Annotated in this window: 45 protein-coding genes, 2 tRNA genes and 1 pseudogene (2 of these 48 only partly in view); 19 read left to right on the top strand and 29 right to left on the bottom strand. The window is 66.8% G+C overall.

The features are described from left to right. Both PFX90_RS04660 and PFX90_RS04655 read right to left on the bottom strand, forming a co-directional pair. Positions 1–378, bottom strand: the 5' end (the start) of a protein-coding gene (locus tag PFX90_RS04660) for a cyclic di-GMP phosphodiesterase (protein WP_285711180.1). Its footprint begins 897 nt before the window's first position; 378 of the gene's 1275 nt are visible here — the first part of the coding sequence; its start codon is at positions 376–378; its stop codon lies beyond the left edge, outside the window. Between the two features lie 120 nt (positions 379–498). After that, on the bottom strand, positions 499–2397 hold the full coding sequence (locus PFX90_RS04655) for a methyl-accepting chemotaxis protein (protein ID WP_285711178.1): 1899 nt from the start codon (positions 2395–2397) through the stop codon (positions 499–501). A 183-nt stretch (positions 2398–2580) separates the two neighbouring features. On the opposite strand from PFX90_RS04655, the gene PFX90_RS04650 reads away from it, so the two are divergent. The 3 genes from PFX90_RS04650 to PFX90_RS04640 all read left to right on the top strand — a co-directional run bounded on the left by PFX90_RS04650 (position 2581) and on the right by PFX90_RS04640 (position 5276). Beyond that, positions 2581–3615, top strand: coding sequence for a chemotaxis protein CheB (locus PFX90_RS04650; RefSeq protein WP_285711175.1), 1035 nt, complete (start codon positions 2581–2583; stop codon positions 3613–3615). Between the two features lie 86 nt (positions 3616–3701). After that, complete coding sequence (locus PFX90_RS04645; RefSeq protein WP_285711172.1) at positions 3702–4523, top strand: SDR family NAD(P)-dependent oxidoreductase; 822 nt, start codon at positions 3702–3704, stop codon at positions 4521–4523. Between the two features lie 45 nt (positions 4524–4568). Further along, the gene (locus tag PFX90_RS04640; RefSeq protein ID WP_285711169.1) at positions 4569–5276 is read left to right on the top strand and encodes a VIT1/CCC1 transporter family protein; all 708 of its coding nucleotides are present in this window, start codon (positions 4569–4571) and stop codon (positions 5274–5276) included. On the opposite strand, the gene PFX90_RS04635 is transcribed toward PFX90_RS04640, so the two are convergent. Continuing rightward, positions 5266–7476 (bottom strand): GH92 family glycosyl hydrolase, encoded by a 2211-nt coding sequence (locus PFX90_RS04635; RefSeq protein WP_285711167.1) that lies wholly within the window; start codon positions 7474–7476, stop codon positions 5266–5268. The genes PFX90_RS04640 and PFX90_RS04635 overlap by 11 nt on opposite strands. Before the next feature lie 171 nt (positions 7477–7647). Between PFX90_RS04635 and PFX90_RS04630 the strand changes: the two genes are divergently transcribed. Next, positions 7648–8466, top strand: coding sequence for a helix-turn-helix domain-containing protein (locus tag PFX90_RS04630; protein ID WP_285711165.1), 819 nt, complete (start codon positions 7648–7650; stop codon positions 8464–8466). Here PFX90_RS04630 and PFX90_RS04625 read toward each other — a convergent pair. After that, positions 8448–9986, bottom strand: a complete 1539-nt coding sequence (locus PFX90_RS04625; protein WP_285711163.1) for an alpha-amylase family glycosyl hydrolase — start codon at positions 9984–9986, stop codon at positions 8448–8450. The two genes, PFX90_RS04630 and PFX90_RS04625, sit on opposite strands and share 19 nt — an antisense overlap. A 173-nt stretch (positions 9987–10159) precedes the next feature. On the opposite strand from PFX90_RS04625, the gene PFX90_RS04620 reads away from it, so the two are divergent. From PFX90_RS04620 to PFX90_RS04600, 5 genes are all read left to right on the top strand, one after another. After that, positions 10160–11296, top strand: a complete 1137-nt coding sequence (locus tag PFX90_RS04620; protein WP_285711161.1) for a cytochrome P450 — start codon at positions 10160–10162, stop codon at positions 11294–11296. A 132-nt stretch (positions 11297–11428) separates the two neighbouring features. Beyond that, a complete protein-coding gene (locus tag PFX90_RS04615) occupies positions 11429–11740 on the top strand; it encodes a hypothetical protein (RefSeq protein WP_285711159.1) in 312 nt (103 codons plus the stop codon). Next, positions 11737–12336: a GNAT family N-acetyltransferase gene (locus PFX90_RS04610; RefSeq protein WP_285711157.1), complete on the top strand. Its 600-nt coding sequence runs from the start codon at positions 11737–11739 to the stop codon at positions 12334–12336. The genes PFX90_RS04615 and PFX90_RS04610 overlap by 4 nt, the downstream gene beginning before the upstream one ends. A 328-nt stretch (positions 12337–12664) precedes the next feature. After that, the gene (locus tag PFX90_RS04605) at positions 12665–13684 is read left to right on the top strand and encodes a DNA-methyltransferase (RefSeq protein ID WP_285711155.1); all 1020 of its coding nucleotides are present in this window, start codon (positions 12665–12667) and stop codon (positions 13682–13684) included. A gap of 65 nt (positions 13685–13749) precedes the next feature. Beyond that, positions 13750–15066 (top strand): endonuclease NucS domain-containing protein, encoded by a 1317-nt coding sequence (locus PFX90_RS04600; protein ID WP_285711113.1) that lies wholly within the window; start codon positions 13750–13752, stop codon positions 15064–15066. On the opposite strand, the gene PFX90_RS04595 is transcribed toward PFX90_RS04600, so the two are convergent. The 3 genes from PFX90_RS04595 to PFX90_RS04585 form a co-directional block, all read right to left on the bottom strand. Then, positions 15063–17171 carry a plasmid recombination protein gene (locus tag PFX90_RS04595; RefSeq protein WP_285711110.1) on the bottom strand — a complete coding sequence of 703 codons (2109 nt, stop codon included), beginning with the start codon at positions 17169–17171 and terminating at the stop codon, positions 15063–15065. The two genes, PFX90_RS04600 and PFX90_RS04595, sit on opposite strands and share 4 nt — an antisense overlap. A 461-nt stretch (positions 17172–17632) precedes the next feature. Further along, on the bottom strand, positions 17633–18007 hold the full coding sequence (locus tag PFX90_RS04590) for a hypothetical protein (protein WP_285711109.1): 375 nt from the start codon (positions 18005–18007) through the stop codon (positions 17633–17635). Next, a complete protein-coding gene (locus tag PFX90_RS04585; RefSeq protein ID WP_285711108.1) occupies positions 18000–18722 on the bottom strand; it encodes a hypothetical protein in 723 nt (240 codons plus the stop codon). Before PFX90_RS04585 ends, PFX90_RS04590 begins: the two co-directional genes overlap by 8 nt. A gap of 571 nt (positions 18723–19293) precedes the next feature. Here PFX90_RS04585 and PFX90_RS04580 point away from each other — a divergent pair. The 3 genes from PFX90_RS04580 to PFX90_RS04570 all read left to right on the top strand — a co-directional run bounded on the left by PFX90_RS04580 (position 19294) and on the right by PFX90_RS04570 (position 21244). Beyond that, entirely contained in the window at positions 19294–19818 is a 525-nt protein-coding gene (locus tag PFX90_RS04580) for a hypothetical protein (RefSeq protein WP_285711107.1), read from the top strand. An 80-nt stretch (positions 19819–19898) separates the two neighbouring features. Then, entirely contained in the window at positions 19899–20495 is a 597-nt protein-coding gene (locus PFX90_RS04575) for a hypothetical protein (RefSeq protein WP_285711106.1), read from the top strand. Then, positions 20495–21244, top strand: coding sequence for a 3'-5' exonuclease family protein (locus PFX90_RS04570; protein WP_285711104.1), 750 nt, complete (start codon positions 20495–20497; stop codon positions 21242–21244). The genes PFX90_RS04575 and PFX90_RS04570 overlap by 1 nt, the downstream gene beginning before the upstream one ends. 48 nt (positions 21245–21292) lie before the next feature. Here PFX90_RS04570 and PFX90_RS04565 read toward each other — a convergent pair whose 3' ends face one another. The 5 genes from PFX90_RS04565 to PFX90_RS04545 all read right to left on the bottom strand — a co-directional run bounded on the left by PFX90_RS04565 (position 21293) and on the right by PFX90_RS04545 (position 26673). Then, positions 21293–23377: a site-specific integrase gene (locus PFX90_RS04565; protein WP_285711103.1), complete on the bottom strand. Its 2085-nt coding sequence runs from the start codon at positions 23375–23377 to the stop codon at positions 21293–21295. A gap of 145 nt (positions 23378–23522) precedes the next feature. Continuing rightward, a tRNA-Pro gene (locus PFX90_RS04560) sits at positions 23523–23599 on the bottom strand. 32 nt (positions 23600–23631) lie between these two features. Next, a tRNA-Ile gene (locus PFX90_RS04555) sits at positions 23632–23704 on the bottom strand. Positions 23705–23822: 118 nt separating this feature from the next. Continuing rightward, entirely contained in the window at positions 23823–24824 is a 1002-nt protein-coding gene (locus tag PFX90_RS04550) for a polysaccharide deacetylase family protein (protein ID WP_285711102.1), read from the bottom strand. A 31-nt stretch (positions 24825–24855) separates the two neighbouring features. After that, positions 24856–26673: a histidine kinase dimerization/phospho-acceptor domain-containing protein gene (locus tag PFX90_RS04545; protein WP_285711098.1), complete on the bottom strand. Its 1818-nt coding sequence runs from the start codon at positions 26671–26673 to the stop codon at positions 24856–24858. A 267-nt stretch (positions 26674–26940) separates the two neighbouring features. Between PFX90_RS04545 and PFX90_RS04540 the strand changes: the two genes are divergently transcribed. Both PFX90_RS04540 and PFX90_RS04535 read left to right on the top strand, forming a co-directional pair. Further along, positions 26941–27402, top strand: a complete 462-nt coding sequence (locus PFX90_RS04540) for an Lrp/AsnC family transcriptional regulator (protein ID WP_066525791.1) — start codon at positions 26941–26943, stop codon at positions 27400–27402. Between the two features lie 72 nt (positions 27403–27474). Continuing rightward, positions 27475–27849, top strand: coding sequence for a hypothetical protein (locus tag PFX90_RS04535; RefSeq protein WP_285711088.1), 375 nt, complete (start codon positions 27475–27477; stop codon positions 27847–27849). Here PFX90_RS04535 and PFX90_RS04530 read toward each other — a convergent pair. Further along, entirely contained in the window at positions 27846–29156 is a 1311-nt protein-coding gene (locus tag PFX90_RS04530; protein ID WP_285711085.1) for an NAD(P)/FAD-dependent oxidoreductase, read from the bottom strand. The two genes, PFX90_RS04535 and PFX90_RS04530, sit on opposite strands and share 4 nt — an antisense overlap. A 137-nt stretch (positions 29157–29293) precedes the next feature. Continuing rightward, positions 29294–29659: a hypothetical protein gene (locus PFX90_RS04525; RefSeq protein ID WP_285711083.1), complete on the bottom strand. Its 366-nt coding sequence runs from the start codon at positions 29657–29659 to the stop codon at positions 29294–29296. A 67-nt stretch (positions 29660–29726) separates the two neighbouring features. Here PFX90_RS04525 and PFX90_RS04520 point away from each other — a divergent pair, with 67 nt between their 5' ends. Continuing rightward, a complete protein-coding gene (locus PFX90_RS04520; protein ID WP_285711082.1) occupies positions 29727–30317 on the top strand; it encodes a TetR/AcrR family transcriptional regulator in 591 nt (196 codons plus the stop codon). 6 nt (positions 30318–30323) lie between these two features. On the opposite strand, the gene accC is transcribed toward PFX90_RS04520, so the two are convergent. The 3 genes from accC to PFX90_RS04505 form a co-directional block, all read right to left on the bottom strand. After that, a complete protein-coding gene (accC, locus tag PFX90_RS04515) occupies positions 30324–31673 on the bottom strand; it encodes an acetyl-CoA carboxylase biotin carboxylase subunit (protein WP_285711080.1) in 1350 nt (449 codons plus the stop codon). Positions 31674–31677: 4 nt separating this feature from the next. Continuing rightward, positions 31678–32196, bottom strand: coding sequence for an acetyl-CoA carboxylase biotin carboxyl carrier protein (gene accB, locus PFX90_RS04510; protein WP_285711078.1), 519 nt, complete (start codon positions 32194–32196; stop codon positions 31678–31680). A gap of 106 nt (positions 32197–32302) precedes the next feature. Continuing rightward, positions 32303–32743 carry a type II 3-dehydroquinate dehydratase gene (locus PFX90_RS04505; RefSeq protein ID WP_285711076.1) on the bottom strand — a complete coding sequence of 147 codons (441 nt, stop codon included), beginning with the start codon at positions 32741–32743 and terminating at the stop codon, positions 32303–32305. A gap of 94 nt (positions 32744–32837) precedes the next feature. On the opposite strand from PFX90_RS04505, the gene PFX90_RS04500 reads away from it, so the two are divergent. Beyond that, positions 32838–33368, top strand: a complete 531-nt coding sequence (locus PFX90_RS04500; RefSeq protein WP_285711075.1) for an STM3941 family protein — start codon at positions 32838–32840, stop codon at positions 33366–33368. A gap of 8 nt (positions 33369–33376) precedes the next feature. On the opposite strand, the gene PFX90_RS04495 is transcribed toward PFX90_RS04500, so the two are convergent. After that, positions 33377–33790, bottom strand: coding sequence for a holin family protein (locus tag PFX90_RS04495; protein WP_285711072.1), 414 nt, complete (start codon positions 33788–33790; stop codon positions 33377–33379). Between the two features lie 71 nt (positions 33791–33861). Next, positions 33862–34764, bottom strand: a complete 903-nt coding sequence (locus tag PFX90_RS04490) for an HpcH/HpaI aldolase/citrate lyase family protein (protein WP_285711069.1) — start codon at positions 34762–34764, stop codon at positions 33862–33864. Positions 34765–34961: 197 nt separating this feature from the next. Here PFX90_RS04490 and PFX90_RS04485 point away from each other — a divergent pair, with 197 nt between their 5' ends. The 3 genes and pseudogenes from PFX90_RS04485 to PFX90_RS04475 form a co-directional block, all read left to right on the top strand. Continuing rightward, complete coding sequence (locus tag PFX90_RS04485) at positions 34962–35411, top strand: (2Fe-2S)-binding protein (RefSeq protein ID WP_419180076.1); 450 nt, start codon at positions 34962–34964, stop codon at positions 35409–35411. Then, entirely contained in the window at positions 35411–37675 is a 2265-nt protein-coding gene (locus PFX90_RS04480) for a xanthine dehydrogenase family protein molybdopterin-binding subunit (protein ID WP_285711064.1), read from the top strand. Before PFX90_RS04485 ends, PFX90_RS04480 begins: the two co-directional genes overlap by 1 nt. Beyond that, positions 37672–38169, top strand: a pseudogene (locus PFX90_RS04475) (nucleotidyltransferase family protein); the annotation flags it as partial. The gene PFX90_RS04480 and the pseudogene PFX90_RS04475, both read left to right, overlap by 4 nt. A gap of 26 nt (positions 38170–38195) precedes the next feature. Here PFX90_RS04475 and PFX90_RS04470 read toward each other — a convergent pair. The 10 genes from PFX90_RS04470 to PFX90_RS04425 all read right to left on the bottom strand — a co-directional run. Further along, positions 38196–39203 carry an XdhC family protein gene (locus tag PFX90_RS04470; RefSeq protein ID WP_285711061.1) on the bottom strand — a complete coding sequence of 336 codons (1008 nt, stop codon included), beginning with the start codon at positions 39201–39203 and terminating at the stop codon, positions 38196–38198. 130 nt (positions 39204–39333) lie between these two features. Then, the gene (locus tag PFX90_RS04465) at positions 39334–42921 is read right to left on the bottom strand and encodes an eCIS core domain-containing protein (protein WP_285711058.1); all 3588 of its coding nucleotides are present in this window, start codon (positions 42919–42921) and stop codon (positions 39334–39336) included. Then, positions 42875–44824, bottom strand: coding sequence for an ATP-binding protein (locus PFX90_RS04460; RefSeq protein ID WP_285711056.1), 1950 nt, complete (start codon positions 44822–44824; stop codon positions 42875–42877). The genes PFX90_RS04465 and PFX90_RS04460 overlap by 47 nt, the downstream gene beginning before the upstream one ends. Continuing rightward, positions 44821–46578, bottom strand: coding sequence for a hypothetical protein (locus tag PFX90_RS04455; RefSeq protein ID WP_285711054.1), 1758 nt, complete (start codon positions 46576–46578; stop codon positions 44821–44823). Before PFX90_RS04455 ends, PFX90_RS04460 begins: the two co-directional genes overlap by 4 nt. Before the next feature lie 7 nt (positions 46579–46585). Further along, complete coding sequence (locus PFX90_RS04450; protein ID WP_285711051.1) at positions 46586–48580, bottom strand: hypothetical protein; 1995 nt, start codon at positions 48578–48580, stop codon at positions 46586–46588. 22 nt (positions 48581–48602) lie between these two features. Then, positions 48603–49928: an IPT/TIG domain-containing protein gene (locus PFX90_RS04445; RefSeq protein ID WP_285711048.1), complete on the bottom strand. Its 1326-nt coding sequence runs from the start codon at positions 49926–49928 to the stop codon at positions 48603–48605. Positions 49929–49949: 21 nt separating this feature from the next. After that, positions 49950–51227 carry a hypothetical protein gene (locus PFX90_RS04440; protein WP_285711045.1) on the bottom strand — a complete coding sequence of 426 codons (1278 nt, stop codon included), beginning with the start codon at positions 51225–51227 and terminating at the stop codon, positions 49950–49952. Further along, the gene (locus PFX90_RS04435) at positions 51224–52522 is read right to left on the bottom strand and encodes a hypothetical protein (protein ID WP_285711043.1); all 1299 of its coding nucleotides are present in this window, start codon (positions 52520–52522) and stop codon (positions 51224–51226) included. The genes PFX90_RS04440 and PFX90_RS04435 overlap by 4 nt, the downstream gene beginning before the upstream one ends. Positions 52523–52559: 37 nt before the next feature. Further along, positions 52560–55397, bottom strand: a complete 2838-nt coding sequence (locus PFX90_RS04430) for a phage tail protein (RefSeq protein WP_285711042.1) — start codon at positions 55395–55397, stop codon at positions 52560–52562. Then, a protein-coding gene (locus PFX90_RS04425) for a baseplate J/gp47 family protein (RefSeq protein ID WP_285711040.1) crosses the window boundary here: on the bottom strand, positions 55397–57257 show its 3' portion. The gene runs 416 nt beyond the window's last position; only the last 1861 of its 2277 coding nucleotides appear in the window; its start codon lies beyond the right edge, outside the window; it ends in the stop codon at positions 55397–55399. Before PFX90_RS04425 ends, PFX90_RS04430 begins: the two co-directional genes overlap by 1 nt.

The raw sequence follows: 57257 nt of genomic DNA, 5'->3' as shown, positions 1-57257 counted from the left end.
CTTGTGAAGCTTGTCGCGCGCCTGCTCGGCGATGGCAGCGGCGCTGTCGAGCTCCTGCGTCATCGTCACGGGACCCGTGGAGGAGACCTGCACCGCGGTGCGTTGCTTGATGTTGCGGATGCGCGCCGCGGCGGGCGAGGCAGCGGCGGCGGGGGCCGGGCGGGCCTCGCAGGGCCGCGGCGCGGGCTTGCCGACATCGCGGCCCTTGGCGGTGTCGATCACTACGCTGCGCAGTTTGCTCGACTTGATCGTGGCGAGCTTCTCGGCGTCCTCGATCAGGAACTTGGCCTTCCAGAAGGGATGGTCGAACCACCCGCCCTCGAACTTGTGGACGAACATGCCCAGTTCGAGATCGGAAACTGCGATCTGCTTCAACATGAGGTCTGCCCTGTTCTCGGATCCCGATGAAAGTCTAGGCGGGACGCCCTTTGCGATTGTCTGGCGGGGACCTCGGGGTTTTCCCCTAAGCGGCGGCTAAAAGCCCGCGTTGGCGGAACGTCAGAACTCGCTCCAGTCGTCCTCGGCGAGCGTGGGCGCGGCGGACGGCGCAGGCTCGACCTTGCGGGCGAGGTTGCCGGTCACGGGCGGGGGCGGGGGAGCCTTGCGCGGGGCAGAGGCAGGCTTGCGGGCGGCGGGGAGTGCCATCGGCGGCGGCGGAGCATAGGCGGGGGCGGCGGCGTAAGCGGCCTGCCCTGCGCTGCTCACCCGGAACTGCGCGACCAGCTCGCCGAGGCGCTGGGCTTCGCTCGAGAGGCTGCGGGTCGCGGCGGTCGACTGCTCGACCATCGCCGCGTTCTGCTGGGTCATCCGGTCGATCGTGCCGACCGCGCTGTTCACCTGCTCGAGATTGGTCGCCTGGGCGGCGGTGGTCTCGGCGATCTCCTCGACCTGGCGGGTCACCGCGCCGACCTGCCCGACGATCTCGGCGAGCAGCGTGCCGGTCTCACCGACGAGGCTCACCCCGTCGCCGACGTGGGCGGTCGACTTGTCGATCAGCGCCTTGATGTCGCGTGCCGCCTCGGCCGAGCGCTGGGCGAGCGCGCGGACCTCGTTGGCGACGACCGCGAAGCCCTTGCCGGCCTCGCCCGCGCGTGCGGCCTCGACCCCCGCATTCAGGGCCAGAAGATTGGTCTGGAACGCGATCCCGTCGATCACGTCGATGATCTGGGTGATCTCGCGCGCGGACTGCTCGATCGCGCCCATCGCCGCGACCGCCTTGCCGACCACGGCGCCGCCTTCGGTGGCGCGCTGGTGGGTCTGGGCGATGGCGCTCTTGGCGGCGCTGGCATTCTCGGCCGACTGGCGGGTGAGGGCGACGGTCTGGCCGACGGATGCAGCGGTCTCCTCGAGGCTGGCAGCCTGCTGCTCGTTCCGCAGCGCGAGGTCTTCGGAGGCGGCGCGGATCTCGTCCGAGCCGGTCGTGACCCCGCCCACCGTGGCGCGCACCTGCCCGATCATCGTCTCGAGCCGCCCGACCGAGGCGTTGAATGCTTCCTGCAGCCGCTCATGCTCGCCCGGAGGCATCGCGGTGATGCGGTGCGTGAGGTCGCCTGCCGCGAGCCTGTCCAGCGCGCCCGAGAGCGTGTCGACCACCTCGGCCTGCTCGGCCGAGCGGGCCTTGTCGGATTTCATCGCCGCGCGGAAGGTTTCGATGGCGCGGGTCATCGTGCCGATCTCGTCGTTCCGGTGGTTGGTGGTGATCCCGGCATCGACATTGCCCGCCGCCATGTCGCGCATGGTCTCGATGGTGATGTAGATCGGCCAGAGCACCTTGCGGCGGAAGGCCAGATAGGCGACCACAAAGATCCCCATAACCAGCAGCACGGAAATGCAAGCGCCGGAGATGATCAGGATCTGGACGAAGGAATTTTCTTCCATCGACGCCGCGGTCTCCTTTTCGCTGCGGGCGACCAGATCGTTGATGCCTGCGCGGTGGGCGCGGTAGATTTTCAGCAGGCGGCGGTGCGAGGCGGCGATGGCCGGCTGGTCCCAGCGCCGGGCGGCGGGCTTCAGCGACTGGTTGACCTCGTCCCAGAAGGCCTTGCCGGTCGTCTGCGCGTTTGCCGCCAGACCGGCCTTCAGATCATCCGACATCGCGCTCTGCGCCCAGCGTTGCTGGGAATCCCAGTAGGTCTTCTCGAGATCGGCGAGCCGCTTTTCGTTGATCGCATAGGCATCACGGTGGATCGCCATGATGCTCGCATTGGCGAAACTTTCGACCAGAAAGGCTGGCGGCGGCAGGATGTCCGCGCGGAAATCCGACAGCAACTGCTCGCCATTGTCGAGCGGGCCGCCGTTGCGGATGTGATTGATGCCGATCCCGGCCAGCAGCAGGATCGCCGTCAGCATGGAGCACAGCGTCATGCCGGCGATCCGCGAATACTTCTCGATCGTCATTGCAGTTCACCCTGTCAGAGCCCGGCGGCAGGTTTGCGCGGCCGTGTAACAAGGTCTCAACTAAGCGCTTGGTTGATAAGGCTGCCCTGCTGCGGCGCTATGCGCTTCCCCCTAAGGCGCCCGCGCGAATTTGTTCGGTGCTGGCGGCCTATTGCGAGGCGTCAATCAAGAGGCTGAGCGAACATGGCCAATGTACGGGTACTGGTAGTCGACGATTCCGCCGCGATGCGCGCGCTGTTCTGCGACATTCTCGACAATGCCAAGGGGGTGACCGTGTGCGGTACCGCCAAGAATGCCGATGACGCCCGCGAGCAGCTCGACAAGCTGAAGCCCGATGTGCTGACATTGGATGTCGAGATGCCGGGCAAGAGCGGCATGGAATTCCTCGAGGAGGTGATGGAAACCCGGCCGATGCCGGTGATCATGCTCTCCTCGATCACCCAGGCCGGCACCGGCACCGCGCGCCGCGCGCTCGAGCTGGGCGCGGTGCACTGCTTCCCCAAGCCGCTGCACACCTCGCGCGAGGAGTTCGACGCGACCGTGCGCCAGCTGGGCGACATCGTGCTCAAGGCCGCATCGGGCGAGCTGAAGCCCGGTGGCGAGGATGCCGAGGGCGGCGAGGGTGGCGGGGCGAAATATCGCTCCGATGGCCGCATCGTCGCGCTCGCCTGCGGGTCGGCGGGGATCGAGAGCGCGCGCCAGGTGCTCGCCGCCTATGACGCCAATTGCCCGCCGACCATCGTGCTGTTCGATGCCGATCCGGCCGCGGTCGAGAACGCGGTGCGCGCGATGCGCCATTCGCTGCCGTGCCAGTTGGGCGATGCGGTGGACGGCGTCAGCCTCGAGCCGGGCAAAGTGTGGCTCGCGCATGATCCCACGCGCCACGTGGTGGTCGAGGCGGGCGAACCGCCGCGCCTCCGGCTGGTCGAGCGCGATCCGGTGAACGGCTGCCGCCCGTCGGCCGACCTCTTGTTCGGAAGCCTTGCGAGGAGCGGCCTGCCCGCGCTCGGCGGACTGCTGACGGGCAGCGGCAACGACGGCGTGCGCGGCATTGCGATCCTCGCCGAGACCAAGGGCAAGATCTTCGTCCAGCGCCCCGCCGACTACGCCCCGCGCGAACGCTATGACGCGGTGCGCGCGCAGGGGCTGGAGCTTGCCGACCTCAGGCAGGAAGCGATCCCCGAGTGGATTCTGGAACAGACCAACGCCGCCGGGTGAGCCGCCGCCAACCTATCACTTCAGCCGCTTGGGAAATCGCCAAGGCCGGATAGTTTCTCTCCCGGATCGTAGGAGAGGGACGGATCATGGCAGGGACACTGGCAGGCAAGGCCGCACTGGTGACGGGCGCGGCGCGCGGGCAGGGGCGGGCGATCGCGCTGGCGCTGGCCGAGGCCGGCGCGGACGTGGCCATCTGCGACGTCGGCGCGGCGGCGATGGAGACGGTCGGTTATGCGCTCGGCGGCGCGCTGGGCGAGGTCGCGCAAGCGATCGAGGCCCACGGCGTGCGCGCGCTCGCCATGGCCTGCGACGTGCGCGACATGGCTGAGGTCGAGGCGTTTGTGGCGGCGGCGCTGGAGGCCTTCGGGCGGATCGACATCATCGTCAACAATGCCGGCATCCTCACCGGCGGTCGCCCCGCGCACGAACTCGACGAGGCGATGTGGACCACGATGATCGACGTCAATCTCACCGGAGCTTGGCGCGTCGTGCGCGCGGCGGTGCCGCACATGATCGCGAAAGGGGAAGGCGGGCGGATCGTCAACATCGCCTCGGTCGCGGGGCATGTCGGGACGCCCGGCTATGCCCATTACTGCGCCTCCAAGCACGGCATGATGGGCCTGACCCGCGCGATGGCGGGGGAGCTCGCCGAGCACAGGATCACCGTCAACGCCCTGTGCCCGGGGCTGGTCGACACCCCGATGGTGGCCGCCGCGACCGACGATCTCGCCGCCGCGCGCGGGCTCGGGGTGGAGGAGGCTTACGAGCTCCAGCTCACTCCGCACCTCATCAAGGAAAAGATCACCTCCGAACAGTCCGCCGCCGCGGTGATGTATCTGGTGAGCGAGGCGGCGCGGGTGGTGACGGGATCGGCGCTGATGATCGACGCGGGCTGGTCTGCGACATAGGTTGCGCTTGCCTTGGCGGTAGCGAAGGCGGACAAGGCACGTATCATGGCCACCCCATCCAGCGCTCACCCCGACGATCCGCACTATGTCCACCGCACCGGCTGGCTGCGCGCCGCGGTGCTGGGGGCCAATGACGGGATCATCTCGGTCGCCTCGCTGATCATCGGCGTCGCCGCGGCAACGCCCGAGGCGGGGCCCGTGCTGGTGGCAGGGGTGGCCGCCTTGATAGCGGGCGCGATGTCGATGGCGGCGGGCGAGTATATCTCGGTCTCTTCGCAGGCCGATTCCGAAAACGCCGACATCGCCCGCGAGAAGGAGGCGCTCGCTGCCACGCCCGCCGACGAGGAAGCCGAACTCGCCGCGATCTACCGCGCGCGGGGCCTGAGCGAGGGAACTGCGGCGCTGGTGGCGCGGGAGCTGAGCGCGGCAGATCCGCTCGCGGCGCATGTGCGCGACGAGCTGGGCTTGTCCGAGCATCTCGCCGCGCGGCCGCTTCAGGCGGCGCTGGCCTCGGGCGTGACCTTCAGCGCGGCGGCGGCCGTGCCGTTGATCGCGGCATGGCTGGCGCCTGCGGGCGCGATCATGATGACGGTCGTGGCCGTGTCGGTGCTGGCGCTCGCGGTGCTCGGCGCGCTGGGAGCGAAGGCCGGGGCCGCGCCGCTTATCCCCGCCACCCTGCGCGTGGTCGGCTGGGGCGTCTTCGCGATGGCGAGCACCGCCGCCGTCGGCCGCCTGTTCGGCGTCAGCGTCTAGCGCATCCCGACAGCACCAGTGTCCCTCCCTTGACCAGCGCCGCATGGGGCAGGGCGGTGACGGGATAGGCCTTGCCTTCCAGCGAGACGCCGACGGGGCCCTCCTTGCAGCCCGCCTGTTCGATCATCAGTTCGGCGCGCCCCGGCACCCGCAGCACCGCGCGCGGGGTCAGCGGCAGGCCTGCGACATAGTTCGCGCTGACAGGATCGATCGGGTAGAAGCCGAGTGTCGCAAACACATACCACGCGCTCATCTGGCCTGCGTCCTCATTGCCGACGAGGCCATCGGGGGTGTCGCGGTAAAAGCTCTCCGCGATCCGCCGCACCAGCGCTGCCGTGCGCTCGGGCCGGTCGGTGTAGGCATAGAGCCACGCCACATGATGGCTCGGCTCGTTGCCGTGGGCGTATTGCCCGATCATCGCCTCCTGCCCGAGATATTCGGCACCCTTGGTGACGGGCAGCTCGAAGAAGAACCGGTCGAGCATCGCGCCCGCCGCCTTCTTCCCGCCCAGCGCCTTCACCAGCCCCTCGGGGTCATGCAGCGCGGGCGTCCAGGTATATTGCCAGGCGTTCGCCTCGGTATAGTCGCCCGGATTGTTGAGCGGTGATGTGGGCGTGAGCGGATCGAAGGGGGTGCGCCACCCGCCCGCCGCATCGCGCCCGCGGGCAAGGCGCGTTTCGGGGTCGATCAGCTTGCGCCAGCTTTCCGCCCGCTTGCCGAAGCGCTTCGCCTCGGCCTTCTCGCCCAGCATCGCCGCCATCCGCGCGGTCGCCGCATCGCCGATCCCCGCCTCGAGGCTGCGCGATACCGCCTCGCCGCCGGTGACGTCGGTGGGGTAATAGCCATAGCGGTCGTAGAGCGACCATTGCGAGATCGAGTGGTCGCCTTCGTAGACGGGCACCGCGTCGCGGGTCGAGGTCGCGACCATTGCCGCGAGCGCACGGCTGCCGTCGAAACCGCGAAAGCCCTTGGCCCAGGCCTCGGCAATCACCGGCAAAGCGGGCTCGCCGATCATCGTGCCGGTCTCGCCGCCCCAGATCGGCCACTTGGGCAGGCGCCCGGCGGCCTGCTGGTGATCGAGCAGCGAGGCGACAAAATCGTCGACCCTTTCGGGCGCGAGCAATGTGTAAAGCGGATGGGCGGCGCGGAAGGTGTCCCACAGCGAGAAGGTGGAATACCTTAGGTGCCCGGCGGGCGCGGTGCGGATGCGGCCGTCGGGGCCACGGAACCGCCCGTCGACGTCGCTCACCACCGAGGGGTGGAGGAAAACGTGATAGAGCGCGGTGGTGAAGCTGCGCTGCTGGCTTGCGGGGCCTTCGATGGTCGCGCGGGCGAGCAGCGCGTCCCACTCGGCTTGCGCGGCGGCGGCGAGTGCGTCGAAGTCCCAGCCGAACACCTCCTCGCGGTTGCCGCGCGCGCCTTGCGCGTCGGTGGTCGCCATGCCGGCTTTGACCAGCAGGGTGCGCTCGCCCTCGGGCAGATCGAAGGCGAGCATGTAGCGCGGCGCGGCGTCACCCGCGCGCGGGGGCAGGACCTCCACCGCGGCGATCGGCCGGTTGAAGCGCACGCTCCAGGCGATGGTGCGCGTGGTCCAGTTGCGGCGTACCGCCTCGCCCTCGAAGCTGTCGGGGCCGAAGCGGTTGGCGATGGACTGCACCGGCTGCTCGTCGGTGCGGAAGGTGAGGCCATGCTGGAGATCGACCAGCACCCACACCCGCCCGCTCTGGGAGAAGGTGTAGCGGTGCATCGCGCTGCGCAGCGAGGCGGTCAGTTCGACCTTCACGCCATTGTCGGGCAGGGTGACCGCGTAGTAGCCCGCGCGCGCCATCTCGCCTGCCTTGCCGCTCGCCATCGCGGGGCGGCGGGTGGCGGACGGCATCAGCAGCACATCGCCCAGCTCCGGAATCCCCGTCCCGCTCGCCCGCGTGTGCGAGAAGCCGATGATCTGCGGGGCGCGGTACTGGTAGCCCGAGGTGTATTCCCATCCGGTGTCGGCATTGTCGGGGCCGGGCTGGATCATGCCGAAGGGGCGCGCGGGGCCGGGGAAGGTGTGCCCGGTGCCGTCGGTGCCGATGAAGGGGTCGACGTAGGAAGAAGGCGATGCGGGCGGGGGCGCGGTGGGTTCGGGCTGCGCTCCGGCGGGCGCGACGGCAGCCATCAGGCCTGCAAGCCCTGCGACCAGACGCTTCCATCCCCTCATGCGAACATCCTCCCCATCCGGCGCTTACGCATAGCAGGTTTGGCGGTTTGGCAAGTCCCCAGCGGATTGCACGCGAGCGACGAATTGCTGTCCGATCCTTGTCCTGATCGGCGGCGCACCGCGCTTGACACCGTTGACGCATACCGCACAAATCTGTTCTATCCTTGCGCTATGGACACGGGCACCCTGTGCGAGCCGATTGCGCTCGATCCGGCCTCTTCGGTCAGGGTCGAGCGTGTGCTGCGCCCCGCCGGCTCGAGCGCGCCCGAGCCCTTCCCGCATTTCCACGAGCCGGCCGAGCTGATCTGGTTCGCCCGCGCCGAGGGTAGCGTGGCAACCGAATGGGGCACGCTGCCCATCGCGGACGGCACGCTGCTGTTCCTCCCCGCGATGACCACCCACGATTTCCGCCTCGCCGCCGGGGCGACCGAGTGGGTGCTGGTGCATTGCGACGCTGCCTTGGGCTACGAGAGCCTCGCCACTGCGCAGGCGATCCGGCCGGACGCGGCGGTCGCGGCGCGGCTGGCGGCGGGGTTCGACTGGCTGGCGGCGCTCGCCGAGGCACCGGGCCGCGCCGCCGACGTGCTGGCGCTCACCCGCCTGTTGCTCAAGGAGCTGCCGGGCACCGCGCCGCAGGCCGAGACGACCGCCGCCGGGCGCAGCCTCCACCGCTTGCGCCCGGCGCTCGATCTGGTCGCGGGGGCCGATTTCCGGCTGGTGACGATCGAGGAGGCGGCGGCGCGCTGCCACCTTTCGCCCTCCTACTTCTCGCGTGCCTTCGCCCGCGCCTTCGGAGTGGGCTTTGCCGAATATGCCCGCGCCTACCGCCTGCGCGCTGCCGCCCGCAGCCTCACGACCGAAGGCGCGCGGGTCTCGGACATCGCCTGGCGCAGCGGGTTCCAGACGCCCTCGCACTTCACCGCCGCCTTCCGGAAGCGCTTCGGCGTGTCGCCGAGCGATTTCCGGCGGCGTTACCTCGCCGGGCGGTAGAGCGCGGTCTGCCACGGCCTGAGCGCCTTGCGCTCGCCCGAGAGAAGATCGGGGCCATCGCCTGCCAGCGCGGGCACTTCGGCCGGCGCGCCGGTGAGGTTGGCGACGATCACCAGCCGCTCGCCTTCGAAGGTGCGCTCGACTGCGAGCATCCCGGCCGACGCCTCCAGCACCCGCTGCGTGCCGCGCGCGAGCGCCGGATGCGCGGCGCGCAGGGAGGCAAGCTTGCGGTAGTGGTTGAGCAGCGAGGCCGGGTTCGCCTCCTGCTCCGCGACCGAGACGCCGTCATGATCGCGGGCGTAGCGCTGGTCCCAGTAACGCTCGCCCGGGCGCTTGTACCACAGCGCCTGCCCGGGCGCGGCGTCGGTTGCGGACCACTTGAACGCCTCGCGCATCGGAATGTCGCGCTCGTCGGTGGTGTAGCCCGCGTCATAGGCGCCGCGCATGCCGAGCTCCTGCCCGTAATAGACGATCGGGGTGCCCCTGAGCAGGAACATCAGCGCCGCTGCGGTGCGCAGCCGCTCCGGGCTGATGCCGGGGTCGGAGGCGATGCGGCTGACATCGTGGTTCTCGGCGAAGATCATCTGGGTCTTGCCCGCCGGGGTAACCTCGCCCGTGCGCGTGATCGCTTGCGCCAGAGCGGCGGCATCGAACTTGCGGATCGCGTCGTGGATCGGAAAGGCGAAAACCGCGCTGACATCGGCGCGGGCGAGGTAGTCCTCGCCATATCTCCAGTCCCACTGTTCGGCGAGGAAGGCGAGATCAGGGTTCTTCGCGCGCAGTTTGGCGAGGGCGGGGTTCCAGAAATCCTCGAACAGGCTCGTCAGCAACCCCTTGCTGTCGAGATCGTCCATCATGTGGTCGAGCCGGAAGCCGTCCACCCCGTCGTCGAACTGGCCGTCACCATTGGGGTCGATCCAGCCTGCGAGGTACCGGTCGAAATAAGCGCGCACGTCCGGGTGCTTCATCGCGACGGTGGTGACGCCGTGAGTGTCGCGGTTGAAATGGCGGATTTCCCTGAGGCCGAAGGGGCCTTCCTCGGCGATGCCCGCCGCACGGTCGTCCCACAGCATCCAGTCGTTGTAGGGCGAGGTGCGGTCGGCCATCGCCGCCGTCCACCACGGGTGGCCCTCGGCCAGATACTGGAACTCCATGTCGAGGAAGACCTTGATGCCCTTCGCATGGGCGTCGGCGATCAGGCGCTGCAAGTCGGCGCGGGTGCCGTAGCGCGGGTCGATCCCTTCGAAATCGGTCGCGAAATAATTGTGGTAGGTGCGCCCCTGATAGAGCGGGGTCATCAGGATCGCGGTGACGCCGAGCTTTTCGAGATAGGGCAGCGATTGCCGCACGCCCTCCAGATCGCCGTGGCCATCGCCGTTGCTGTCACGGAAGCTGCGCTGGAAGATGTGGTAGACGACCTCGCCCTCGAGCACGTCGCGCGCCGGGGCAGGCGCGGCGGCGGCGGGCTGGGCGGCGAACAGCGCGAGTGCGCTGGCGAAGGCAGCAAGGGCGCGTTTCATCGGTGATCCTCTCTTTTGTGGCGGCAGGATAATCTGTCCGATCCCTGTCGTCTGTCGGCCATGCTTGCACTGTCGCGGTCAAAAACTGTTCAATCCATGCGCTCCGGCCGATTGTGCGAGACAGGCGGTCACGGCTTTGATGTGAGGCCCACGTTATGGCCGAAACTTCCGACATGACCCGCGACCCCTTCGGCACCGCGCGCCGAGACGACGGCGTGCTGGTGGTGGACTTCGCTGGCGAACCGATCCCGATGATCCTCGGCCACCGCGCCGTCAGGGCGGCGGCGCGCGACTGGCAGACCTTCAGCTCCGACGCGCCGGGCCGCGTGCCGATCCCCGAGGAGACGGGGGTGCGCTCGGTCCGCCAGCTCCCGATCGAGACCGATCCCCCCGCGCACAAGGCGTGGCGCGACCTGTTGAAGCCCACCTTCATGCGCCCCGTCCAGCCCGACTATATCGCCGCCATTGACGCGCTGGTCGCGCGCGCGATCGATGCTGCCATAGCCCAAGACGAGGTCGAGGTCGTCCGAGGCTTTGCCCTGCCGCTGCAATCGCGCGCGCTTACCCTGCTGCTCGGCCTGCCCGAGGCCGAGGCGGAGGAGTGGATCGGCTGGGGCATCCATGTGTTCCACGATGGGGAGGACAGCACGGCCAAGGGCTCGGTGCTCGACCGCCACATCCGCGCCCGGATCGCGGCGGCACGGGCCGAGCCGCGCGAGGATTTCTTCGGCGCGATGACCCGCATGGCGATCGATGGCCGCCCGCTCACCGACGACGAAATGGCCGGGATCGCCAACCTCGTCTTCGCCGGCGGGCGCGACACGGTGATCACCGCGGTCTCGGCGATCATCGCCTATTTCGCGCAGGCCCGCGCCGCGCTCGAAGCGCTTTGCGCCGATCCCCGGCGCATCCCCTTTGCGGTCGAGGAATTCGTGCGCGTCACTTCGCCGCTCACCCATATCGGGCGGGTGTGCCCCGCGGGTGCCGAGGTCGGCGGGCAGCGGATCGTCCCGGGCGCGCGCGCTTCGCTATGCTGGGCTTCGGCCAATTTCGACGAGACCGTGTTCGATGCGCCTGAGGAAGTGCGCTTGGACCGAGCGCCCAATCCGCACCTCGGCTTCGGCAGCGGGCACCACAACTGCCTCGGTGCGGCCCATGCGCGCACCCTTCTGCGCAGCCTCATCCGCCAGCTCGGCGAGCGCACCCGCGCCATCACGGTGCTCGCCGCCGAGCCGGGCGAGGAGCGCTATGGCGACCTAGTCCGCACCGTCGGATACCGCCGTCTGACCGTGGTCATGACAGCGAGCTGAGGCCATCAGTTATGTCGTGCACGGCTTCCCTGTGCGACGAGCGTCTTCAGCCGCGCGCTTGCGCATATCGACGGGCATTCGGTCGATCCGGAACTGCTTCACATTTGCGGCCTGTTGCATGATGAAGGCCTGATGAAGGACTTCGCCGGAGAGGATTTCACACTGCACAGCGCCGCCGTGGCCCGCGGCTGTGCCTGCGCGGCGCACGCACCTCCATCCGTCGGCGAACCCATGACGGATGCGCTGATGGTCCACACCACCATCGGCATCACGCCCGAGCGGGACGGCGTGCTGGGGGCCTATACTCAATACGGGGCGATGGTCGAACTGACCGGCCTGAGGCTGGCGCATCTGCCGCGCGATTTCGTCGCGGGCGTGCGGTTCGTCTTTGCGGTTCGTGTGGGTTTCGGACTTGCGGTGCGGCGCGCACCTTTCCCCGCATGAGCATCCCGCGCGCGATCGTTGACGGCGCGTCGGGGATGCGCCGCGAAGCCGTCGAGACTCTCGCTCTGGCGTTCCAGGACGATCCGGCGCTGCAATGGATCATGCCCGATGCCGCCGCGCGCCGCCGCCGCCTGCCGCGCTTCTTCGATTGGCTTTTCGCCGATCACCTGCGCCACGGAATGATCCTTGCCGCACCCGCAAGGGAGGCGGTGACGCTGTGGCGATTGCCGGGCAAGGTCCACCACCACGACCCGATCACCCCGGCTGAGCTGTGGCGGATGCTCCGGATCTTCGGCCCCGCGATCGGGCGGGCCGAGCGGACGGGTCGCCATCTCGCGAAGCATATCCCGGCGGGCGAGGATCATCTCTACCTGCGCTATGCGGCCGTGCGGCCCGATGCGCAGGGCAAGGCCTGGGGCGGCCATGCGATCCGCGCCGGCATCGCCGAGGCGAACCGGCTCGGAGTCGATGTCTGTCTGGAGACCGCCAAGCCCGGCAATGTCGCGATCTACCAGCGCCTCGGCTTCGGGATCGTGGACGAATGGCAGGTGCCGGGCGGTCCGCATTTCTGGACGATGCTCCGGCCCCGGGATTGAGGCGGGCCGGGCGGGACGGAAGGGGTGGTCGGGGAGACAGGATTCCGCCCTGTGCCCTTCACGCAAATTTAACCATGCCAAAACAGCGGTTTGAGCACGAGCATGTTGCCCGTGTGCGAGGTAAATGGCGAAGAAATGGCTAGGTTGGCAAGGTGTCGCACGAAGTTATCGACTCGTTTTTCCAGATGTCTCGCTCGCCTGCTCGGTTGCGTTAAGCATGTCCTCGCGACCGTGCATTTCATGATCGTAAACGCTTGGGAGTGTGAAGCCAGATCGCTATAGGCGATGTGCATGGTACTCAAACCCTCAATTCCCCATTGGAGAAAGCATGCCCTCGCAGCAGGCCGCGGATGTTCCGGACTTCCCCTCAATTGAAACCTACGTGGGTAAGCTTCTGGCAGGCAGCGCAGCCGAGATAATGGCTAGTTGGCCAGATGGTTCGGTCGATCTTGTAATCACTTCACCGCCCTACTGGACAGCAGTAGAGTATGATGGTCAGACGGCCGAATGGTCGACATATGAGGCTTATCTTGACGATATGATGAAGGTTTGGACGCAATGTGCCCGCGTCCTACGTCCAAATGGTAAGCTCTGTATTAATGCCCCGCTTATGCCCATCCCAAAGGACGTAATCGAGCAGCATACAAGGCATCTAAAGAACATAGCCTTCGACAATGAGGCACGGATTATTTCGGAGACAGATTTAGAGCGTTATGGCTTGTTTGTTTGGCAGAAACAAACGTCAAAGATGATGTTCGGAAGCTATCCTTATCCCGGAAATATTTTTGAGAATAACACGATCGAATTCATAAATGTTTATGTAAAGCCTGGCAAGCCCCCCAAATTCAGTGATGCCGCTAAAGAGGCAAATAAGCTCTCTAGACTAGAATGGATGGATCTGGCTCAGCAGGTTTGGTTTATGTATCCGGAAGACGTCAAGCGAGAAGAAGGGCATCCAGCTCCGTTTCCTGAGAAGCTTCCCGCTCGACTGATGAAGCTCTATTCTTACGGGGCGAGCGAAAGCTTTCCCGGTGAGATTGTAGTCGATCCCTTCGTAGGCACCGGCACAACCTGCGTCGTCGCCAAGAAGATGAAGCGGCGGTTCATCGGCATTGACATCAACCCAGGCTATCTCCGCTTTGCCGAGCGCCGCCTTGAGGGCGCTCCTCCAGGTGATCCGATACTACTTGTCGGGCGAGCAAAATACCCTACAAAAGATGACCTTATACGGATGACGTTCGAAGAAGCTGGAACAGCGGGGGTCGAAGCGGTGAGCAAGCATAAGCGAAAAACCTATGGGCGCAGCGTCGCTGCACCTTCGGACGACGACCAACCTAAGCTGGTCTAGTGGCGGTGCCCTCAACTCGCCCAGCGCTTTCACCCAAGTGGAAGCGTTTCGTCCGCGATTATGGGGTGAATCTTGCCTACTGGTATCAACCGAAGGGCCTTGCGGTAACGGTTGAGAGCGTTGAAGCTCGCCTGCGCATCCTAAAGGAATTTGAGAACAAAGGCGCATGGCGTGACGTGCAAAGCGACTATATCCGGCGCTTGCAAGCCGAGAATGTGTCGGAGGCTGAGGACGAATGGGATGGCGGCGGTGCACCGCTCGCTCGGATGCTCAAACAGGTGATGACTGTGCTCGGCCTCGCTTGGGTCGATCCGAATGAGCAGGTGCAGATTACTGATGCTGGCAACCTGTTTCTAAACGCCAGCGACAAAGCTGCTGTCCTCGCACGGCAGGCTCTGCGCTATCCGTTCTCGAACCCGGCTGTGTCTTCTCGCGAGCATCGGGCCGTAAGGCTCCATCCGGTGCCGTTTCTGATCCGGCTGATGCAAGCGGTCGATGGCTCTGTTTCGGGCATAGAATATCGGCTATTCGCAGCGAAGGCCAGATTGATTGATGATCTTGATAGAGTGGCTGAGCAGATCGACGCTTTCCGCGAGTTATCACTCGAAGCGCAAGCGGAGGTTGCCCGTCAGTGCGATGCCTTCGGTATCGGCGGGCCGCGGCGAGGGTCAATCTACAACACAATCCGCCTTAACCAGTCCTATGCTTATCGCATGTGGGCACTCTCAGATCTGATTGAGGTCGACGCGAACCAGACGCTCCGATTGCACCGGATCCGCGGCGCTGACCGGGCCTACATGGAAGAATATGCCGTCAATGGCACCTACATCGACTTTGCTAACCAAAAAGAGTTTCTAGCATGGATGGGTAATCCCGAGGCAACTCCGACCAAGCAGGCAGCGCTCGATGTGTATGTTGGCCGGAATGATCTCGAGGCTGCTGCGGCTGTTAAAAAGAGCCTTGGCGCAACAACCGCGCAACTCCGTAATTTCCGCCGAATGATGATCGACGAGCGGACGCTTGAGGACAATATCGAAAAGAATTTCGAGGAATTCGGAAAGCGTCTCGGCCTAAACCTCAAGCTGATCGGTCGCCAATTCTCGACATTGGTCGGTCCCATTGACCTACTTGGCCAAGACCTGAAGACCGGTAAATATGTTGTGATTGAATTGAAGCGTGACAGAGCCGCTGACAGGGTTTTTGGGCAGCTATCTCGTTACATGGGTTGGGTTCGGAAGAACCTTGCTGGTGGCGAAGAGGTTTTAGGCGTCATTGTGGCCGCACGAATAGACGACAAACTACGTGCAGCTTGTGATTCGCAGGACCCAAGTAAAATTAAACTTGTAGAGTTCGAAAGCAAGATGAGCATCCGATCAGTTTAAGTCAATTCAGATGAATTGAAGCTAATATTGGTCGCAGCAGAAATCATGTTCCGCTGGACATCAATTATTTTCTTCATGTCAGGTCGGAGGGCTTCGATCTCATCGGAAGCGGATCTGAGCTTTTGTGCGGAGTCGATTAAATTACGCTCTGCATGCCTCAGATTGATAATTATATTCAGTATTTTTGATGTTTGATTAGATGGAGCCCGTCCTTCGATCATTAATGGTGTGCATCCATCCGATCCCCGGACAAAAATTTTACCGTTCTTTTTGCCCAGACGCAACTTATCGTTGATCGCATCATTTATTATCGCGTTTTCCGCTTTATAAATCTTTCTCATGGTGCTGAGTCGATTATTCTCAGTATCTATTAATTGGTTCTTCCAGTTCAGTTCATCCAACGATTTCAGGGCCTCTGATGACTGCTTTTCAAAAGCGGCCCGGTCCCTGGCGAGTTCATTGGCCCTACTTTCCAATCCCTCACGGTCTGCCGTGAGTTTGCGTCTGGCTTCGTCGATAGCCCCTTGAATAACCGAAATCTCAGCCGCTCTACCGTCGAGCGCAGCGCGATCGGCGAGTAATGCGGCGCGCTCTGCCTGTAGTCCAGCCTCCTTCTTTTCGAGGTCTTTCCGCCTCGACGCGATATCACGGATCTGCTCCCGTGCGCTGGCGTCCAGCATGGCTGCTTGACGGCGTTGGGTTTCTGCGCCGGTGAGAAGACCGTCGAGTTCCCGCTCCCTCCTGCCAAGGGCCGTTTCGCGCGTGGCCAAGGCGCGTTCGCTGATCTCCACTGTCCGCTCGCGTTGGACGAGGGACCGAAGCCGCTTCCTCATCCGCAACAGCCGCTCGGCCATACGTCGGCGAGCCAGTGCTGTGCGCTGCAGCAGGTCACGAAGTCCGTTGATTGCCACCGGCCAAGGTTGACGTGCCACGTTACGCTCGACTTCCGTTGATGCGAGTTGCTCGGTGGTGCGCCGAGGGGTTTCCCGGTCCGCTGCGTGGCGCAAAAGAAGCTGTAGCTGTGCCGCCGTCTCCACCTCTGCTCGGCGTATCGCTGACGTCCGACGCACGAGGTCGGCTTCTCGTTGATCTAGCTGAGCTCTATCACGCTCAACTTCATTCGCCTTGGCCTCGGCAGCAGCATCACGCCGAAGCAGGTCAGCACGTGACCGATCGATTGCAGCCAGCTCTTCGCGCTGCTTCATTTCCGCTATGGCAACGGCTTCCTGGCGCCTTTGAAGATCCGCCAGCAGCAGTTTCCGCTCGGTTTCAAGGTCAGTCCGGTAGGCCAGCAGGCTACGGCGTTCGTCCTCTATTTCTCCCACCTGCCGGGCAAACTCCCGGGTGCGAAAGGCCAGCTCGTCCTCCGCGCGTTGCAGGGCGAGCGTTCGCTGCTCCTGCTCGAATCCGATATGGTCGAGTTCGCGCTCACGTTCTTCGAGTTGTCGCCGGAGTTCTTTCAGGGGAATGTGGCGCTTATTTTGGCCGACCGTATCTTCACCCCGGGCCAAGCCAAGATGCTGAACGTGACGATGATACTGGTCTTGCATGTCGCGCAACGCATAGCGGCTGTTACCCATTACGCGATCGTAGGAGAGACGCCAAACCTTCGGGGCGAGCGCTTCCTCCATGGCTCGCCTGGCGACAGCTTCCGGCGTCTTGGGCCGGGCTCCCCTCTTGCGGACGATATCCTCGTAGAGCGGCATGCAGATCACGTGAAGATGTGGCGTGCTTTCATCCAGATGCAGCTTTGCGGATAGCACCCCCCTTGGGTGGCGGTCATTGATGAACTTCAGTGAGCTATTGATCCAGTCACTGTATTCTTTGGGATCCTTGCCGTGAAACCATTCCGGTGATGCGGTGATCATGTACTCTACGGCGACCACTTGGCCTTCTGCGGCTTTGATGCCGCATTGGGCCAACATCTTTTTCCCATATGCGACGGCAGAGAGCCCACCTCGGTCCACAAATTCTCGTGGGGCAGGGCGTCCTTCAATGGTCGAGCGTTCACGCTGATCGCGGTCGTTATGACGGACTGCTTTAGCGACGTCGTTCCATGTCTTCAGGCGAGTGCAGCGGCAAATGGCATAATGCTTCTTGGTCATGATAGAACACCTGGCAATTGGGCGTAATTAGGGGTCGGCTAGTTCACTCACTCTGGGTCAATTCGCTGAATTGACCCCCGTTCGCGTCCGGCACCAGCCGGCCGGGAGTGGCCCTTCGCGTGTGCTGCGGGCCAGCCTCGGCGGGGCCGAGGCAAAGGGGGCAGCGCCATTGACGGCGCATGTTCGAACCGATCGTAACCGCGAACGCGGTGAGCAGCTGGAGCGACGACCACCCAAGAGGGTGGTCAGCTCCAGCCGCACGATCGGATCGAACAAGAGCAGGTGGCGGCGCACGCCAGTGCGACCGACCACTGCGTGGGCGCCATAGCAATGGCACAAGGCAGCCTTCGTGCGCCCGCGGACGCGGGGTCGAAAAGGTTCGAACCGTCCTGATGGACGATTGCCCCTTTTCGAGCACGAAGGCAGCTTCGTCAGGCAGGCTCAGGACGCTCGCCTGACGGTCAGAAGGGGATGTCATCTTCCTCTTCCTCGTCTTGCCCGCCATTGCGGAGGTCTGCGCCCGCAAAGCCAGCAGCCGAGACACGCTCCTGCTCCTGGGCGATGGCGAACATGTCGTCCGACGCCAGTGTCACGGACCCGTCAACAGCGCGTGCTGCTAGTGGGTCCTGTTCGTAGTCGAACGAAGCAGCCCGATTTTCACTGCAGAACCTGCAAAAACCCAGATCAAGCCGAGCGCGAAGATCCTCGAGCTCCCTTTCAGCGCGAAGGAGCTTGGTTTGCAGTTGCATCATCTGGCCGCTGAGCTCTGCCTCGTGCCTGGTGCGAGCAACGTGGGCCAGTTCGTCCCAGAAGTCGAAGTGCCGACGCTTATTCATCGCCAGCCTCCTTTGCCGAGGCCGCACCGGTCAGAGCGTTGGCCCCGGAGGCTTCCAGGGGAAGCATCGGTGCCAACTTTTCATCGGTCACGATGACGTCAGAACCCGCGCCGAGTGGCCCGGCTGTTTGGTCTGGATCGGCAGGCGGGGACTCTGCTTCTGCGGTGAGGGGGATCCGCGCCAGTAGCCGTTGAAGGAGATGTTCGGCTTCCTCCAATCGGGCCTGGAGCTTCGTGCGATCTTTCTCGGCACGCCCAAGTTGGGCGCTCAGCTTGGCGACGCTCTCTTTGTATTCGTCACTCTGCTGCTCTGCCTTACACAGCTGATCGACAAGGTGCCCGACCTCGTTCTTCTGCCGCTCCAACGCTTCTTCAGCGGCCAAGACCTCGCGGCGGCTGCGCGCCTGTATTTCAGCGCCAACCGCTTTGCAGGTGTCGGAAAACGACGTTAGGATTTGCGCCTGGATGGTTTCCAGCTGCTGCCTGAAATCAGTCACCAATTCGGTGGGCAGCAGAAAGGTCGCGTTTTCAGCGGTGGCCTTGCGAGCTGATTTCCACTGGCCAAACGCGGTGTAGAGGCGGCCGTTTGCCGGTAAACCCAAGGAGGTTGCGGCGCTGTAGCCGTTAAGGTCGTCGAGTTGGGCACCACCCTCAACGAGGCCATCGAACATACTGTATAGGTCTTCCGTGGAGACCCAATCCTTCTTCTTCTTCATGGGGAAATTCTCTGCCAGGACCGGTGTGATCACCTGAGGCACCTGCGGCACCTGCGATATCGCAGGACTCGCAGGATTCGCACCACATGCCGGTCAATTCGGGACAGCGCTGGGGACCTTGCCCGCAGCGCGATTGGCCGTGTCAGAAGGGGTTACGGGGCAGCGAAGGTCTGTGGCGGTCGAATTACACCCCGCCGTCGATTATCTGCGGGAAGCGGCATCTTGCGGCGCGATTCTGAACTTCGACAAAGAACTGCGGCAACAATCGCCATCCAACTCGTCAGGATAGATGTGAATATCGCCTTATCAGATGGGCGACGGAGCGACCTTCGCCGTTTATCCTGAAGTAAGTTAGCGCATGCAGCCAGAAGAGCACCAATAGCACGAACGCCATCCATCGATGGGGCATTGTCCCCTTCGATCATCGTCGGGTTCTGGTTCGGTGCTTGGCTCATGCTTGAGGTATAGGATTTTTGTTCAAAAACACCAAGCAAGGGAAAGAGGACGGTGATCCGTCCGGCAGAAAGGAAAAGGTCCTTATCGCGAGCGACGGATTGAAACCGAAGGACTTATGATGAAATCTGAACAACCTGAAGCGATGATACATCGCTTGGTCGCTGCCTCTCTGGCGTCGCTGATGCGGCTGCCTCCTCCAGGATCAGGCACACGCTTTACTGTGGCATCAGCGTGCATGATTGAGGGGGATCCTGCATTTGATCATCTGATGCAGACAGCATCGCTGGCTAAGCTTGATGTGCTTGTGGCTGTATTCGAACAGCGCAAGGACGGCACTTCAGGCCCGCAACTCGTGCTGATCACCACCGAAGACAGGCACGCCACGGCCCGCATCGTTGATGTGGTATCTTTGCCGTCAGAGAAGCCGGCGGTGCTCGTGTCCATGGATCGGAAGGAGGCATGGCAATTCCGCACGGACCGTCTCGTGCGTGTCACACCCCCTTCGCCAGACGCCATCCGCGGCGGCATCGAAGCCGCGGCCGCTGAATTCGACAGGGTGCTGATTAACCCGCCCCCTTACACTGCTTCCCTCAGGGCCCACCAGCTGGGCGCCTACCATCAGCATGGTGGCGCTCGCTGATCGCTACCGGATCCATCCCAATTTTTCCCTGCGGCGGCGACCTTCAAGGTCGCCGCCGCTTTCGTTTGAGGTAATTCATTATGACATATTCACCTGCGGCCGCCACGACGTGCGCGCTCGCCATTATCCGCACCGCCACCGAATTGGCGCCAAGCAGCAGGATTGTCTGCGCCGCCGCATTCACCGCCGCGGACGACGCATTGTCGACCCGCTTTGACACACGCATGGCCACCGTTCCGCCAGCCTGTTCGCCTGAACAGGCCCTAGCGCACGTCGCACAGCTCGTCCCACTGGGCGCCACGGTCATCATCCGGAACCCGCGGATGCCGCGTGGCCTCGTGCGCCACCTTACGGCTGGCAGACCGATGCCAAACCCAACCGACGCGGAAGCGTTGCGGGGGTTACGGGGCGACCTCGACGTTCGCGCCGTGAACCTGCCTGAACAAACGCTCGACTGGGTATCACGATATTTCGGCCTTTATCGAGCAAGCCCACGCGATCTGATTGCCGAGAGGGCTCGGCGGTCGGAGGACGAAGCGAAGGCGCTTTTTCTGGCGCATCTGTTCAGCGCAGTGAGTGAACAGGATCGCGTTCGTCTGGCCGCAGGATACCAGGCGTGGTCGGCGCTGCGGAAGGCAGCGCCAATCGGGGCCTTTGGTGCGACGGAGGAATTCTGATGGGCAAGTTCATCATTTTCGACGCCGAATACGCATGGCGGAGTGATTGGTATCACGCCCACCGCTCGTTCGACAAAGCCTCCGACAGGAGAGCGATGGCAATCAAGGAGGTGGTCGCTTTGACCGCATATTCCTTCAATTTCGACGAGGCGGGCACGCTCACGATCGAAGATCACGCATCATGGGTGCAGGCTGACTGGGGCAGCGAGGGGCGGATGCTCGAGCAATTCTGCCACTTCCTGCGAGCACGAGACCAGCACACGTTGGTCGGATACGGTAGCCTGGGCGTTGATGTGCCCCTGATCAGTCTCGCCGCAATGACGGCAGGGGTCCGGTTACCCTACCAGCTTCTGGATTTTCAGGGCCGCTGGGATAAGCGCCATACGGATCTCGGCCTGTTGATCAAAGGGAGGGGGAAATCGTGGGTGCACCTGTCCCAGATCGCGATCAGACTTGGCATCCCGGTTGAGCTGGTTTCATCGAAGGCCGATGTGCCGGTGCCGACAACCTCGGGTGAATGGCAGCGGCTGCGCGAGCACGTTGAAGCAGATGCGCTGCTCATCGCGTTGGTGTGGTCTGCCTGGCTTTGCGCGCAGGGCAGCAACGGCATTCGATATGCAACCGCCGCAATTGCTCACATCGCCGCTTTTCGCAGAAGGCGGCCTGAGCACCGGCTCGAGGGGGTCCTAAGCCAGTATCAGCGCCAGCTGGAGCGAGAGGTCGCCGATCAGCTGGCGATCGCGGCTTGAACAATGCGGGTGGTCGTGGCGCCACGACCACCCGTTTTGACTATCTGCTCAGGCGAGCTTCTTCGGAGGCGCACCAAAGCGGCTGCGATGTGGCAGCGGAAGGACCTTCAGCGCCTGCGGTTGCAGATGATCTGTGATAACCGTGATGCGACCTTCCATCAGGTCGCGGGCTTCACTAAGCGCGACGTATTGATCCTCGCTCAATTCGCGGAAGCTGTAGTGCAAGCCATTGGTCCCCGTCCGCGCGTGGCCCATGATATCGGCGCGAACAATGTCAGGCACATTCTCGACGGCGTAGAACCCGCTCCCGGTCTTGCGGATGCTGTGGAGGTCGACCCCTTTCCCGTTGAGCCCGGTCGGCAACGTCATGCGTTGCTCGGCCCATGCCATCAGTGGCACCCAGGCTCGCTCGCGGAACTGCGCGCCGCCGTTCTTGCGGCTGTTGATCCACAACTCCGGGAACAGGGCGGCATGGCCTTCCTTGCGCATGGCTTCGACATAGCTGCGAAACCCCAAGCGCATGATTTCCCGGTGAAGCGGGATATCGCGTCCACGTGCAGCACGCTTCTCACCCCGTAACTCGTCATCGGTGCCACGAAGGTTGTTGTTCTTCACGGTCACGAAGGGGACGGGCGTGTCCAGGCTGACCTCGTCGAGCTTCAGCCCGGCAATCTCGTTCAGGGCGGCGTGCGAATAATAGAGCAGCAGCGGCAGCCAGTAGCCGGCGTCCTGATAAACATCTTCCGGAGGAGCCGGATAAAGGCGCTCAAGGTGTCCACGGCCGCCGGTCCACACCGGCGCCGTAAACATCTCGCGAAGCTGGCTGACCTTCCACGGCGGCCTCACCGGCGTTTTGCCCGTTGGCTTGGCGTTACGGATCAGTGCCTTGGTGAAGTTTAGCACATCAGTGTTCGGGATGAGTGGTGCCCACTCGTTCTGCGCAAGGTATTGGGCCACCGTCGACATATAGGAGAGGTCGCGATTGATCGTGACTGCCTGGCGAGGGACGAAGGGCTTCAGCTTCGACTTGTCTTGGGCGCGCTCGTAGGCGCTCTTCTCAGCATCCACCTTTTTGGCAACAACTTCATAGGGCTGGTCGAAGTGATCGTGCCACTGGAAGCCCTTTGGGAGCAGCTGCAGCGCCTTCTTGAACTCGCCCACATCGAGGTGCGTGTAATCACCCAAGGCCTTGTCGCCGGTGATCCAGGCAAAGCTGCGCATGACGCGCACTTGCTGGCTGATGTCGCCCGTCCAGCGCTTCTCCGCCTTCATCGCGGCTGCAATTTCGTCGATTGCCTCGCTGAACCGACGTGTAGAGTGAACGAGGAAACGACTATTTGGCGTGGCGACTACGGCGGCAGGCGCAAGTGCAACGGGTTCAGGATTGGTGGGCGGGGTGGCGCCAGCCACCTGCGAACCAGCGATCGGCGATCCGCCCGCCAAGCCAAAGGGGCGGAAACCTTCGTCCCGGGCTCGTTGCCTGAGAGCGGCTGTCGGATCGATCGAATCTTGGATCTCGGGATCGAGATATCGGGACGCCAACTCGTGCGCCCGTCCGTGAGCGCGGGTGATGACAGCAGCTACTGCCTTGTAGCTTGCACGGCTGGGAAGCATTCCAAGGGCAGCGATCCATTCCTCGATCATTTCATCCGCCACATGGTCGGGATGGGCGTATCGATCGAGATCGGCCGCCACGCCTTCAACGGTGATGTCGTCGAAGCCTTGCGACAGCAGCCGCTCATGTTCCGCCATACCAATGTCACGAACGGCAGCAGGCCTCTGCGCCAGGCGGAAGGCGGCTGCAGCAGTGCGATATGCATTCGCGACGGCTCGGGGGTCGTCTGCGGCATGAAACCCGAGGAGGAGATCATCGAGGCAGGAGCGCAGCTCGGTGTCGAAAATCTCGTCGATCATCGCCTGAGTCAGGCGATCGCCCCGCTCAATGAACATTGCAACCCTCCCGGTCAGTTCGGTGAAGCGCACCGACAGGGATGCTGCCCGGTGGCGGGCAAGCACAGGTTCTCGCGTGCCCAGCGCAAGGGTAACCTGCGCGTGTAGGGATTCGGTTAACCGAGCCCGGCGGCGAAAGTAGTAGCGGCCTGACTGGATGTAGGTGTGGGGTATCGTTGCCATCGTCGGCTCCTTGTTGGAGGCCGGCTCGGGCGCCTTTCCTGAACGGGGTTGGCTAGGAAATGGCTAGCTGATTACCCACGTCGATGGCTAGGCGGTCTGAACCGGCCAGGGAAAGCCGTTTCAGAACAGTCGATTGCGTGAAAAGTGGTCGGGGAGACAGGATTCGAACCTGCGACATCTTGCTCCCAAAGCAAGCGCGCTACCGGACTGCGCCACTCCCCGACACTGATCGTCTCGCCCGCTCCGCCCTCCGGTGGGCCCGGCAGGATTCGAACCCGCGACCTAGCCGTTATGAGCGGCCAGCTCTAACCGCTGAGCTACAGGCCCGGTGCGCGGGTGCGCGCCGGAAGGGCAGGGCAGGGCGACGAGGCCCGCCCTACTCTGCGCTCGCGCCAGAAACAAGAAGGCACGACAAGCGGGCACGACAAGTCAGCGGGATGCGCGCCTAGCTGCCGCTTGCAGCGATGATCTCGGCGACGGTGCAGCTGTGCACCCCGCGCGCGGCGAGCCGGGCGTAGACGGCCTCGAACCACTCGTAGAGCGCCTCGACCTGCGACTCGCTGGTGGCATAGGGCGTGTGGCCGGGGGCGAGCGTCGGGCTGTGGAACGAGAGCACCAGCACCGGGAGCCCCGCATCGACCGACAGGTCGATCCCGCGCAGCGCCTCGTCCGCCGAGACGCCCTCGGGCGTCAGCGCGATGCGTTCGAGCAGGCCAAGGCGCGAGAAGCCGGAAAAGAAGGTCGGCACATGGCGCTGCACCCGGTGGATCAGCGGGCCGAGCGCGCGCAGCGGGCCCCAATAGGCGCTGGTCACCGGCAGTTCGAGCAGCGCGCGGTCAGGGTCGACCCAATAGGGGGCGAGCGGATGGTTGCTGTAATCCGGCCCGCCTTGATCGCTGTAATCGAACAGCGGGCGCACCGAGGTGTCGACCCGGATCCCCGCCTGCTTGAGCAGCGCGGCGGTGTTGGGGCCGAGGCCGTAGCGGCCGGCGCGGTAGATCTGCGGCGCTGCGCCGAAAGCCGCCTCGATCGCGTCCCGCAGCAGGGTGAACTTGGCCGCTTCGAGCCGCTGGGGGAGGTTGCCGGCGAAGGAATTGGCGACGCTGATCTCTTCCTCGAAGGGGGGGTTGACCCAGGGGTGGAGCTGCACGCCGACCTCGGCTGTCCCCCGCCGCACCGCATCGCCGATCACCTCGACAGCTTGGCGGTCGTGCACGATCGGCCAGTCGACCAGATAGACCGGATGCGCGCCGATCCCTTCGCAGAAGGTCTGGAAGCGCGGGATCGCCGAAACATGGCTCGTGCCATAGCCTTCGCGCCGGAAGGGGGCGCGCCAGTCGAATTCCTCTTCGGTGTCGACCGTCAGCAGCACCCGCTGGCCGAAGCCGGGCGCAAAGACGGCGCTGCGCCCGGCGGGCGGCACCTCGAGCATCGAACCTGTCGTCATCCCCTGTCTGCGTCTCCCCGCGACACGCCGTTCAGGCATTGGCCGCGTCCCGCAGCTCCCTATTCCCGCCAAGCAGGGGCAGCGTCAAGAGCAGCGCGTCGTCATCGTGCCGCAGCGATCCGCCCGCCGCCCGCGCCTCGGCCCGCGCCAGCCGTAGCGCGAAGCCGGTGCCGAACAGGCCGGGGCTGATCGCGCTCTCGCCGGTGCGGGTGGTGGCGGCGAAGAGATTGGCCTCGCCCGCCGCTGCGGCCAGCCGGGCGGGGATGGTGCAGCGCAGCCGCGCCTCGCCGCGCCCGGCGCCGATCACCGGGTCGAGCCGCAGCGCAATCCGCTCGCCCGGCCCGGCGGCGGCGGCAAGGCTGGCGAGCAGGCGCCATACCAGCCCCTCGGCATCCTCCGGGTCGATTGCGGCGATGAGGCAGGCATCCGCGCCGAAATCGAGCTCCAGCCCCGCGCCCTGCGGTGCGAGCACCGGCGCGATCTGGTCGGCGGTGCGATGCAGCAGCGCGGCCAGATCGGTCTCGCCCGGCTCGATTCCCGCCGCCCCGGTCTCGAGCCGCGCGAGCCGGTCGAGCTCCTCGAAGCCGGCAAGGATGCGCGCCGCATCGGCCGCTATCGCCGCGGCCAGCGCGCGGTATTCGTGCGGCGCGGGGCCGAACAGCTGCTGCTGGATCACCTCGGCATAGCCCTGCACCGCGGTGACGGGCGTGCGCAGCTCATGGAGCAGCTGGCGGATGCGGTCGGCCTCGCGCGCCTCGGGCCCGGTGACGGCCGCTGTGCCTGCGTCCTGCACCCGGCGCAGGCGGCCGAAATAGCCGGTGAAATGGCCCTCTTCGGAAAAGCGCGGTTCAGCATCGGCGACCCAATCGCCGGTGATCGCAGGCGCGCCCTCGAGCGTGATCGCGGCGCGGGTGAGCGGCTGGCGGCGCTGGAAGGCGCGCGCGATGGGGTCGGCGCTGCCGTCATGCGCTGCGCTCCCGGTAAACAGCCGCATCCCGATCACCATCGGCGCCGCTTCGGGCGCGGCCCAGGCGATGCGCCCGGTGGTGTCGGTGGCAAAGCCGAACACGGTGAGCAGGCGCTCAGGCCGCTCGGGCAGTTCGCCCAGCGGCAGCAGGGGCGAGCGTTCGAGCTCGGCCTGGGTTTCGGAGCGGGTGCGGCGGAACTGGGCGATGCGCTCGACCAGCGCGGAGATCTCGGTGCGGCCGGTGTCGTCGCGGCTGCGCGCGGGCGGGGCGGCAGAGGCGGAGGCGGCGACGGCGACGGGCGCGAAGACGGGCGTGGGCGCGGGCGAAGCGGCGGGCGACAGGGGAACCTCGCGCGGCTCGGCGGCAACGGGCCGCAGCGGCGTCGGCTCGGGCGCGGACGGCGCGGCATCGACCGCGGCGGCATCCTCCGCCGGAGCGGGCAGCCCGCGGTCATGCACCCCCAGCCGCGCAAGCAGCGCCTCGACATCGACCGGCAGATCACGGCGCAGGCGCAGGAAACCGCGCGCGCGCACCGGCAGGCGCGGGATCAGCGCGGTCCAATCGTCACTGGCGAGGTCCGCACGGGTCAGCGCGGCGGCGGCGACCTCGGCCTCCTGATCGGCGAGGTGGACGACCAGATCGGGGCTCTGGAAGCGCCAGCCGGGCTCGCGGATCATGCGCGCGCGGGTCGCAGCCGGGATTTCCTCTGCCAGCGCATCGAGCCGCAGCCATGCCGCGGCGAGCAGGCTGCGATCCCCCCCGCGCAGCTGCGCCCGCTCGCGCCCCAGCAGATCGAGCAGCTGGCGATACTGGGTGCGCAAGCTCGCCTCGCCGGTGGCGCGCTGGCGCAGCACGGTGGCAAGGCGATCGTCGAAAAACACCCGATGGAAACTCCCGAAATGCCGCGCGCGGCGATTCGCGTCTCTTCGCACCTGCCGCAGGGCGAGGATAGGCGGACTGCGCCAAACTGCCTTATCAGGATGGGGAAATTGTCACAGTCTGGCGTGAAAGGCGCGTTGCAAAGCGGGACAATTGCTGCCAGACCTAATAATATTAGCCGAGCGAGCCATCGGGCACGCCGGTTGTTTCATGGGGATCATATTGCACGGCCTTGCCAGCGGGCAAGGGGGGCGTGCTGGAGGAACTGAGTGGCCAATCTCGACGAAATCGACCGCCGTCTGCTGGCGGAACTGCAGGCGGAAGGGCGCGTCACCAATGTCGAACTCGCCCAGCGCGTCGGGCTGACCGCGCCGCCGTGCCTGCGCCGGGTGCGCGGCCTCGAGGAAGACGGGGTGATCCGCGGCTATCACGCCGATCTCGACCCGTCGAAACTGGGCTTCGCGATCACCGTCTTCGCGATGGTGAGCCTCAAGAGCCAGGCCGAAAGCTCCTTGCGCGAGTTCGAGGAGCACATGCGCGCGCTGCCCGAAGTGCGCGAATGCCACATGCTCAACGGCGAGATCGATTTCATTCTCAAGATCGTCAGCAAGGATCTTCAGAGCTTCCAGGAATTCCTGACCGGCAAGCTGACGCCTGCGCCCAATGTCGAAAGCGTCAAGACCTCGCTGACGATCCGCACCGCCAAGCAGGAACCCGGCGTTCCCCTGTGAGCGGGGCGGTATTCTGATATTGTTGATGAAAATTCCATGCTATGCCGCTGCGATATCGCAGAGGGTCGCAGCATGATCGATGAACCGCCCACGCCGCCGCCAGCAGTGGCCGAGATCTGGGCACCGGCGGTGCCGCTCGATCAGCTGGAGTCGGATGGGCGGGTGGTGATCGACCTCACCCGGCTCGTCCCTCCGCCGCCCGCCGGGGAATGTACCGACGAGGCGGCCGACCCGCTCACCTCCGAAATCGTCGTCTGCGCCGCCAGCACCCCCGCGCCGCGCCTCGGCCCGGTGGTCGGCCCGGTCGATGACGGCTTCGGCAGCGCCATCCCGCGTGCGCGCCTCAAGCTCTCGGACAATGCCGAGGCCGAGGCGAACCTCATCAATCAGGGCGTCGGCGGCTTCAATGCCAATGGCGGCGAGGTGCGGGTGAAGATCGACTTCTAGTGCAGCTTGAGCTTGGGCCGCACGATGCGGTTCACGCGGCCCACCGCCATCAGGAACGTCGCCTTGATCCAGCCGTGAATGCCGATCAGGTGCAGCCGGTAGAGCGAGGTGTAGATGAACCGCGCCAGCCGGCCTTCGATCGCCATGCTCCCGCCGATCAGATTGCCCATCAGGCTCCCCACGGTCGAGAAGCGGCTCAAGGATACCAGCGAGCCCTTGTCGCGGTAGACGAAGTGGGTGAGCGGGCGGCCCTGCTGCATCCGCACGATGTTCTTGAACACCGTCTCGGCCATCTGGTGCGCGGCTTGCGCGCGCGGGGGGACGGGGCGGTCCTCGCCCGGGGGTGTGTAGCTGGCGCAGTCGCCGAGCGCATAGATGCAGGGGTCCTCCTTGGTCTGGAGCGTGTCGGTGACAAGGATCTGGTTGCGCCCGTTGGTCTCGAGCCCCACCCCGCTGAGAAAATCCGCGCCCTTGACCCCGGCGGCCCAGACGATCAGGTCGGCCTCGATCACCTCGCCGGTCTTGGTGATCAGCTGTCGCGGGCGGGCCTCGACCACCTGCACTCCCGGGCGCACCTGCACACCGAGCACTTCCAACTCGTGCTTGGCCGCCGCGGCGAGCTTGTCGGGGAGGGCAGGGAGAATGCGCGGGCCGGCTTCGAGCAGAGTCACGTGCATCCGGCTCTCGTCGAAAACTTCGAGTCCGTAGTGCCTGAGCGCGCCCGCCGCATTGTAGAGCTCGGCGGCCAGTTCCACCCCCGTCGCCCCGCCGCCGACGATGGCGACGCGCACCTGCTCGTCCGCGCCCGGATCGTTCATCATCGCCCGGCTGACGCGTAGGCAGTGGTTCAGCAGCCGCGTGCGGAACCGATCGGCCTGCTCGCGGCTGTCGAGGTAGAGGCAATGCTCCTTCACCCCCGGCACCCCGAAATCGTTGGAGACCGACCCCAGCGCCAGCGCAAGGATATCGTAGCGGATGGTGTGCCCCGCGATCAGCTCGCTGCCGTCCTCGTCCTTGACGGGCGCAAGGCAGATGGTCTTGGCCTGCCGGTCAACGCCCTCGAAACTGCCCTGGAAGAAGCGGTAGCCCCAGCGGTAGCAATGCCCGCGATAGCCGACCTCGTCGAGATTGGCGTCGAGCGACCCCGCCGCAACCTCGTGCAGCAGCGGCTTCCAGATGTGGCTGAGGTTCTTGTCTACAAGGATGATGTCGTGCTTCTTGCGGCCATACTTGGCGCCGAGCCGCCGGACCAGCTCGAGCCCGCCCGCGCCCCCGCCGACGACGACAATCTGGGTCTTGCGGTTCATTCGGCACTCCTTGGCACACGTCGTCCAGCGCAATCCCGAGGCCCTGTTAGCGGGTGCGGGCGACAATTGCGCGGCAAATCAACGTGGCGGAGTGCAACTTGTGTTGCGGTGCAGCATGAATGCCACAGGCGCGCGCGTCAATCGCCCGGATCCAGCCGCCCGAAGAAGCCGATCACCTTCACCACTTTGCCCGCATCATTGACCTCGGTGACGTCGAAGCCCTCCATCACGGTCTTGCCCTCCATGTCGATCGCCCAGTGATGGCGGCAGAAATTGTTCTGCACCTCGATCCGGCTGGCATGGCGATAGACGGCGGCGGGGAAGGCGGCGCGGGTTTCCTCGACCATTGCGAGGAAAGGCGCGCGCCCGATGATGTTGTGGCGCGGATCGACGAAGTGGACGTTGTGCTCCATTGACGCCTCGGCCATTTCGCGGCGCTGCTCGGGATCGGGGGTGTTCCAGATTTCGAGCATCGTCTTGAGGTTCGTTTCGTAAGCGGGCATCTTCGACTCCATAAACCGACCAGCGGTTTGTTTTGCGTGAAGCCGCCAAGAGAGTAAAGGGGCGATCATGCCGACCCAGCAGCAGAGATCCGATGCCACGCGCGAGGCGCTGCTGGCGGCGTGCCGCGCGCTGCTGCTGGCCGAGGGGGTGGAGGCGACCACGATGGCCGCGGTGCTGGCGCGCACCGGGCTTAGCAAAGGCGCGCTCTATCACCACTTCGCCAGCAAGACCGAGCTGATCGCGGCGATCTACAAGGCGGAATCCAAGGGCGCGATTGCCCGCGCGCTGGCCCGCGCGGAGCAAGCGGGGGCGGTCTCGCCGCTCGCCCAGCTGACCTGGATGTGCGCCGCCTGGCTCGAGGAAATCCGTGCGCCCGATGTGGCCGCGATCCTCCTGCGCATCGGCCCCGCTGCGCTCGGGGTGGAGGAAGCCCAGCGGATCGAGAACGCCAACAGCCTCGCCCTGTTCGAGCGCCAACTCGCGCGCGCGGCCGAGGCGGGCGAGATCGGCGCGATCGACCAGCCGCTCGCCGCGCGGCTGGTCAATGCGCTGATGACCGAACTGGCGGTAGCGAGCCTGCGCGAGCGCGGCCAGCCGCTGCCCGATGTGGAAAGGCTGATACTCGGGGTGCTGAAGGGGATGGAAGGCAGGGCCTGACCCGCGTCAGACCTCGCGCTCCTCCAGCCAGTTTTCCAGCCACTTGATCGAGTAGTCGCCGTTCAGCACGTCGGTCTGGCGCAGCAGTTCCTGGTGGAGCGGGATGTTGGTCTTGACCCCCTCGACCACCATTTCCTCGAGCGCGCGCCGGAGGCGCATGATGCAGCCCTCGCGGGTGCGGCCGTAGACGATCAGCTTGGCGATCATGCTGTCGTAATAGGGCGGGATGCGGTAGCCCGCGTAGAGCCCGCTATCGACGCGCACATGCATGCCGCCTGCCGCGTGGAAATAGCTCACGAGGCCCGGCGAGGGAGCAAAGTTGAACGGGTCTTCGGCGTTGATCCGGCACTCGATCGCGTGGCCCTTGAACTCGATGTCCTCCTGCGTGACGGACAAAGGCCGGCCTTCGGCGATGCGGATTTGTTCGCGAACGAGGTCGACGCCGGTAATCGCTTCGGTCACCGGGTGTTCGACCTGGAGGCGGGTGTTCATCTCGATGAAGTAGAACTCGCCGTTTTCCCACAGGAATTCAATCGTGCCTGCGCCGCGATAGCCCATGTCGCGCATCGCCTTGGCGCAGACCTCGCCCATGCGCATGCGCTCTTCGTGGCTGATGACGGGGGAGGGGGCCTCTTCGAGCACCTTCTGGTGGCGGCGCTGCAAGGAGCAGTCGCGCTCGCCCAAATGGATCGCATTGCCGTTGCCGTCGCCGAACACCTGGAACTCGATGTGGCGCGGGTTGCCGAGATACTTCTCGATGTAGACCGTGGCATCGCCAAAGGCGGCCTTGGCCTCGGAGCCGGCCTGCTGGATCAGCGTTTCGAGCTGGTCGGGGCTGTTGCACACCTTCATCCCGCGCCCGCCGCCGCCGGATGCGGCCTTGATGATGACGGGATAGCCCGCCGCCTCGGCAATCGCCTTGGCCTCGGTGATGTCGGACACCGCGCCGTCCGAACCCGGCACCAACGGCAGGCCGAGGGCGCCCGCGGTGCGCTTGGCCTCGATCTTGTCGCCCATCGTGCGGATATGTTCGGGCTTGGGGCCGATCCAGATGATGTCATGCGCTTCGACGATGTCGGCGAACTTGGCGTTCTCCGACAGGAAGCCGTAGCCGGGGTGGATCGCGTCGCACTGGGCGATTTCGGCGGCCGAGATGATGTTGGCGATGTTGAGATAGGAGTCGGTCGCGGGCGGCGGGCCGATGCAGACCGCGTGGTCGGCAAGGCGCACATGCATCGCGTCGGCATCGGCAGTGGAGTGCACCGCGACCGTCTCGATCCCCATTTCATGCGCCGCGCGGTGGATGCGCAAAGCGATCTCGCCGCGGTTGGCGATCAGGATGCGTTTGATGCCCATTGTCTTAGGAGATCACCACCAGAGGCTGGTCGAATTCGACCGGCTGGGCGGTTTCGATCAGGATCGCGGTGACGGTGCCGGAGCGGGGCGCGGTGATCGGGTTCATGACCTTCATCGCCTCGACGATCAGCAGCGTGTCGCCTTCCTTCACGGCCTTGCCGACCGCGATGAACGGGGCGGCGCCGGGTTCGGGGGTCAGATAGGCCGTGCCGACCATCGGCGACTTCACCGCGTTCTTGAGATCGGGGCCGGCCTCGGCAGCGGGCGCTGCGGCAGGCGCGGGCGCGGCGGCGGCAGGCGCGGGGGCAGCAGCAGGCGCGGCAGGGGCAGCGGCATAGACCGGGGCGGCAGCAGCGACAGCGCCGCGCGAGACGCGGATCTTGCGGTCGTCATCCTCGACCTCGATCTCGGTCAGGCCGGTCTCGTTCAGCAGCTCGGCCAGCTCGCGCACCAGCGCCGTGTCGATGTTCATCCCCGACTTGCGCCCGTTTGCCTTGCCGGTTTGGCCAGCGTCGTTTGCCATGTGTGCCCCTTGCCTTGTGGTGCGACCGTAAAGTCCGCGCGTCTATTGCCGCCAATTGCGGCAGGCAAGTGGCAGAGGTGCAAAATGTGAAAGTGGCGTGACGATTTCAGACCTCCCCTGCCGCTACGGCTTCGAGCGCGATGAGGTAGGAGCGCGCGCCGTGCCCCTCGACGGTCTTGGCCGCAGCCATCCCGACATAGGAGAGGTGGCGGAAGGCCTCGCGGGTCTTGGGATCGGAGAGGTGCACCTCGATCACCGGCGTGCGGATCGCCTTGATCGCATCGAGCAGCGCCACCGAGGTGTGGGTATAGGCCGCCGCATTGAGCAACACGGCCCGCGCGCCTTCCGCCTGCGCCTCGTGCAGCCAGTCGACCAGCATCCCTTCGTGGTTGGTCTGCCGCATCTCGATTTCGAGCCCGAGCTCGCGCGCGCGGTCTTCGAGCATCCCGGCGATGTCATCGAGCGTGGTGGTGCCGTAGATTTCCGGCTCGCGCGTGCCGAGGAGATTGAGGTTGGGGCCGTTGAGGACGTAGACGAGGTTGCTCATGGCGGTCGCTTAGCGGGAAGGGGCGGGGCGGGGAAGGGCGTGCGCGCGTGGTCGCATCTTGCCTGCACCGCAGATGTGGTTAGGCAAAGCAGCCATGAAAGAATTCCGCGCACACCATTCACGCTGGCGCATGGGCTTGCTGCTGCTGGCCGCACTCGGCTTCGTTGTGGGGGGGCTGTGGATGGCGGGCGTTCTCGGCGAGGGGCCAGACCCGAGCAGCGGGTCGCGCCGCATTTCGCCTGAGCTTGTGCCCTATGTGGGCTGGCTCTGCGTGATCTTCTTCGGGATGTGCCTGCTGGTCATCGCCAGGCGCTTCTTCGACGATGCGGCACAGGTCGAGATCGGCAGGGCGGGCATCAAGGTGGCGCAATGGTCGGATGCCACCATCCCCTGGTCCGAAATCCGGCGCGTGTCGGTCTGGTCCTACCAGAGCCAGAAGAACATCATCCTCCACCTGCGCCGGCCCGAGGCATACCCCGGCCGCGGGATCGCCGCGAAGCTCTCGCGCGCCAACCGGATGCTGACCGGCGGCGACATCGCGATCAATCTGGTCGGCACCGACGGGCGCTTCGACGATGCAATGGCGGCAATCGCCCATTTCGGCGGCCACGCGCTGTTCGATTGAGCCCGCGCCTACTTGTCCACGCCCTTGACCTTCCCCCACTGGCGCGCGGCGGTGTAGCCGAGGTAGCCAGTGCCGAAGAGGGCGTAGAGCGGCTCGGGCAGCCCCGCGAGATAGGCGTTCATCCCCGCCGCGATCTCGTGCGCGGCGGCGGGATTGAAAGCCGAAAGAACCCCCATCGGCAGCGATGCGAGCAGCAGCACATACATCACGTAGAGAAAGCTCGGCCGGGCGCGGCTGGTCCACGGATCGCTCGAATTGGCCTCGGCGACGATCGCCTTGAGCTGTGTTTCGAGCATCTGCATTTCCTGCGTGCCCTGCAACGCGATCAGTTCGAGCTTGGCCTTGGCCTGCGCCTCCTTATCCGGGATGATCTTGTCGATGATCGAGGCGATGGGTCCGATGAGGACGTCGAGTAGGGCCATGGCGCGCGCTCCTTTCGAGTGAGTCGCGCAACCAAATAACCAAATAGGTTAGAGTAGGAAAATGATTTAACCTACTGCACGCCCGCCTCGGCGAGCAGGCGCTGCGCCAGCGCCAGATGCGGGCGGTCGAGCATCGCGCCATCCAATGCCACCACGCCTGCGCCGGGGTGGTCGGCAAAGGCCTGCACCACAGCGCGGGCGTGGGCGAGTTCCTCTGCGCTGGGGGTGAAGGCTGCGTTGATCGGATCGACCTGCGCGGGATGGATCGCGAGCATCCCGCCGAAACCCTGCGCGCGCACCCGCCGCGCGCGCGCCGCCAGCGCCTCGAGATCGCGGAACTCGGGTTGCACCGTCTCGATCGCCGCCACCCCCGCCGCCGCCGCGCCGATTAGGCACAGGCTGCGCGCCATCTCGTAGGTGTGCGAATACTCGCCGTCCGGCCCCCGCTGCTCGCGCGCGCCGAGCGCCGAGGAGAGGTCCTCCGCCCCCCAGCTCATCGCAACCAGCCGCGCCTTGCCGGGGTAATCGCCCGCATAGTCGCCGGTGTGGAACATCGCCGCGGCGGTCTCGGTGACGAGAGCGGCGATGAGAGTGCGGCCGAGGGGGATGCCGTTTGCGGCTTCGAGCGCGGTCAGATAGTGATGAAGCTGCGTCACGTCCGCCGCCCCTTCGGCCTTGGGCAGAAACACCCCGCCGGGGCGCGCAGGCATGATCGCGGCGAGATCGGCGATGCATTCGTTCCCCGCGACCGGATTGATCCGCACCCACAGCCGCGCCTTGTTGACCGAGGCCGCGATCTGCGCGGCGACCATCTGGCGCGCGGCGGGCTTGTTCTCGGGCGCGACCGAATCCTCGAGGTCGAGCAACACGATATCCGCGTTGCCGCCTTCGGCCTTCCCCATCTTCTTCTCGCTGTCGCCGGGCGCGAACAGCCACGAGCGCATGCGGGGCGGGGTGGGAATGGTGTGGGGCATCGGACTTCCTCTCCTCGGTCCCCCAGCGCTTACGAAGCGCGCCCGCGCATCGCAAGTCTGCGTCATTTGCCCGAGCCTGCCTTGCGCCCGTGTCTTTCCGTTTGGCGAGGGGGGCTTCGCGTTGCTATACACAACCCAAATCCAAAACATGGGGAGTGCCGCCTGTGGCAATCGCATTTTCTGTAAACGGCAAGCCCGTGAGCGTAGAGGCCGATGCCGACACGCCGCTGCTGTGGGCGCTGCGTGACGATCTCGGCCTCACCGGCACCAAGTTCGGCTGCGGCATCGCGGCCTGCGGGGCGTGCTCGGTGCATGTCGACGGCAACCTCACCCGTTCGTGCAGCGTGCCGGTGAGCGAGGTCGCCGGCAAATCCGTGACCACCATCGAGGGGCTCAAGAGCGCCGATGGCGTGCTCCACAAGGCCCAGCAGGCGTGGATCGACGCGCAGGTGCCGCAATGCGGCTACTGCCAGTCGGGCCAGATCATGGCCGCCGTGGCGCTGATCGAGCAGGTCGGCACGCCGACCGACGCGCAGATCGACGAGGCGATGACCAATATCTGCCGCTGCGGCACCTATCCGCGCATCCGCAAGGCGATCCTTGCTGCCACCGGTGCCGCCGCTGCGGCCGAACAGGGAGCCGCGTGATGGCCGACAATCCGACCCCCGACATCGACCTCCCCGAAACCGCAGCTCCGGCGCCCAAGCCCAAGCGCAAGGGCATCAAGCGCCGCATCTTCCTCGCCGGCTCCGCGCTGGTCGTGGGCGGCGGCATCTTCGGCGTGTGGTGGACCGACAGCAGCGTCAAGGCCAAGGGCAACGCCATGATCGGCGGCGAGGGCAAGCCCGCCTTCGGCAGCATCATGACCATCGGCGAGGACGACACGGTCACGGTCTATTCGCCCCATATCGACTTCGGGCAGGGCTCGCACACCGCGCTCGGCCAGATGCTGGCTGACGAGCTGGACGCGGACTGGGAAAAGGTCAGGATCGAGCAGGCCCCGGCCGACCTCGCTTTCGCCAATGCCGCGCTCGCCAAGGGCTTCCTGCCGACGATGGCGGGAGACTTTGCTGCCGGGCTGATCCCCGATGCGGTGATCGGGATGATGGCGCGCTCGATGCCGCTGATGATCACCGGCGGCTCTTCCGCGATCCGCTTCACCGGCGAGATCGCGATGCGCCGCACCGGCGCGGCGGTGCGCGCGGCGCTGATCGCCGAAGCGGTCGACCGGCTGGGCGTTCCCGAGAGCGAACTGACCACCGCCGACAGCAAGGTCACCCACGCCAAGTCCGGCAAGTCGCTGCGCTATGGCGAGCTGGCCGCAGGCGCGGCTGAGCGGTCGCTCGCCAGCGATCCGGTGCTCAAGACCCGCGAACAGTGGAAACTGATCGGCACCGGCGTTCCGCGCCGCGACATCCCCGCCAAGGTCGATGGCTCGGCGGTCTACGGGATCGACTTCACGCTCCCCGAGATGCGCGTCGCCACCATTGCGGCGGCCCCCGTGCGCGGCGGCAAGCTGGAAAGCGTCGACGAGGCCCCGGCGCTTGCCGTCAAGGGCGTCGAGAAGGTGATCAAGCTGCCCGACGCCGTGGTGGTGATCGGCAAGGGTTACTGGCCCGCGACCAAGGGTTTGCAGGCCCTCTCGCCCAAGTTCTCCGACGGCGGCCATGCGGCGGTCAACACCCCGGCGGTCTATGCCGCGCAAGGGAAGCTGATGGCGGGCGGCAAGCCCGACAACGAAGCGGGCGAGGGCGATGTCGACGGCGCCTTCAAGGCCACCGGCGCCAAGCTGGTCGAGGCCGAATACCGCGTCCCCTTCCTCCACCACGCGATGATGGAGCCCTTCGCGCTCACCGGCCATTTCAAGGACGGCAAGCTCACCATCTGGGGCGGCTTGCAGGACCCGCTCTCCACCCGCGTCAAGGCGGCCAAGGCCGCGGGGCTCGAGGTCGACCAGGTCGAATTCGTCCCCATGATCATGGGCGGCGGCTTCGGCCGGCGCTTCCCCGACATCGTCGAGATCATCGACCAGATCGCGATCATCGCCAAACAGGTGCCCTATCCGGTCAAGCTGGTGTGGAGCCGCGAGGAGGAAGTGCGCCACGGCTCCTACCGCCCGCAATCCTCGGCGAAGCTTTCGGCTTCATTGAAGGACGGGGCGATCACCGCAATGCGGATCGATTACGCGCAGAGCGGTAATGCGGAGGGCGAGGTGCCCTTCATCTACAATCTGCCCGCGACATCGCGGCGGCATTTCGCCTACCAGTCGAACCAGATCGACGGACCGTGGCGCTCGGTCAACGCGACCCAGCTCGGGTTCTACACCGAAAGCTTCATGGACGAGCTGGCGCTGGCGGCGGGGGCGGACCCCTACCAGTTCCGGCGCAAGCACCTCGCTGAAGGCTCGCGGCACCAGAAGGTGCTCGATGAAGTCGCCAAGCGCGCGGGCTGGGGCACGCCGCTGCCCGAAGGCGTGGGCCGGGGCATCGCCATCGTCGAGAGCTTCGACACGATCGTCGCCGAGGTGGTCGAGGCGACGCTGAAGGAAGATGGCAGCCCCAAGGTGGTCCGCGCCTTCGCGGTGGTCGATTGCGGGACGACGGTGAACCCCCTCAATGCCGAGGCGCAGATCATGGGCGGCCTCATCATGGGGCTCTCGTCCGGCATCGGTGAGGCGGTGACGCTCGACAAGGGCGCGGTGGTGGAGAGCAATTTCTCGGACTACCCGATCCTCAAGCTGGCGGACGCACCCCCGGCGGTCGACGTGCACTTCGCCGACAGCGGGGCGAAGACCGGCGGGATCGGCGAACCGGGCCTGCCGCCCGCGACCCCGGCGCTGGCGAATGCGCTGGCGTCGCTTACCGGCAAGCGCATCCGCAACCTGCCGATCCTGACGCAAGCCAAGGCTTGAGCGTTTCCCGCTGGTCGGCGCTGATCCTCGCCGGAGGGGCGGGGCGGCGCTTCGGGGTCAAAGAACGGGGGGGCAAGCTACTGGCCGACCTCGGCGGCGCGCCGGTGATCCGGCGGGTGGCCGAGCGGGTTTGCGACGCAGGCTTTGCCGAGGTGCTTGTCGTTACGGGAGCGGATGACGCTCCGGTACGCGCCGCGCTGGACGGGCTCGCCTGCCGTATCGTCCACGCTCCCGCGTGGGCCGAGGGCATGGCTGCAACGCTGTGCACCGGCATTGCCGGGCTATCGTCCGGGACTTGCGGCGTCTGCGTCTTCCTCGGCGACATGCCGCTCGTGCCAGTGGGGCTCTGCGGCGCGCTGGTGGAAGCGGCGCAGGCGGCTGGCTATGCCGCTCGGCCCCGCTGCGAGGGCAAGCCGGGGCATCCGGTTGCCTTCACCCGCGCGGCCTTCGCCGACCTCATGAAGCTGGAGGGCGATGCCGGAGCGACCGCGCTGCTCAAGGCGCGGCCCGAGGCGGTCGCCTACCTCGAAACCGCCGACAGGGGCGTGCTGCTCGACATCGACACCCCAGAAGACCTCGCCGCCGCCGTCGCCGCGTGGAACCCTTGCGCGACCTCGGCCACCAGCGACAGCGCCACCTCGCGCGGGGCCTTGCCGAAGCCGTAGAGCCCGATGGGGGCATGGAGCCGCGCTAGGGCCTTCTCGTCGACCCCGTGGCCGCGCAGCTTGGCGAGGCGCTGGTCGAGCCGCACCCGTGCGCCGACCGCGCCGACATAGAAGGCCTTGCTTTGCAAGGCTGCGGCCAGCCCGCGCTCGTCATCCTCGCGGTCGTGCGAGAGCACCGCGACAGCGGTCCACGGGTCGGGTGCGATGGCGGCGAGCGCGGCAGCGGGATCGCTGCGGTGATAGGCGATGGCGTCAATCGGCGCGGACTCGGGCCCGCCCGGGGTGATCAGCGCGACATCCCAGCCCATCGCCAGCCCCAGCGACGCCGCGCTGAGCGTCGCGCCATCATCGCCGATCAGCACCAGCCGCAAGGGCGGGGTGAAGAGGCGGGTGTAGGTGGTGCCGTCCCAAGCGTCGTGCGCGGGCGCCTCGCCTGCGGCTTCGGCGCGGCGGGTGGTGCCATCGCTCGAGAAGAGCAGCGGGGTGCGGGTGCGCCATGCCTCCAGCAGCGCCGCGACTGCGGGTTCGTCGGCCGCGACCGGCTCGACCAGCACCGTGATCCCCGATCCGCAGGCGAGCCTGATGTCGATCCACGGGCTGCCCTCGCCATAGCGCAAGGTGCGCGGCGCGTCCGCTGACAGCACCTCGCGGCCGTGGCGCGCGACGTCATCCTCGATGCACCCGCCCGACAGAAACCCCCAATGCTCGTCCGCAGTGATGAGCATCTGCGCCCCTACATCGCGCGGCGCCGAGCCGTCGACCTCAACGAGTGTGGCAATGGCGAACCGGTCGGGCAGCGCGGGGAGCGCGAGCAACGCCTCGCGGATGTCGTCGACGGGGGCGGACAGGCGCCAACGGGTCATGGGCGGGAGAGGATCACCGAGCATGTGCCTAGCGTAGCCTTCATGGTGAAGCGGCACAATCGGGTCTCAGACTAGCCTCACTGCCGACAGAGATATAGCTGAAGGCTCGAATGGCCTCCATATGTTGGGGTCAGTTCGGAAGGTCGCGCAGACCGAAGAGTTCTTCGGCTCGTGCGCGGATAATCTCCACCAATCCAGTTCTTGCCCAAGCTTGGACATCCGCTGGCGTTGCAAATGTAAGACGGCGACTTCGAATCTCTTGCATCGCGAACGCAATAATTAACTGCCGTCGCCTTGTTACGAACTGATCTACCCTTGTGCCAGCTTCGCCCCCGGGCCGGGCTGCCGAGCCTAGCAATTCATTCTGCCGTGCGCGCGCAGCTGCGGGCGCGCCTGTCATAGTCATCGGGTTGACCTGCGATTCGCGCGCGAAGGCTTGATCGATGGTCAGGGTACCCGTCTGCACAAGGCGAGTGATCATCGCCAACTCGACTGCCGCGCTTTGGCTACGGGCTACCTCGACTGATCCCACAACACGGCCCATTTCCGCGAGGAAAAGAGCGTTATTTCCTTGATCGAATGGTCGCGGCATAGCTCCGGAACGTAGATAGCCGACGAGGATCGAAGCCATCTGGCGGTCTCCGATCGGCGGAGTCTGGGCATTTGCGATCTCCCTAAAGCGCTGGACCAGAGCCGGGTAGCTGACCGACACGCGTGCGCCATTTTCCTGACCGCGGCCGACGATCACGCCGCCGGGGCCCGGCGTCGACTGCATCTCGCCCGACACGCCGGCCCTGAACGGCATTGCCATAAACTCATGTGGCGAGTTGGTCTGGAAGCTGAAGCGCGCAGGTCGATTTGCGTCCTGCAACGCTGCTGCCGCCCCAAGCATGCCCGGGCCGGGCCCGACTGCAATTGTCGGGATTACCGTATCGCTCCCCCGGTTTCCCGCCGCTGCCATGCCCGCCGGACCTTGGTGCGCTCTCAGAACCCTCTCACGTTCCCGCACCACCCGCGGATCCGACATCAAGTCACCGGCAACTTGATCGATTAGCCGTTCGACATCAACCGAAGTGCCGCTCAATGCTTGAGCAACTTCCTCTTCAATCATGGGGTTGATCGATGCGAAAACGAGGTAGCGTCCATTTCGCTCGGTGACCCTCAGCGCCGAAAGACCGTAACGCGTCCTAAGAATAGCGATGCCGGTCTCAAGTACTGACCTTGAAATCCTATTGCCCAAGCCCCGAGCAATGAGCCGTGCATCCCTTATAGCCAACCGCAACCGCGCGTTGGGATCGGCTGGCGTGCCGGCCTGCAGCAGGAACCGCCCCAACCGCCGTGCCTGGGTCACGATCCAGTTCACCACCGCGTCCAGAGCCCGGTCGATCGGTGCGCGGATGCGGTTGATGAGGTTGGTGACTGCGTCGGACACCCGACCCAGCCCCGCGATGCGGGCGAGGAAGCTGATCACCAGCGTCAGCAGCCCCGCCATCGTGGTCTCGACCCGGTTGGCCGCCGCGCCGAGGCTGCCCGATGCGATCGCGGCGATGGAATCGATGAAGCTCGCCGCCACCGCCGCGATCTGGCGCAGCCGTTCGACGAAGAACATGATCGTGTTGTAGATCGCGATGATCGCCTGGATGAAGGCGCCCGCGGGCGAGAGCATCGACAGCAGCCGCGTGACCGCCGCCTGCACCACGCGGCTCTTCACGAAGTCCATGATCGCATCGATCGCCATCTGCTTGAGATTGCCGATGACCTCGATGATCTTCTGCCATGCAGCCGCCGGGCCTTCGGTGACAAGCGTGCGCACGATGTCGAAGCCGGTTTCGAGCGCGACCACGGTGGTCTCGTTGGTCGCACGCACCAGCTTGGCGCGGATGTTCGCCCAGGTCAGGCCGAGGATCGAAAGCACGAACTTGAGGATCTCGCGCAGGTTCAGCCCCTGCGGAATGTAGATGTTCGCCCCCGCCATGGCCCCCGTCAGCCAGCCGACCAGCGACGCCTGCAGGTGGGTGAGGAAATTGCTTGCGAACTGGCGGAAGCCCTGCATCGCGGCCTTCACCAGATTGCCGACGAAGCCGATGGGATTGCGCAGGATCGTGTTGAACGCGCCCGCCGCCTTCGCAATGTAGGGCAGGACGGCCGGCGCCACGACCTCGACGATGATCTTGAGCAGGTCGATCACGGTTCCCAGCGCCCAGCTGCCGAAATCCGCAAGGAAGCTGCCGATCACCGAACCGATCTTCGCGAAGGCGCGGGGAAGGACCACAAAGTCCATGATCTCGAGGCTCTTCAGCCCGTCGATGAAGCGCGTCGGGATGCTGCTGACGAGGCCCACCAGACCCTTCATCGCGGTCTTGAACCAGGCAAAGGCGCGCGGAATGGCGTTGGCGCGCTGGATGTTCTGCCACAGCTCCTGCTGGCCGATCATCGTCATGAACCCGCCGATCACCTCGGCGGCGCCGCCTTCGAACTTCTCGCCGGTCACCGGGTCCTTGCCCAGCACGGCCTTGAGCAGGGTATAGAACGGCGTTTGCGCGGCCAATGCGGCGAGCGGCTTGAGCACCGCTTCCTGGACCATTTCGAGGATCTTCGAAAACAGCCCTCTGGCAAAGGCAAGGATCCGGCTGATCGGATCGGTGAAGATCGCCTTGGCCCTGTTCCACACGCTGCCCAGACTGAAGATGTCGCGCCAGCCGAGCGAGTCGAGGAACCGGTCGATCGCCGCCCGGATGGCCGCGCCGGTTATGCCCAGTGACTTGAGCTGCCCTTCGATCCAGCTGCCGACCTTGTCGAAGATGCCGTAGCTGTCGAGCACCCGGGTGATGATGTTGCCGCCCGGCAGGAACTCGACGATCGCGCGCAGGATATTGGCGGCGCTGGCCTCGACCGCGCTCATGTTGATCGGGTTCACGCCGATCAGGATCGTGAACATCCGGTAGCCGGGGATCGCGTTGGCGGCATCGGCGAAATAGTCGAGCGCGTCGGAAATGCCGAGGCGGCTGGCCTGTCGCCCGGTGCGTTCGGAGACGCGCGGTGCCTCGGCCGGATCGGCCTCCTTGCGCTGGATCGTCTCGCATTGCTGGATCGTGTGGGTCAGCTCGTGGGCGAGCAGCTCCAGCCCGTCGCGGGTGTCGGGATTGTATTGCCCTGCGGCGAAGAAGATGTGGCGGCCATAGGTGAAGGCGCGCGCGCCGAGTTCGTTGGCGAGCCGCGCGGCCATCGCATCGGTGTGGATCATCACGCCCGAAAAATCGGCGCGGAAGCGGGGTTCGAGAAAGGCGCGGGTCTTGCGCGAGAGCTGTGCGCCTCCGGTCGCGGCCGCGCGGACCTTGGCCGCGACCGCGCTGTCCGGGCCGCTCGGCGAGGGCGCGCGCGGCAGAACCGGCAGCGGCCTCGCGGCGACCCTTTGCGCGCTTCGCTCGCCGCGCGCGGTCACGGCCGGGGCAGGCATCTCCATGACCTGCTTTGCCACCCGGTCGGCCTCGCGTTCGGCCGGATCGCCGGGGGAGGAGACGAAGCGCTTGGCCTGCGGCGTCGCGGACAGGCTGGCGCGGACGACCGGGCGCGCGGTGCCGGTGTCGGTCGCGACGGCCTTGAGTTGCAGCGGCGGGGTATCGGCAGCGGCCGGGCGGCGCTCCTGGACGGGGGGAGCGGCGCTCGCCATATCAGCCCACGGCGGCCAGCGGCCGGCGCAGCGGACAATCGGCGCCAAGCTTGCGATATTCGCGGCCGATTGCCGCACGCAGCTCGCCATCGCCGATCGCACGCCCCGCATCGAGCGCGAGCAGGCGCGCGTGCTGCGCGACGTTGCGCAACTGTCCGCCACTCAGGGCGCAGCGGCAGGCGATCTCGTCCAGAAGGGCGGGGCTGGCCATATGGCCTTCTCCCAGCTGCCGTTGCAGGATTTCCAGCCGCCTCACCTCGTCCGGCTGGGCGAAGCCGATCACCGCATCCATGCGCCGGGCAAAGGCGCGGTCGATCCGGTCGGCATCGTTGCTGGTGACGAGAATGATGCCGCGGAAGCTCTCGATCCGCTGCAGCAGGAAATTGGTTTCGAGATTGGCGTAGCGATCATTCGAACTGGTCACATCGGTGCGCTTCGCCATCAGCGCGTCGCCTTCGTCGAGCAGCAACACGACATCGAGCTCCTCGGCGGCCGATAGCGCGCGTTCCAGCGCCTTTTCGGTCTCCCCGATATACTTGTTGACCGTCGCGGCGAGGTCGATGCGGTAGACGTCCTTGTCGAGCGCGCGGGCCACGTGGCGGGCAGCCAGCGTCTTGCCGGTGCCGCTGGGGCCGCTGAGCAGCGCGCGCACCCCTTCGTTGTCCCCGCCCAGCGCCTCGCGGTGACGGCAGCGGCTGACGAGCGCGAAGAACTCCGCCTCGCTTTCGTGATCCAGAAACAGCGGATCGGGGTCTTGCGAGGCATCGAGCAGGGTGGCGAGCGTTTCCAGTCGCGCATCGCGCAGCCCGCGCAGCGCGGCGCGCAGATCCTCCGGCGCGGGAGCGGTGCGTCCGGCGAGCTTGGCGGCGGCGAGCGCATCGCGGCCCGCGCGGCGGATGTTGCCTGTCGTCAGGACGATCCGGTCAAGGTCGGGCAGGCCGTCGGTCAGGCTGGATGCTTGCCAATGCTGCATCCGTGCAGCCGGTGACGGAAGTCCGAGCGTCACCGTCGAGCCCGCCAGGCCGGACGGCAGACGCACGGCGCCGCTCCGGGTGCACACCAGCGCGAGATTGATCGCACCGCAGGCCGGTTCGCGGACCTCCGTCATCTCGCCCGGCGCCGTGTCGATCTCGGCGAGCAGCACCGCGTCGTGCAGCCAGGCGAGCGCCGATGCGACCCTCCAGCGCTGCGGATCGCCGAGCATCGCTGGATCGGCGACCAGCAGCGGCTTTCCCGCGGCGCGCGCAGCCATCGCCGCCCAGGTCTTGCGGCCATTGCGGCCCGGCCCCTTGATAACGACCGCGCAATTCTGCGCCGCGGCCCATTGGCGCCCCATCGCTGCCGGCAGCGGATCGCCCTCGCGATGCGGCAGCCACTTTGCGGGATCGGGCAGGTCATCCGCCGCGACCAGTCGCAGGCTCTCCGACCGTGGCCGCAGGCCGAGCAGCGCCGCCGCTACCAGCGGTTCGACGCGGTAGCGGCGCCGGTTGCGCATCGCCTGCGGATCGACCGACACGATCAATCCGCGCGCTTCCAGCTCGTCGAGCGCGACCAGCAGATCGACGGCGTCGGCCTGCTGGTCGAGCAGGCGCACCGCCGCCAGCAGGCCGCCCAGCGAAACGAAACCGCCCTCGGGCTCGAACAGCTGGGCAAGGTCGGTATCTTCCTCGGCCATCAGCAGAAGCTGCGGGATCAGGCGGCCGAGAGAGCCAAGGTCGAGACTGTCCAGCCTTTGCAACGGCCAGCCGGGATGGGCGAGCGCGATCGCTGCAAGCTCGATCTCGCGCATCGCTGCGGCGGGCCAGCGCCGGCGCGCTTCGGCCTCGTAAAATGTCAGCCCCGGCAGGGCGGCGACGAGCGCGGCGCGTTGCTCCGGTGCCATCGCCTCGAGCAGGCGGGTGGTGCAGGCCAGCACCTCGAAACGGAATTGATCTGCGGGTCTGAGGGTCATGTGAATTCGAACCTGACATTGCACCCTTCGGCGGGAATCCAGCCGGGATCGCGGTCGAGCCCGGAAAGGCGCAGGGCGATGGGAAGTTGCGCCAGCGAGATACGCAGCGTCACTTCGTCAGCGTCCTCGCTTGAAACCAGTGTTCCCGCCAGACACAGATCGCGCCGTCTGACCGCGGACCCGGCGAGCCGCCAGTCGAGATAGGAGAGCAGCCCTGTGAGCCACGCCTGCGTTTCCAGCGGCAGGGCGCGCAAGGCCCGGACAGCGCGGACCGGTGGGCGCCGGAGCTGCCGGTCGCGCATACGCAGCGGCGCGATGCTGGCGATAAACCCGCGCCGGTCCCACGCGCAGGCGTAGCCGCCATATCGGAAGCGCAGGGGACGCAGCGCAGGTCCGTCCCAGGTGGGGTCGGTCTGCCAGCTGCCCGGCAGATCGCCTCCGACCGCGCGTTGCGCGAGCCAGGCGCGCAGGGGATCGCGGGCGAAGCGCCGCCCGAACCATGCCATGCCGATCCGTTCGAGCAACCAGCAGGGCGACGGCGCGATCCGTGGGTCGAGCGGTCGCGTGAAATCGGGATAGAGCCCGAGCACGGTGAAGGCGTTGAGGAGAAACAGCAGGCCGCCGAAGCGGGTCTCGCAAGCGGGCAGCGGCAGGCGCGCGGCAGACAGACGCGGTGCCGCCTGCGGGTCAGGTTCGCCGCGACCGGCAGAGCGGTGGGCGACCTCTCCTTCTGGTGATCTTGCGAGGATCGACTCTCTGCGCGCGCGGCCGCGTTCGGCGTAACGTGCCATAGGCTGCGAGGGGGCCTCTCGCGGGGCGAGCGCGGTGCCGCGCCAGTAAGGACGCTTGGCGACCATTGCCCTCGCGCTCCCGCCACGAGGTATCGGGGCAACGCGCTCCCGAGGGAGCGGAGCGGTGCTCGCGGTCGACGCGGGGGGCACCTCTGCCAAGGCCTGCACAATCCGCGAGGCCATCGCCGGTTTCGCGGCGATCGCCGCCACCAGCAGCGCCAGCGTCGCGTGGCGCGGCGCGGAGGAGTGCAGGACCCGATAGGGCAACACCGGACCGAGTATCCGGATGATCGCAGCGGTGGCCTCGGACCGGCCGTCATGCTCCCTTGGTCCGCCGCGACCTTGCGGCGTGGCGTGCGCCGGGAGTGGCGCAATCTCCGCGACGGGTTCTGCCGCGACACGTGCCAGCACATCCGGCGGCACCGCGAAATGGGTCGTCAGCGCGGCTTCGATCGCGGCGGTATCGGAGTCGGTCCAGCTTGCCGCCCAGGCCGGAAATGTGCCCGCTGCAACCAGCGCCCGGGTGACAGCCGGCAAGACCAGCGGATCGACGGCCACCGCCTTGCGGAGCGCAGCGCGCATCGCTTGGGGAGGTTCGGGCAGGGGGGCGCAGTCTGCCGCAAGGATGTGTTCGGGCGATGCCAGCCGCACCGCCAGCCACGCCAGCCACCGCTCGCGCCGGGTGAAGCGCAGCGCACCCCTTGGCGCGGTCCCCGGCGCGGGATCGACGGTGGCACCGGCTCGCACCGCCGCCAGCGCATGATCGAGGCGGCGGGCGAGCGCCCCGGGCGAGGATTGCGCGGCGCGCGGCATGGCGAGCTGCAAACGCGGCACCAGCAGCCATTCGTCCGCATGGCCCGGTCCCTCGCTCCACCATCCAAGCGCCGCGGCCAGCGACCCCTTCGTCGCGAAGGGAGCGCCGGCACGCGCGTGCTGGAGGGTGAGAGCGGGGAAGGCGGACACGCCGGCCTCAGGCGATCATGCTGCCGACGGCGTAGATCGCGGCAGGGATCACAACCAGCAGCAGAGCCTGAAGGCTGCAGCCGTCGGGCTTGCCGTCCGGCTTCGGATCCTGTCCCGTGCCGCCGCCGTTCGCCCCGCCATCGCCGTCAGGGAACTTGCGCGGCAGATCCGACGTGTCGCCCGGGCGGATCTCGGGTCCGGCACCGACCTTGACGTTGATGGTCGCGGTCTTTCCGTCCTTGACCTTGATCCCGTAAACGCCCTTGCCGCGCTGGATCAGGCCTCCGCCCGACATCTGCCATCCCATCGGATCATCGACCCCGTTGTGATAGGCTGCGAGCGAGAAATCGCCGGGGCTGGGGTCCCAGATCTCGCCCTTGACCCCGTCCAGCTCCATCATCTGGTGGGTGCGGCGCAGCCCTTCGGTGATCCACAGATAGACCACCGAATCCTTATACATGTCGACACCGCGTCGCCCCGAGTCGGCGACCGCGACATGGGTGCGGGGGGCGTCGATCTGGTCGCGCCGGAGCTTGTCATTCTCGATCGCGTTCTGGAGCGCGCCGCCAATGATCGTCACGGTCTCCTCACCGTGATCCTTCGCGCCGATCAATTCCGAGACGACGATCTTGCGGCAGCGGGTCCGCAGCAGGAATTCCTGGGTGTCGCTGCCGTCACCGGGCTTGGAATAGCCCACCGCCGATATCTCGGCCGGACGTTCCTCTGACGAGAAATTGACGAAATCCATGTTCCGCCGCGCCGAGCTCTGGGTGAATACCACGCCTGCGCCCTTGAGTTGCACCCACATGCATTGGTGCGGCCTCATCTGGTAGTCGACCGGGACCGTGGCCGCGGGCCAGGCATTGAGCGTTTCGACCATCGCTCCGGGCGATCCGGGTGTTCCTGCTGCCACCGTCACGGGGGGGGAAGGATTGGTGCAGCCTGCTGCCAGAGCCCAGGCATTGAACTGCGGCGGGCCGAGGCCCCAGTTGGCCATCCGGACCTCCGCCGTCACCCCCGATGCCAAGGGTCCGGTATTTTCCAGCTGGGCGACGATCGTGTTGTCGACGGTCTTGCTGATCGTGTTCTGCAAGACGGCGCTGCCCGCCTGGCGGCAGCCGATCCCCATCGAACCGCCCTTGATCCGCACACCCTGACCTTGCGACACCATTGCACCTTTCAGCCCGCGCCCGAAGCTGGCGGCGGGAATGTCGGTCGTGAGGTCAATGATGCCCTCCAGTACCGGTGCGGTCGCAGGAAAGATGTACTGGCTCCAGCCGAACAGCGGATCGCCCTCGTCGAGGTAACGCAAGGCGCGGAAGACGTCGATGAACAGGCCGAAGTCGTCGCCGAGGTCGATCCAGCCCGCGCCGCCGCTGGCAACGCCGACGGGAACCCGCACCTCGAGGCTCCAGGCGATCTCGGTCGGCGAGTCCGCCGTGACAAGCGGACGCCACGATCGCACCTTGCAATCGAAGCCGGTCGGCGCGCTGGCGTTGCTCCAATTGCCGGACGGGCCGGAGCGCTGATAGAACGTCGGCCCGATATGCGCCGGTTTGTTGGTACGGATGTCGAACCCGAACGGGGAGGGGGCCTCGACGAGATGCGTGCCGGGATTGGCCGGATCGGGGTTGGCGGCGCCATATCCCGTCTCTGCCACCGCCGCCGCAGTCATGGGATCGGGTTCGTCACCCCAGTTGGGGCGAATGTCGATCCGGCGCTGCTGGCCTGCCGCATTGCGAAAGGCGAGCATCACCATATCGAGGCTGTCGAAGCTGCTGTCACCGCGGCACAGCACGCCGATGACCAGCGTATCGCCGTCCTGCACGGCGTTGATCACCACCGGCGACAATCCGCTGCTGCCGATCTCGACACGCGCGCCGTTGACATAGCCGGGCTCGGCCTCGGGAGTAATCACGCCGATATCGGCGAGCACAAAACCGTCGACGGTGGGGCGGCCGGTGACCGGATCGAAAGGGTTGAAGACGATAGTATTGCTCATGGTTTGGCTCCTTTGAGGTTGGTCACGCCTTGCCGACGATCGGGATCCGCGTGAAACTGGTGAAGTCGGAAGTCCCGCCGCTGGCGGCGGCAAAGTGCCGCGCCTTGATCACCAGCCACGAAACCGTGGTGGTGTCGGCGAGGCCCGAACTGGTCAGCGGGACGGAGAAGGGCTGGGTCTGGTTGGCGGCGACGGATGTTCGTCCGGGCGGGAATGTGCCGACAGTCCAGCGGCCGGTCTGTGCCGTGTTGCCGCCTGCCGGCGTTCCCGGTTCGACCGTGCATTCGAAGGTGTAGAACCCGCCCCCCGAAGCGCCGGCCGAAAGCTCCATCGGCAGTTGCACCGTTTGGCCGGGCTGCATCTTGAAGCCCTGGATCGTCTGCCCGTCGATCACGATCCCGCCGGCTCGCAGCGGTGTGGTGGCGACGAAGACAGCCATCTTGACGCTCGCCCGCGGGTCCGAGACTTCGGCGTCGTCCCCAACCACGAAAGGTATCTGCGTGCCGATGTCGACGAAGTTGTCCTCGGTCGTGCTGGCCTTGAGGCTGATCGCGGCGCTCTTGGCGCCTGCCGGCACCTTGATGGTCATCACCACATCGCGCGAACCGCCCGGCGCGAGCGAGAAGCTGCCGTTCTGCGAGAGCGAGATGTTGTCGGTCCACGCACCCTCGGTGCTGCCGTCGACCCCCGTTACGACCGCTTCCAGCACGATGTCGCGGGTGACGTTGAGCTGGCTGATGATCCGCCATTGCACCGTGTAGGTGTTGCCGACGATAATCTGCCCCAGCGTGCCACCGGTCGAGCGCACGTCCAGCGTGCCCTGCGGCGTGACCTTCGGCGCGACGATCCGCACCGGATATTCGTTCGACACCATCCCGGCGGTGCTGACCTTGACCATCAGGTCCACCGGCAGGGTGGTGAAGCCGATCGGCACCGGCATCTCGATGTGCGTATCGGTCGATTCCGGGAAGAAATCGTAGATGTCGCGGGTGCCGAAGCTGACCTTGGTGTCCGCGTTGGAAGGCTTCAGGTTGCGGCCGATGATCGTGATCCTGCTGCCTGCCGCATAGACCCCGCCGACCGGTTCGATCCGGTCGATATAGGGTCCGCCCGCATTCGCCTCCAGCCGCGCCACGCGCAGCATCAGTTCATTGATGTCGTTCAGCATCAGGTTGAAGGTTTCGGCGCGGATCAGATCGCCGGGCGCGACGTTGGGAGGGCGCAGCAGCAGAAGCTGCTGGTAGAGCGCCTGGCGCTGCGGCTCGGTCATCTGCGCACCGAGCAGATCGAGCAGCTTCGACATCGGCGGCAGCAAAGCGCCGTCTGAAATGGTCACGATATCGGTCATCGTCGGCTCCTTTCGGGCGGCTCAGCTGCCGCCCAGCGCGAAGTTGGCGTAGTTCCAGCGGTGCAGGTTGAAGCGGGCATCGCCGCGGTAGCCGAGGTCGCCGCGGGCAAAGACCAGGTAGGGGTCGGGCCGCGCCGGATCGGCGAGGGCACCGGCCGCCGCGATCAGGTTCTCGGCGACGGCATAGACCCACACCACGCCGTCGTCGGCGGTGTCGATCGCGGGCGCGGTCAGGCTTTCGCGCATCAGCACTTCAAGCTGCGCGGCGTTGATGTGGATCGGCCCGCGGTAGGTCATCCCGGCGAAGAAGTCGCCGGCTGTCCCGGCGTCGAGACCGGGCAGCAGCCCGCAGGGCGGCAATTGCGGGAAATGCGTGCGCGCGCTCACCCCGGCAAGCCCGCCCGGCGCGGCGGCAAGCTCGCCGAGATGGCCGGCAAACTGCGCAAGCATCGCCCGTCCTGCCGCACCGCGCGCCGGAGCGGTCAGGCTGGCGAGCGGGTCGCCGCGGTCGGGCACGGTCAGCTCCCGGCGGACGGCCCACATGTCGAGGAAGGTCACGTCCAGCGCGCCGGTGAAATGGACCAGCGCCAGCGGCAGCATGTCGTCGGTCAGACCGCAGGCCGCGAAGTGATCCGCCAGCGATCCCCCGCTGTCGACCTTTCCGGGCAGGTGCGTCACCCAGCGCTGGCGCACGCGCGCGCCGAAGCAGCGATAGGCGATGCGGTTGCGGAACGAGGCTTCGGTCGGGGAGATGCCGCCATAGGCGTGCGGGGGAATTTCGAACAGGCGGAACGAAACTCCGGCCAGATCGCGGTCGGCGTTGCAGCTCAACGGGTCGCCGGGCAGGCCGTTGACTTGCGCGCGCCCTGCCGAAACCCGGGCGGGAGCGACCGCGAGAAGATAGAGCCCCTCGCCCGCGACATAGACCCCGCCTGCCTCGGAGCCGCAGGGGCCGAAGGTGCCGGGCTGGTTCACGGCAAAGCTGGTGCTGTCCTCGCGCACCAGAGCGATGCGCTGGTCGCCCGCCAGTTCGAGCACCAGGCCCGAGGGCGCCACGCCCACCCCCGCGCGCACGGTGACGCTGGCGCGCGGTTCGGCGAGGTCGGCGCTGGTCCGTTCGACCGTCAGGCCGTAGGCCACGCCGCTGCCACCGGTCAGCGCGATCCGCGCGTCCAGTCCGGCGCGGGCCTGCTGTTCACGGGTCAGATCGGCACCGCTCAGCAGGCGGCCGTTGAAGAAGCGGACGGTCTCGATCGCGCCTTCGCTGACCGGCTGGCCGAGTTGCAGAAGCGCGGTCACGACACCGGCCCTCCCGCGCCGTAGGCCCATTGGCCGGCCCCGTCGGCGACCAGCAGGATCGTCTCGCCGGTAGCGAGGTCGCGGCTGGCCTCGCCCGCGATCATGCCGCCGCCGGCGACCTTCAGCGTGACCTTGCCCGGCCCCTGGCTGCGCAGCCACAGCCAGCGTCCGGCGCCGGCCGCCGTCCCGGCCGGGATCACGACATCGCCATCGGCGCCGAGCCGGATCAGCGCGGCTGCCGTACCGGTGCCGAGATTGCCGGCCCCGGTGACCACTTCGAAGCTGCCGGGCAGCGGGTCGGGCACCGCCGCGGTGCCGAACAGGGTCGCGGCCAGAGCGGGGTTTTCGATGAAGCTCCGCTCGCCCTCGTCGATCTGCACCGCGTCGAGCGGGGCTCCGCCGTCATCGACTTCCCAATGGCTGCCCGCCTTGACCACCGGCAGCACGATCCGCGCGAGCAGAACGCAATCCTCGCCGCGCGGGGCGGCAGCGCAGCTCTGTGCCATGACCAGCGGGCGGACGCGGGTGATCCACAGCTGGCGCAGACGGCGGCGAAGAAAGGGCCGCAGATCTGGATGGAGGGTCGGAGGGGCGAGATCGGCGGCGCTGAAACTGTCGCCGCTGGTGAACAGCGCGCGCAGATGCTTGCCGAGTTTCGCATCCAGCGCCTTGCGCGCCGCCGCGGTGTTGGGGGCTGTCGCATCAATGACCCAGCTGCTCTCGTAGATCTGCAGCAGCCGCAGCGCGCGCGCCTCGGTGTGCAGCGGCGAGGTGAAGGACAGCGCCAGCCGGTAATCATCCATCACCCGCGAATTGGCCATCAGGTCGTCTTCGCTGCGGCAGGGCTGGCCGGGGATCGGCACCGGGAGCGCGGTGCAATCGACGTAGCAGAGCGTCAGCCACAGCGAGAGTCGGGTCTTGGCGGGATCGGCCCCCAGGGCGGCAATCGCGCCGACCTGCTTGGTCACGGTCGCGTCGGCAAGCCAGGCATTGAGCGAGGCGCACTGGTCGCGCGCGACGCAGATCAGCTGGCCGCTCGGCGCGGCGGCGCTGCCCGCAGTTACGCGGATGCGCGGGCCGTTGGCTCCGTCCGCCTGGGGCATGACCTCCAGCCCGGCCAGCGTCCCGCTGCCGCCCGCCTCGCGCATGATCCACTGGTCCCGCGCCGAGTGATAGGCGAACTCGGCGCGGTAGTCGTCCACCCCAAGCACCATGCCGGTGGTGAAATTGACGTGCTGGCTGGGCGAGGGAACTGCGGCGGTTCCGGCAGGACTGAACGGTGTGCAGCAGGTCATGGCGTCTCTCCACCAAGGGAAGGGGGTTGAAAGGGGGTCAGCATGCGAGCCGTGCCCGTCCGGGGGGCGAGCCTTGCGGGCCCGCCACGAAGCTTGAACCGATGTAGCTGCTGCCGAGCAGCGCCGGTGGGATCAGCTCGGGCGCGCGCGAGCCCGCGCCCAGCTCGCTGTCCTGGCCCAGCCGGGCCTCTCCGACCCGGTTCATGGCCCAGTAGAAGCGCACGTCGAATTCGGTGTGCGCAGGTTTTTCGACCTCAATTATGCGGCGGGCGAGCGCCATCCGGTCATCGAGAACCGCCCCGCCTTCCGATACGGTGCGCAGCGGCAGAAGCACCGAAAAGCGGTGGGCGGTGCGGTGGCGCGGCAGCACCTTGCCTTCGAAGGCCAGCCAGTCGGCGAGCGCCGCGCCGGAGCCAGGCAGCTCGGACGGAACGGGGATCTCGCCGAAGCTCGCCCAGTCGCTGAGCCAGGCCTGGTTGAGCCGCTCGATCCGGTGATGGCGGCGGGTGAGGTAATCGTGCCAGCGCTGCCGGGCATAGCGCGCGATGGCGACAAAGCGCGCCCATTCCTCGCCCGGTGCTCCGGATGGCGCGGTATCGCGCGGAAGCTCGGCTGCGGGCAGACCGGCGGCGGCGAGGTGGCTGTGCCACGCTGCGCGCTCCTGCGCGCCCTCGGCGGGAACGAAGCCGAAGGCCGCGTCGAGGGTGGCCTGCCAGATGGCGGCCTCATCGCCGGTCGGCGGGGTAAGCGGAAAGGGTCCGGTGCCCGCCGTCCCGCCGGCAGCGGCGAGGCGCTGCCACAGGCCGGGCGATCCCTCCGCCGGGGTCCATTGCGCCTCCGGCGTGCCGATCACCGGGCCGCCTCCTGTGATGGCCGGGACATGGCGGCGCGAGGGCGGGCGGGTCATGAAGGTCTCGACCACCCGCACCTGACCGGGGCACTGGCAGCGCGGCCCGCCCAGCGCGAAATCGGCCGCGTCCAGATCGGCATCGAAGGCGATCCGCAGCGCCAGTTCCAGCCCCGGCACGGTCCCGCGCCAGGCGAAGAAGCGCATGGCATTGGCCAGAAACAGTCGCTTGCGCGCGGCATTCCACGCCGGATCGAGTGCCAGATCGAGCCAGCTCGCCAGCCATTCGAGGAAGCCTTCGGGCACGGTGCGCGGATCGAACCACGCCTGCGCGGCGGCGATGCGGTCCTCGATCCCGGTGTTGATCCCCTCCATATTGGCGAGGAACCGTTCGAGCAGATCGGCGCTGGTCGGCTCTTCGCGGTAGAGCGCGGGCAGGAAGCGTTCGGAATAGGAAAAGCGCGGATACCACAGGCGCAGCGCGCGCAGGCGCGGCGTGGTGCGGCCGTCGCCGGCAAGGGTGATGCGCAGCTGGCAGAAGCGCCCGCGCTGGCCTTGCAGCAGCAGATCCCAGCACCCCTCGCGCGCGGCCGGATCGGTGCCGAGCTGCGCGATCGCGCGCTTGCCGGGCAGCTCTCCGCCGTCACCGTTGAGATAGGGCACCGGCTGCACGATCCATCCCGGCGCGCCGCTGCCGCGCAGGTCGGCCTCGCTCTCGCCGCAGCGCGCCTCGATGGTGACGGAGGTGCCGGCGGGGATGCTGCCATCGATCCTGATCCTGTCCCACTGGCATTGGGCGAGCCGCGAATCGTAGACCGGGGTTTCGAAAGTGCAGGCCGGGGCAAAGGCGCGGTGAACCCGCTTGACGACCGGCACCAGTCGCGGCTCCGGCCCGCTGTCATAGCTGATCCGCCCGGCCACGAGGCCCAGCACCCGGCCGCCGCAGCGACGCAGCGGGTAGGTGGTGGTCTGCAGCCCGTCCGGGATCACCGCGCCGTTGCCGCCCCGGCGTAACAGCAATTCGCGCGCCTGATTGCCGACCGGATCGACGAGGAAGATCGATTGCAGATCGCCTTCGGCCAGCGCCGCGCCGGCCATGTGCCAGGCTTGCCCGCCGTCGAGCAGCACCTGCCAGCCGGATGCGTCCTGCCTCGCGGCGAGGATCACCACCGAGCCATCGGCGCGGGCGGCCAGAGCCACCGGAACGTCGTCCCATGCCAGCACCAATTGGCGCGCGGAAAGACCGGCGGGCAGGGCGAGCGCGGTGCCCTGCCAGGGCAGCGCATGACGACGGCGCGGCGCGGCCGGATCGTCGCTCTGGAACGGGTCCTCGACAAAGGCGGGCGCGCCGGCGGCGCAAGGACGCAGATCGGCGTCGAGTGCGATCAGCCCGGCGTTCCCCTCGAGCAGGGCCCACAGTCCGCCCGGACCGCGCGCGGCGAGATCGGCGACGCTGCCGGGCATTCCTTCGGCGGGCATGAATGTCTCGGGCGGACCACCGGCGACGAGATCGAAGCGTTCGGCCCCTTCGCCCTGCGCGCTGCGCCACCACGCGACGAGGTATCCGCCCGCGGTTACGGCGAGCGCGACATAGCGGCGCGGCAGGGCTTCGGCCGTGGCGGCGTCGACGAAGGGTCCGGCAGCGCGCGGCGGCACCGCGCGCGGGTCGGGCCAGAAGGTCTGCTCGATACGGTCGGCGGCGGCAACGCAGCGGATCGCCAGGCCATCGTCGCTGACAAGGTAGAGGTTGCCCGCCGCATCGCTCGCGCAGGCGCGACGCAGCGCGGGTTCGAATGCGGTCTCGCCCCTGGTCGGCAGCAGGGCCTCGTCGCCGGGGGCAAGGGTCAGCTCGCCCGAGCGGCGGTTGTAGAACGGCGCGCGCGGATCGATCGTGGCCGCATCACCGCTGTCGGGGGCGGACCAGAAGGTCGCCACCGGCGTACGCTCGACCGGCCCGGTCGGCACACGGCAGCGACCCCAGTCGGCCGGGCCCAACAGCATGTGGAACAAGGCCTGGTTGACGTTCATCAGCAGGTCTCCGCCATGACCGGCACAGGCAGGCGCGGCGGAATGGTGGTGGCGGCCGGGCCGGTGCCGCGCAGCTGGTCGAGCGGGACGGGATCGCCCGCGACCACCGAGATGCCGAGCACCTCTGGCAGTTCCAGCCCGCTCAGCGACACGCTTTCGGTCGCGCCGCCCGCCCCGCGCGCGAGCTGCACTGGGGCGACCGACACAACGCCGGTCACGCGCGCTGCCTCGGCCAGCAGGGTGCGGGCGTTGACCGCGCGCCCCAGCGGCCAGCCGCGCAGCGCGGCATCGGTGTCGGGCGCGTAGAGCATCGGCAGCATCGCCGCGCCGCCGAAGCCGGGGGCGGGCAGGGGCGACAGGAACGCCTTCAATCGCCCGCGCACCGCCTCGGTCACTTCGGCGGCGCTGTGCCCGCCGGCGATCTCGATCCCGAGCGAGAGCCAGATACCGACATAATCCGGCCCGCGGATCGCCAGTTCGGTCGTCACCAGACGGCGCGGATCGAGATAGGCGCACAGCGCATCGACAAAGCCGCGATCGGGGCGCGGCGCATCAGGGTGCGCGCCGTCGAAGGCGGGGATCGCCAGCAGCGTAACCGCCCCCGGCACCGATCCGGCGATCACCGGGGCGGCATCGGGGTGACTGGCGGGAACAACCTCCACCCGGCCCATCGCCACCCCCGGCGTGCGCCACGCGATGGTGCGGAAATCCTCGGCCGTGACCAGCCGGTCGCGGGTGCGCAGCAGGCGCTGCACCTGCTTTTCGCCGTCAGCCGGGTTTTCCGCATCGGCGCCGCCCCAGGTCGGCACCGGATTGGTCGCGCTCACCCCGTCGGGGAGGGCAGGCCCGGCCTTGATCGCGCCCGCGCCGACATTGCCCTCGCGCCCCTCGCAATAGGCATAATCGGCAAACAGCACCTCGCCCGGCGGAGGCCGGCGGCCGGTCAGGCCATCGCCGAAGGTGACGAGGCCCGCTTCGGGATCGAGCGTGAAGACATCGGTTTCGCCCGGCGTTTCACCGGCGATCCCCGCGCGGTAGACCGGCACTTCGGGTCCGGCGGCAAGAATGTCGTCGATCTCGCGCCAGCTGCGCGTGCGGCCCGCGCTCGCGCCGGTGATCGCGACCGATCCCGCCAGCACCGGCGCACGGCCAAGGCGGTATTGCTGGCCCGGCGCGCCATCGGCATCGGCGATCCGTTCGGAGCGCACCTCGACCCGCTGGCGCACGGCGGCGGCATTGATCCCCGCCCAGCCGAGCCGTAGCGCCGCTGCCGATCCGATCCTGACCCTCAGCCATGTCACGATGCTGCCGGCAAGCTTGGGGTCCTCGATCATCGGCGGCAGATCGCCGACCCCGGCCTCGAGCGGATCGAGCGTATCCCAAAGGGCCAGCGCCTGCTGGTCGGGCAGGGTCAGTTCGATCACCCCGGCCTGCAGCAGCGGGTCGAAATCGATCCGCTGGGTCAGATCGCGGTAGCGCGGCTGGGGCGTGTCCGATCCTGCCGGGGTGGCCGAGACCGACCCGTCGGGGATCGCGAACAGCAAGGGGCTGGTGTTGCCCGCCGCGACATCGGGCACCGGCAGCAGATTGCGTCCGCCCGCCGCCAGTTCGGGAACCAGGCCGAAGGCGATGGTGCGCCGTGCCAGCTTGGCGCGCAGGTCGCTCCACCCGTCGCCGCCATCGGCGATCTTGTCGCCCGCCCGTCCGGTGAGCGCGATCCACAGCGTCTGGTCGTGACTCGCGCCGAAATCGAAGGGCGCGGCGAAATCGACCTCGGTGGTGCGGTAATGCGCGAGGCCACCGGGATCGGGCTGGCCATAGGAGGCGTAGAGCAGGCTGTAATAGTCGCGGGTCGCCTGA

It is taken from the genome of Erythrobacter oryzae, from assembly GCF_030271515.1.
GTDB lineage: Bacteria > Pseudomonadota > Alphaproteobacteria > Sphingomonadales > Sphingomonadaceae > Erythrobacter > Erythrobacter oryzae.
Note: the sequence above shows the minus strand (reverse complement) of the source record. Positions and strands in the feature narration are given on the sequence as shown.

What these genes read in the sequence shown, in the direction of transcription:
- PFX90_RS04655 (WP_285711178.1), bottom strand. Translation starts at nt 2,397, where the DNA reads ATGACGATCGAGAAGTATTCGCGGATCGCCGGCATGACGCTGTGCTCC.
- PFX90_RS04650 (WP_285711175.1), top strand. Translation starts at nt 2,581, where the DNA reads ATGGCCAATGTACGGGTACTGGTAGTCGACGATTCCGCCGCGATGCGC.
- PFX90_RS04645 (WP_285711172.1), top strand. Translation starts at nt 3,702, where the DNA reads ATGGCAGGGACACTGGCAGGCAAGGCCGCACTGGTGACGGGCGCGGCG.
- PFX90_RS04640 (WP_285711169.1), top strand. Translation starts at nt 4,569, where the DNA reads ATGGCCACCCCATCCAGCGCTCACCCCGACGATCCGCACTATGTCCAC.
- PFX90_RS04635 (WP_285711167.1), bottom strand. Translation starts at nt 7,476, where the DNA reads ATGAGGGGATGGAAGCGTCTGGTCGCAGGGCTTGCAGGCCTGATGGCT.
- PFX90_RS04630 (WP_285711165.1), top strand. Translation starts at nt 7,648, where the DNA reads ATGGACACGGGCACCCTGTGCGAGCCGATTGCGCTCGATCCGGCCTCT.
- PFX90_RS04625 (WP_285711163.1), bottom strand. Translation starts at nt 9,986, where the DNA reads ATGAAACGCGCCCTTGCTGCCTTCGCCAGCGCACTCGCGCTGTTCGCC.
- PFX90_RS04620 (WP_285711161.1), top strand. Translation starts at nt 10,160, where the DNA reads ATGACCCGCGACCCCTTCGGCACCGCGCGCCGAGACGACGGCGTGCTG.
- PFX90_RS04615 (WP_285711159.1), top strand. Translation starts at nt 11,429, where the DNA reads ATGAAGGACTTCGCCGGAGAGGATTTCACACTGCACAGCGCCGCCGTG.
- PFX90_RS04610 (WP_285711157.1), top strand. Translation starts at nt 11,737, where the DNA reads ATGAGCATCCCGCGCGCGATCGTTGACGGCGCGTCGGGGATGCGCCGC.
- PFX90_RS04605 (WP_285711155.1), top strand. Translation starts at nt 12,665, where the DNA reads ATGCCCTCGCAGCAGGCCGCGGATGTTCCGGACTTCCCCTCAATTGAA.
- PFX90_RS04595 (WP_285711110.1), bottom strand. Translation starts at nt 17,171, where the DNA reads ATGACCAAGAAGCATTATGCCATTTGCCGCTGCACTCGCCTGAAGACA.
- PFX90_RS04590 (WP_285711109.1), bottom strand. Translation starts at nt 18,007, where the DNA reads ATGAATAAGCGTCGGCACTTCGACTTCTGGGACGAACTGGCCCACGTT.
- PFX90_RS04585 (WP_285711108.1), bottom strand. Translation starts at nt 18,722, where the DNA reads ATGAAGAAGAAGAAGGATTGGGTCTCCACGGAAGACCTATACAGTATG.
- PFX90_RS04580 (WP_285711107.1), top strand. Translation starts at nt 19,294, where the DNA reads ATGATGAAATCTGAACAACCTGAAGCGATGATACATCGCTTGGTCGCT.
- PFX90_RS04575 (WP_285711106.1), top strand. Translation starts at nt 19,899, where the DNA reads ATGACATATTCACCTGCGGCCGCCACGACGTGCGCGCTCGCCATTATC.
- PFX90_RS04570 (WP_285711104.1), top strand. Translation starts at nt 20,495, where the DNA reads ATGGGCAAGTTCATCATTTTCGACGCCGAATACGCATGGCGGAGTGAT.
- PFX90_RS04565 (WP_285711103.1), bottom strand. Translation starts at nt 23,377, where the DNA reads ATGGCAACGATACCCCACACCTACATCCAGTCAGGCCGCTACTACTTT.
- PFX90_RS04550 (WP_285711102.1), bottom strand. Translation starts at nt 24,824, where the DNA reads ATGACGACAGGTTCGATGCTCGAGGTGCCGCCCGCCGGGCGCAGCGCC.
- PFX90_RS04535 (WP_285711088.1), top strand. Translation starts at nt 27,475, where the DNA reads ATGATCGATGAACCGCCCACGCCGCCGCCAGCAGTGGCCGAGATCTGG.
- PFX90_RS04530 (WP_285711085.1), bottom strand. Translation starts at nt 29,156, where the DNA reads ATGAACCGCAAGACCCAGATTGTCGTCGTCGGCGGGGGCGCGGGCGGG.
- PFX90_RS04525 (WP_285711083.1), bottom strand. Translation starts at nt 29,659, where the DNA reads ATGCCCGCTTACGAAACGAACCTCAAGACGATGCTCGAAATCTGGAAC.
- PFX90_RS04520 (WP_285711082.1), top strand. Translation starts at nt 29,727, where the DNA reads ATGCCGACCCAGCAGCAGAGATCCGATGCCACGCGCGAGGCGCTGCTG.
- accC (WP_285711080.1), bottom strand. Translation starts at nt 31,673, where the DNA reads ATGGGCATCAAACGCATCCTGATCGCCAACCGCGGCGAGATCGCTTTG.
- accB (WP_285711078.1), bottom strand. Translation starts at nt 32,196, where the DNA reads ATGGCAAACGACGCTGGCCAAACCGGCAAGGCAAACGGGCGCAAGTCG.
- PFX90_RS04505 (WP_285711076.1), bottom strand. Translation starts at nt 32,743, where the DNA reads ATGAGCAACCTCGTCTACGTCCTCAACGGCCCCAACCTCAATCTCCTC.
- PFX90_RS04500 (WP_285711075.1), top strand. Translation starts at nt 32,838, where the DNA reads ATGAAAGAATTCCGCGCACACCATTCACGCTGGCGCATGGGCTTGCTG.
- PFX90_RS04495 (WP_285711072.1), bottom strand. Translation starts at nt 33,790, where the DNA reads ATGGCCCTACTCGACGTCCTCATCGGACCCATCGCCTCGATCATCGAC.
- PFX90_RS04490 (WP_285711069.1), bottom strand. Translation starts at nt 34,764, where the DNA reads ATGCCCCACACCATTCCCACCCCGCCCCGCATGCGCTCGTGGCTGTTC.
- PFX90_RS04480 (WP_285711064.1), top strand. Translation starts at nt 35,411, where the DNA reads ATGGCCGACAATCCGACCCCCGACATCGACCTCCCCGAAACCGCAGCT.
- PFX90_RS04470 (WP_285711061.1), bottom strand. Translation starts at nt 39,203, where the DNA reads ATGACCCGTTGGCGCCTGTCCGCCCCCGTCGACGACATCCGCGAGGCG.
- PFX90_RS04460 (WP_285711056.1), bottom strand. Translation starts at nt 44,824, where the DNA reads ATGACCCTCAGACCCGCAGATCAATTCCGTTTCGAGGTGCTGGCCTGC.
- PFX90_RS04450 (WP_285711051.1), bottom strand. Translation starts at nt 48,580, where the DNA reads ATGAGCAATACTATCGTCTTCAACCCTTTCGATCCGGTCACCGGCCGC.
- PFX90_RS04445 (WP_285711048.1), bottom strand. Translation starts at nt 49,928, where the DNA reads ATGACCGATATCGTGACCATTTCAGACGGCGCTTTGCTGCCGCCGATG.
- PFX90_RS04435 (WP_285711043.1), bottom strand. Translation starts at nt 52,522, where the DNA reads ATGACCTGCTGCACACCGTTCAGTCCTGCCGGAACCGCCGCAGTTCCC.
- PFX90_RS04430 (WP_285711042.1), bottom strand. Translation starts at nt 55,397, where the DNA reads ATGAACGTCAACCAGGCCTTGTTCCACATGCTGTTGGGCCCGGCCGAC.